Source organism: Pseudomonas sp. 22189, from assembly GCF_052045635.1.
Taxonomy (GTDB): Bacteria; Pseudomonadota; Gammaproteobacteria; order Pseudomonadales; family Pseudomonadaceae; genus Aquipseudomonas; species Aquipseudomonas parakoreensis.
This window is the reverse complement of record NZ_JBQEPG010000003.1, coordinates 126,684-184,131: the sequence shown is the minus strand read 5'-3', so window position 1 is coordinate 184,131 and position 57,448 is coordinate 126,684. Positions and strand designations below refer to the sequence as shown.

Genomic DNA, 57,448 nt, shown 5'->3' with positions numbered 1-57,448 from the left:
GATAAGCCTGACGAGGCTGGCGCTGCTTGAGCATGCTGGCGCGGAGGTTGACGCCTTCGGTCCGTAATCGCTGGGCATCGGCGGTGAGATACGCCCCGATATTGCCCACCGGCGGCGTTGCGCCGCCAGTGGCGCGAATGCGGGCGAGGGCCTGGGCAGCATCGGCCGCCGCTCGCTCCAGAAGCGCTGCTCGTTGATCGAACAGATCCTGCATGTCCGCCGGAATCCGGTTGGGCCGTAACGCGTCCTTGCGTGTCTGTTGCGTGAAAGCCTGCACGTCATCAACCAGTTTCAGGCTATTGGCGACAATATCGATGTCTGCCAACGGCGGTTGTCGATTCGGACGCGGCCTCGGCGGCAGTACGCTCTCCAGAGGTTGCTCGGTTGTGGTTGAAGCGTGGGCGGATTGCGGTTCGCGAGGACGGCTCTTGGTCACTTTTATGGCTTGGCGGGAGGGCCCCGCAACGGCCGGTCTGGGAGGGGCGGGTGGGGCGCTGACAACGTTCTCGGGCAGCAGCGCGTTCAATTGATCCTGAGCCAGTTGCCGGAACTCGTTGATCAGGCCGCGTATTCGTTCAAGCTGGGTCGGTTCCAGTTTGTCCGGCATTTCACCAGGAAGGTCTGTGAGGCGCTGATCGGTGTCGGCATAAACATCGATCAGCTTGCTCAGACGTTCGATGTGCAGCGCGATTGCATCTGTCGCGGTCGGCGTTTTGAGCAATTGTGCATGCTGATGGGTGGCGGTAGCTGCCTCGATGATCAGTAATCCCACCACGTCACGCTCCGGCGCGGCCGCTGCGCTGGCCGAGTTACGCATGCACAGCTCGTGGGACATGCCGATTTCGTTGGACTTCAGATCCCACTCGGTGAATGACGGCAGCAACGCGCGCAAGCGTTGTGCAGCGGTGATACCGGCACTTCCCAGGGTTTCGAGAGCGGCCAGTGAGCTCTGGGACAATCGCAGGCGCGTCACCATGTCCTGACTCAATGCCAATGTCTGTCTGACATTTTCGATATGAGTTTGCAGCGCGGTGTCCGATTCGATCTCGTTGTTCTCGACCAGCTTGTGGGTAAGGCTGGCATAGGCGTTGCGTTTGAGGGAAAACCACAGGGCGAGGTTTTTCTGCAGCAGCGTGGTCAGGCGCAGCACATCATGCAGATAGCCTTCGCTGCCGCCTTTCTGGCGCCATTGCTCGAGGTTTTTCAGGGCGGCGTCATAATCGCCAATCAGCGTTTCAACCTGTGCGAGATAGCGCTCGGTGGCTTGCTCGTGCGCAGGGCCGCTGGCCGCGAGCATTTCATCCAGCGCCCGTTGCAACGCGGCATCGGCTGCGGGTTCCTGGCGTTTGAAGTCATTCAGCGCGGTTTCCAGCTGTTTTCGCTGTTGCTCCTTTTCCCTGCGTTGGGTCCTGAGCCGGTTTTGCAGACTCTGCCCACCGGCTCCCCCGCGCAGGCGCAGACGCGTATCGACCACCCACTGGCCTTGAGCAAATTGCGCCAGAAGCGGCCCAGTTTTCCGCGGATTGCCGGCAAATACGATCTGCAGCTGTTGATCATCGTTTTCGATCACCGTGTACCAGTGTTCGCCGACCTGTGCGTACAGCTGATCATTGAGCCTGTACAGGCTGGCACGACCGCGCCGCAGGGTCTGCACATTCGGATCAGTCAGGTCCGGGGCCGGGACTGCGGCATCTTGCAGATACGCGATCAAGGCCGCAGGGCTCCTGCGAGGTATGGAGCCGCTGGCTTCCAGTGAATTGTAATGAGCGGGAGGCAGTTCATCGGTCAGTGGCGTGGGAATAAGGGTCACGACAGGTTTGGCGGGCGCTACGGCCGGTTTCTGCGGCAAGTCGGCTACGTTGTCGTCGATGTCTGACCATGGGCGTGGGCCGGCCTTGCGGCGTACGGCAGCGTGATGGGCCAGGAGAATACCCAAGGTCAGCAACATGTCGCCCACCGAACTCCACTCGTTGAGCCTGTCGCCCCGTTGATGCGCCTCCAGCGCATGCTCGATTTCAGTGAGGCTTTGCCAGATCCAGATGGCCGCGCCAGCCGGGCCGCTGAGAAAGTTCGCAGCAACATTGAACACGGCCCAGCCGCTGTCTCGCAGCAATGCCCAGCGGCGTTCGGCGTTGGATTGCGATTGCCGGTCAGCCAGTTGTGCCATCGCTTGGGCATGGGACTGGAACAATTTGGCGAATACATCGCCGCTCAGTTCCTGCGACCCGAGCTCGACCGGCCCGGCCCAGTTCACGGAGGTCCAGGGTTCCAGCAGTAACTCAGCGCCGAGCCATGGGGTGGGCAGGCCGATCGGGAAGGTGAATTGAGCGTATTTGAAGCTGATGGCTGCATCGGGCAACCACGCCAGCACCGAATCCCTCAGCTCTCCCGGTTGGTGCAAGGCGTACAGCAGGTTTTGCGCAGAAGGGAATTGCATCAGCGATTGTTCGAACAGTGGCCGGTACAGCACGCAGGGGCCGGCCTCGGGCTGACGGGGGCCGATGATGAACATGTTGTCCACCGTATCACCGATGCTTTCTCCGGAGCGGATGAAGGTCAGAGGGCGTATCACCACCGGTTGCGGATGAGCGGGTGTCGGTTTGAGCCATTCGCACACATAGCGATAGCCCTGCTCATTGAAACCGGCGATGCGACGGATTTTGTTCTCCAGTGCAACAAGCGGCAGCACAGCCTGGAGTTGTCTGATATAGAACTGTGCTTGTAATGCAGCTTGCGGCCGATCATTGATCAGTTTTTCCTTGATCAACTGTGGATAGGCCATGCCGATGTTGACCTGGCTCGCCATGTTTGTCAGATAGGTCTCGTTCAACCAGCGGGGAACGGTTTGCGGCGGATTGAAGCGCAGGCTTGCCTGGTAGGGGGCGGCGTTCTGCAGTGCAAACTCACCCAGGGTTTCCGTATGAGTATCGTTGGGGTTGGGCAGCGTCAGGCCTCCCGACTCGAAGCTGTTGGTGATGGTGATTTCAAGGGTTTCCAGCGGCAGCCCGGCCGCAGATTTTTTATCGGCCAGAATGGCTTCGCGCATACGCCTGCCAGCGAAGGTCGTGATGGACGCAATCCGGAACAGGTTCTTGTCTGCGAGTTTGTATAGCTTGCCCAGCGCACTGACCGATCGGCTGTAGCGCTCCATGTCCGCCGCCGAGGCGCCGATCAGCCAGTCGGGAATGGCGTCGTCCAGTCCGGTATCGCGGGGATGGTCGGCACGGGTGAAGTCCGGGGCGTACGGCGTGTGATCGGCGGCAAGTTCTGCGCTGGTGATCGAGGCGATGGCATCGAGTTGACTGGCAATCAACGCCCAGGCCATGTGATCGAAGAAATTGCCTGCGGGCTCGAACAACTGCCACTTCAGGTTGCGCCCGGCCAATTGGTCGGGCAGGCGATCAGATAAAGACGCTCCCAGCGATTCCAGAGTGTCGAACGACTCATAACCCTTTTCTACCGAGTACATCATCACCAGGTCGCGCTGCCGATAACGCCCCGTGAGCACGGCCGCGCCGCCGACGATCAGATGCCGGGTCTCGCCCTTGTCATCGACCGTATCGACGTCGATCAGGCAGACCTTGATCGACGAAACCTCGGGAGCCCGAGTCGGCCTCTGCTGTTTGTCCGGGAACTGCGAGACGGCTCTGGCCACGTGGCATTGGCTTTCATCCCAGCCACTGTCGGTCTGCACATCAAGGGCTTTGCGCAGGGCATCGGACAACTCCTGCCAACGCGTTGACTTGGGGCCGGCGCTGTTCCAGTAATCCAGCTGACGTTCGCCAAAGGCGGTGAAAAGCAGGGGTGCGTAGTCGTTGAGCAAGGTGGCGATGGCTTCGATGCCGATGTCCAGGTGCAGCACGGGTGTGGCTTGCGGATCGGTTGTCAGGAAGTGTTCGCCTTCCAGGTAATTGGCGCTGGTGGCGGTGAAGAACTGCCGGACTACGGCCTGGGTCAGAGACTCGAACCGGATGGGCATTGCCGTCAGCGTACCGTCGTCCCATTGCCATTGAGGGGTGCCGATGAGCGTATGGTCGGGGTCGATATCGCGGTCGGGAAACCTCTCTTTCAGGGCTTTACGCAGCATTTGAGCCGCCACTTCGTCGACGGTTGGGCCTTGGCTTGTCTGCCGCACGACGAGGTTTTTCTTCAGCAGGACGGGGGGACGGAGGTTGTCGACAGATTCGGTCATTGTCAGTTTCCTTTTTGACATTTCAGGCATGCGAAAAGAACAGGGCACGAGCCAGTTGCGGGCTGATCTCGCTGCGATAAATCGCGATGAGCTGTGGGTTTGCAGTGTCGGCGCGTACGTCGAAAGCACCGGCCAGCAAGCGCTGCTCCCGGGTCTTCAAATGAGCAGCGGTAAAGGCGTTGATGGCCGCGTCGAGCCGGGGGTAATGAAAGTGCGCGTACCAGAGAGTCGCTGCCCCGCGACGCTCGCGAATCTCGTATTCCTGAAGGAAGTCCTTGCGCGGTCCCTTGAGCCGGCGCCGATCACCGTTGCGCACGATGTCGATTTCACCTTTGCTCAGCAGCCATTCCACCCGCGCCGCCGTCGGCGGTTGCTGCTTGATCATGTCGACGCGAACCCGGTAACCCTCGGCGTACAGTCGCTCCTTTGCTTTCTCAAGTGCTGCCTGCAGTCGGGTGGCGGTCTGGTTCTGGCCGTCAATCGTGCTGAGCGGGGTCATGGCTTGCGCCAGGGCACTGGCGCTTTGTCCGACGTGTTCGGCATGTTGTCGAAACAGCTCCTCGGTTTCCACCGGGATACGGCCAGGTTTCTTCGATTGGGCTTCGGTTCGCCGAATGAAATCTTCCAGGCCATCGAGCAGCGCCTGGCCCTGCACCAGCTGTACTGCCAGCGCCGGTGCAGGTGCGACCGGACGGCGCCGCGGGGCCGGGATGCGTTCCAGCCAGACCCCGGGTGTCTTTTCGTGAAAGGTGGCGATGACCTTGCCGGTCACGGGGGCGCGAACCTCCAGCAAAACGGGTTCACCGGGAGCCGAAGGGCGCATTTCGCCGACCACGGTGCCTTTGAAGCGCGTTTTGATGACCCGTTTGCGCGAGGTTCGCGGCGGTTGTGAAGGTACGGAACGTGGCTCCGTCGTCGGCAGTTCACGCAGCAATTGCGCCAGATGATCTTCAGTGTCTTTGTGGAATTCGCTGACCCGTTTGCGCACTTGCTCGAAGGACGGCTGGATCAGTACATCCTTGTGGCTGAGGGACAAGTCTTCGAAGGCTTGAGTAATGCCCGTGAACTGCTCCAGCACGCCATCAAGCGCTTCGGCGCGCTGGATAATCCCCTCGGCGCTGTCTTCCTGAATCAGTTCCTGTGAGGTCTGGATCGCCAGGTTGGTGGTGTCGAGCAGGCGGGTGAAGTCGCCTCGCGCCTCCTTCAGAGCAGCGCCGTCGCCTGCTTCGAAGCAGACCTCACGCGCCAGTGAAACTTGCAGCGCCTTGAGGTCATTCACGCTGAAAGCGGGTAATTGCCTGCGGTACTTATTGGTGATCTCGGCAGCGTTTCTGCCTAGCCTGCTCAGCGCCTGGAACCGCGAGTGGGCAAACTCGATCTTGCCGATTACGCCTTCAGCGAGATCAATCATCTGTCGATAGATCGTCCGATCGCCCGAGCCCGCGGCAGTCTCTTGCGCCTCCAGCAGTGCCAGGGTTTCACGCAGTGTCCGGCTGAAGGTGGCATTGTTCTCATCAAGCCAGCTCTGGTTGAAGTACAGCTGGGTATCCAGCATCGAAGTCATGGCGGAGCGGTAGTTGGGCAAGCTTTCAAGCAGGCTGAGCGCCTTGAGCTGTTCGATGGGGGCTTCGTACTGGCTGCTGCGCTGCTCGAGCAGGTCTAAAAATTGTTGCTGCAAGGCCGGTCGAGCCTCGGTGCTGGCAGCTTTCATCTGGTTGTAAGCGGCGATCAGTTCGGTTTTGGCGTTGGCGCGTTCCTCATCAAACGTGGCCAACTGTTGCTTGAGCTCGGCGATCCGTTGAGCGTTTTGCTGTTTGATCGCTTTGCGCCGGGCAGACAAGCCGCCGCCTCGCAGACGCAGGCGGGTGTCGACGAACCATTGCCCACGGGAATTGCCGATCAACGGCGGCCCTTGGCGTGGAGGTTGTTGGCGAGCGTCGATGATCGAGACCTCGCCGTTTTCCTCCACGGCCACCTCGAACCAGCGCTCCCCGACCTGGGTGTAGTAGCGGTTGTCGTGGCTGTAGAGATGTCGGTACGCACCGCTATCGGCAGCGGGCGGAGTCAGAGGCTCGGGTTTGCTGATTTGGAAACGGTCGAGCGTTTCCTTAAGACTCAGGGCCGGGCCGGTCAGTAGGGATACAGGGTGCCGGGCAGTAGCGGAATCGCTTGCCCTGTCGGGCAGTTGCACGATAGAGGCCGGTGGCGGTTCGACGGCCTGCCGAATCTCGGTCGTGACGGCACCGACAGGCTTTTCTTCGATCTGGCGGGCCGTGGTATGACGCGTCGCACCGCGGTGCGCGAGGACCATGGCCAATGTCAGCAACAGGTCGGTCATCACGGCTTTCTGCTGGTCACGGTCGCCTGTTTCTGTGGCGTCCAGGCCTTGTTGCAGGTCCTCCAGAATCTGCCAGACCCACGCGGCGGTACCGACCGTACTGCCCAGAAAAGGCAGCGCCGCATTGAGGATCGCCCACGCCGCCTGTTTGAAAGTCGCCCAGCGGTTTTGCGCGTTGGACACCGATTGCCGCTGTGCCAGATCCACCAGTGCCAGGGCGTTGCTCTTGAACACAGCGGCCAGGTAATCGTTGGCAATGACTTGCGTGCCAAGGGACAGCGTGCCGCCCATTTGCAGAGGGGTCAGCGGGTCTGCCAACAGCTGCGAGAGCGACCAGACCGAGGGCAGGCTGCCGGTGAATACGTAGTCGGAATAATGGCTGCGTACCCTGTCCGGTAACCAGGCAAGCACCGATTGGCGCAGGGTGGCCGAATGCTTGATGGCATAAATCAGGTTGGCCGGTGTCGGGTACTGGCTCAAGGACTGGTCAAGTAATGGCTGGTAAAGCAGGCAGGGGCCCTTGTCCATCTGCCGAGGACCGATGACAAACATGTTGGCCACTTCGTCCGCAGAGGCAAGCAGCCGCCAACCGGGATTGAAAGCCAGTGGGCGAATGACAATTTCCTGGCCGTCGACCCGGCGATTGGCATCGAGCACCTGCACCACGGCAGCGACATAGCGATAGCCGAGCTCATTGATCCCGCCCAGGCCGCGAATCTTTTGTTGCAGGGCCAACAGCGGTAGCTCAACCCGCAAATGGCCGGTGAACAGATTCTGCCGGCGCAGGCTTTCCAGAGGATCGTCAAGCAATTTGCCTTTGATCAGGGCCGGGTAGGTCCTGCCGATGTCGACACTGACGATCAAGGCCTCCAGGTACGCCGCGTTCATCCAGGACGGCAGCGTCGAGGCACTTTTGCTGCGCACGGTCTTGTCACCCAGGGGGACGGCGATCAGGTTTTGCAGCGCCAGATCGACCAGGCTCAAGGTGCTACGTTGTGGTTCCGTCGGTGGCACAAAAGTGCCCCAGACCACGACACTGTCGACCACGATCTCGATGTCTGCCAGATCCAGATCTGCAGCCTCGGGATGTTGCTTGAGCATGGCCTCGCGAAGTCTCTCCAGGGTGTACTCGCGGATCGGCTTGATCCCGTCCTGAAACGACTGGTTGGCGTTCTGTGTGCGAAGGGTTGCCAAGTCCATCAGATGACGACTGTAGGCCGTGAGATCGACGGAGGACGCGTTGAGCATCCAGTCCGGCAACCCTTGCTCGACCCGGTTGAAGCGCGAGGGTGCCTGCCTGTCCGTCGGGTCGTGTCCATCTGCCGCCCGACTGATGTGGGGTGCCAGATCGCGGTTGCGGATGTCGGTATCGGTCGCCAGTGCACCGATCGCATCGGCTTGCAAGGCAATCAGGTTACAGGCCAGGTGGTCGAAGTAATTGCCTTCGGGTTCGATCAGGCGCCACTGCCAGGCATTGCCGGCGTCATTTTCTGCGGTGTAGCTCAGCAGGGACTCGCCCAGAGCCTGCATTGACTCGTAGCTCTGAAAACCACCGGTTATGGTGTAAGTGAGGATCAGCGTGCGAGTGCCCAGCGTTCCGGTCAGCACCGCCATGTCGAGGGTGTTCAGGTGTCTTGCAGCACCGTCGTCGACCTGGTCGAGGTCGATCAGGCAGGCCCGCGATTGATAGCGGTCGTTGGTCGTGCGGGCGCCCTTTTCCGGATAAGTGAACAAGTGGCGGGCCATGGCGACCTGATCGGCATCCCATGATGGCCCGGGTTCAATGTTCCAGCGCTCGCGCATTGAGTGGGACAACTGCTTCCAGCGTGGCGTTGAGGGGCGCGTGAGCTGGTTCCAGTAATTGAGCTGTTGCTCCTGAAACGCAATGAACAGCAAGGGCGCAAGTTCGTTGAGCAAACGCCCGATAGCCTCGATGTTGACCGGCAATTGCACCGGTACCGGCGCCAGAGGTTCCAGGGTGAGGTAATGCTCGCCATCGAAATACAGCACGGGCGTGGACGCCACCCCATGACGGACCAGAGCGCCCGTCAGTGATTCGTAGCGTCTTGCGCCGGGGATCACCTGCGTTGCATCAAAGGCCCAGGTCGGTGTCACCACCATGGCCAGACGCGGATCGATGGTCAGTTGCGGGTAGAGGGTTTTCAGGGCCGGCAACAGCGCCTGGGTGGCGACTTCCCTGATCGAGGGTCCTGCCACCAGTTGGGTAAGCAAGTCATTCTGCTCATTCGGGAGGGCGGCGGGTGGGGCGGAGTCTTCGCTCATGGTCACTTCCTGTGAGGTGGGCGCAGGTACCGTTGGGCGTTCGGTGCGCGTTCGGGCTCAAGGTAATGACCGTCGGGGCCGGCATGGCGGTATATAGATATCGCGGACAAAAAAAGGCCTGCATCAACGCAGGCCCGTAACTGAACCGAAGTGAAGGTCAGGTGCCGGACTTGATCTTGGTCCAGGCCCGTGTGCGCGCCCGTTCGGCATCACGCGGCAGCGGTTGCAGGGTGTAGAGCGTGCTCATCGCCGCATCGGTCGGGTACAGGTTGGGGTTGTTGCGGATCGCCGGATCGACCAGCCCGGTAGCGTCCTTGTTCGGGTTCGGGTAGCCGACGAAATCGCTGACCGGGGCGATCACCGCCGGTTGCAGCAGGTAGTTGATGAAGGTGTAGGCGTCTTGCGGATTCTTCGCGCCCTTGGGAACGGCGAGCATGTCGAACCAGATCGGTGCGCCTTCCTTGGGCAGGCGCATGTCGACCACGACACCGTTCTTCGCCTCTTTGGCGCGATTGGCCGCTTGCGAGAAGCTGCCGGAATAACCCACCGCGACGCAGATGTCACCGTTGGCAATATCAGCCATGTATTTGGACGAGTGGAAGTAAGTGACGTACGGGCGGATCTTCATCAGCAACGCCTCGGCCTTGGCATAGTCAGCCGGCTTCTTGCTGTTGGGGTCCAGGCCCAGGTGTTGCAGGGCCAGCGGCAGGATCTCCGACGGCGAGTCGAGCAGGGCGACGCCGCACTGCTTGAGCTTGCTGATGTTCTCTTCCTTGAAAATCAGGTCCCAGCTGTCCACTGGCGCGCTGTCACCCAGTGCGGCCTTGACCTTGGCCGGGTTGAAACCGATCAGGATGGTGCCGTACATGTACGGCACGGCGAACTGGTTGCCCGGGTCGTTGGCCTCGATCAGCTTCATCAGTTTCGGATCGAGGTGATTCCAGTTCGGCAGCTTGCTGCGGTCCAGCGGCTGGAACACCCCGGCCTCGATCTGCTTGGCGAGGAACACATTGGACGGCACCACCACGTCATAGCCGGAGTTGCCGGTCAGCAGCTTGGCTTCCAGCGCTTCGTTGGTGTCGAAGATGTCGTAGACCAGTTTGGTCTGGCTGTTCTGCGCCTTGAAGTCTTCCAGCGCCTTGGGCGTGATGTAGTCGAACCAGTTGTAGACGCGCAAGGTGCGTTCTTCGGCGTGGGCGCCGACGCTGAGCAGCGCCGCGCACAGGGCTGGTGCAATGCAGTGCTTGAGTCGGTTCATTGTTCGAACCCTTCGAGCACGTTCACTGCGTTGATGCCGATTTCCTCCACCGCGTAACCACCCTCCATCACGAACAGCGTCGGTTTGCCGAGGGCGGCGATGCGTTTGCCCATCGCCAGGTAATCCGGGCTGTCGAGCTTGAACTGCGAGATCGGATCGTCCTTGAAGGTGTCGACGCCCAGCGACACGACGATGATGTCGGCACCGTAGCTGTCGATCTCGTTGCAGGCCTGTTCCAGCGCCGCGCTCCACACCTTCCAGCCGGAGCCGGCCGGCAGCGGATAGTTGAAGTTGAAGCCTTCACCGGCGCCTTCGCCGCGTTCATCTTCGTAGCCGAGAAAGAACGGAAACTCCGCTTCCGGGTGGCCGTGGATCGAGGTGAACAGCACGTCGCTGCGCTCGTAGAAAATCGACTGCGTACCGTTGCCGTGGTGATAGTCGACGTCGAGGATCGCGACTTTCTGGTGGCCTGCATCGAGGAATGCCTGAGCAGCGATAGCGGCGTTGTTGAGGTAGCAATAACCGCCCATCAAGTCGCTGGCGGCGTGGTGTCCCGGTGGCCGGCACAGGGCGAAGGCGCTGCGGGCGCCGCGCTGGATTTCGGCCTGCGCAGTCAGCGCCACTTGCGCTGCACTGTAGGCTGCTTGCCAGGTGCCGGCGGTGATCGGCGCGCCGCCGTCGAAGCTGTAGTAGCCGAGCTGGCCGTGCAGGCTGGTCGGTTTGATCTGCCGCAGAGTGCGTGCGGGCCAGGTGTAGGGCAGCAAGTCGCCGTCGGTGTTGAATTCGGTCCAGCGTGCCCACGCACCTTTGAAGAAGTCGAGGTAGTCGCGGCTGTGGATGCGCGCGATCGGTTCGAGACCGAAATCCTTTGGCGCTTCCACCGAACCGAGGTTTTGGTTCTTGACCCGTTGCAGCACGTGGTCGGCGCGCGACGGCATTTCGAAACACGGCTTGAGCTGGCCGTCGATGAGTTCGCAGCGACCGTGGTGCAGGTGGTGATCGTCCGAGTAGATCGTCAGCATTTGTTGTTCTCCGCAGGGGGCTGATTCGGTTGCCCCCAGTGTTGCGGTGCGCGGCGAATCGGAGAACGGCAGGAAAGGCCAAAAGGGGATCGATATGGCCAAAAACGCTGACCGAAATTCGCCCCTTGTCAGCAGATCAAAAGATCGCAGCCTTCGGCCGCTCCTACACAGATCGGCGTAGGAGCTGCCGAAGGCTGCGATCTTTTGATCTTCAGGGTCGGAACTGGCTCGGCGCAACCCCGCTCCAGCGCACGAACGCATGGCGGAAACTCGCGGTTTCGCTGAAACCCAGGGTCTCGGCAATGCGGTAGATCGGCAACTGATCCTCAAAGAGCATCTGTTTGGCGCGCTCGAAACGCAGTTCGTCGAGCAGCTCTTGATAACTGCTGCCCATGTCCTTGAGGTGGCGGCGCAAGGTGCGCGGCGAGCATTTCATCTGCTGGGCCAGTCCCTCCAGCCCCGGTGCTGCATTGAGCTGGGCACTGAGCAACTGGCGAATCCGCCCCAGCCACGCCTGACGTCCGGTGAACTCGATGTTTTGTTTGCGGCAGCGGTCGGCCATGGCCTGGTGAGTGATGCTGTCGGCCAATGGCAACGGTTGATCGAGCCAGCGCCGGTCGAAGGCAAAGGCGTTGTCCTTGGCGGCGAAGTGCAGCGGGCTGGCGAAGTGCTCGGCATAACTGTCGCGATAATCCGGCGCGACATGTTCAAAGCGTGTCGCCAGCAACGGCAGCGGATGCCCGAGCAGGTCGTCGCAGATGACCTTCAGCGACACCAGGCAGAATTCCGCGTTGAACACTGCCATCTCCGGGCTCTCGCGGTAATCGGCAGCGACGAACCAGACGCGCTCGCCATCGTCTTCCAGGCTTAGTTCGAAAAGTGTTCCCAACAGCGCCGGATAGCGAATCGCCAGGCGCAAAGCGTCACCGAAGGTGGCACAGGTCAGCAGCGCGTAACCGAGGATGCCGTAGCAGGAAACATGCATCCGCCGTCCCAGTTCCAGGCCAATGTCATGCTTGAGCGCAACGGCGTTGGCGCAGACCTGCATCTCCTGATTGGTGGTGATGCGCGTGTCGGCGCGGTTCAGATCCGCCGCACTGATGCCGCTGCCGGCCAGCAGCGCTTCGCTCGACAGGCCTTCGGTCTTGAAGGTGTTGAGCACCAGTGAGACGGCGTTGAGCGTGGTGAGGTGGGAGTGGAGCATAAGATCTTCCAGCCTTGGGGGTGCTGGAAACGGCAGCAAGTTATATGCCGGGTGAAGATCAAACGGTATGAGGGCTGTTGTGGCGAGGGAGCTTGCTNTGGGGCGCGTAGCGGCCCCAAAACACTGCGACTGCTGCGCAGTCGAGCGGGAGCAAGCTCCCTCGCCACAGGGGCTCACTCCTGCAAGGGTTCGGGTGGTGTCAGATCAGTTCGCCACACAGGTCGAGTTCGATCAGACGCCGCACTTCGGCGTTGTCCAGACCCGCACCGAGCAAGCCGTGCAACTTGCCGAACGCCGCCTCGCGGGTCATGCCGCCGCCGGATAGCACGCCCACGCCGCGCAAACGGCTGCCGGCTTCATACACATCCAGCTCGACCCCGCCTTCATGGCACTGCGTGACCGCAACCACCACCACACCGTTGTCCCGTGCGCGGCCGAGGCTGGCAAGGAACTCGGGATTGTCGCTCGGTCCGGTGCCGCTGCCGTAGCACTCCAGCACCAGACCTTTGATACCGCTGGCCAGCAGGCCATCAACCACCTCGGCGCCGATGCCGGGAAACAGTGGCAGCACAGCAACCTTGGCCAGTTGTTTCGGCTGGTTGTAGTTCAGTGCGGCTGGAATCGACGGCGCTTTCACCCCGCCGCCCTGACGCTCCAGGCGCTTGAACGGATGCCGACCGAAGCTGCGCACTTTCGCGCAACGGGTCGGCGCCAGCAGCTCGCCATGGAAATACAGGTGCACGCCCGGCGCCAGACCCTGACCCAGAGCAACCATCGCGCCACCGAGGTTTTCCCAGGCATCGCTGTCGGTGACGCCGGCCGGCAGCATCGAGCCGGTGAAACACACCCGGGCATGCAGGCCGAGCAACTGGAAACTCATCGCCGCAGCGCTGTAGGCCAGGGTGTCGGTGCCATGCAGGATCAGTACGCTGTCGCAGCCTTGCACGTCCACCGCATCGACCACCGCTTCGCGCAGTTGCTGCCAGTAGGCCGGGGTCATGTTGGCGCTGTCGATCAGCGGCGACATTTCCCGGAAGCGCCACTGCGGCACCACCAGTTCGGGCTGGCTGTGCAGGTAGTCGCGCATGCGGGCTTCGAAACCGGACGCCGGGGCCAGGCCGTTGGCGCTGGCCTGCATGCCAATGGTGCCACCGGTGTAGAGCACCATGACGTGTTGGGCGGCGGGATAAGTCGAAGGGTTCATAGGATTCTCCGAAACGATGAGTTCCTGTGGGAGCGGGCTTGCTCGCGAATGCGGTGGGTCAGATACCAGAATGTCGACTGATCCGCCGCTTTCGCGAGCAGGCTCGCTCCCACAGTTTTACGAACTGTAACTGACGGGCGCAGGGGATGCGCCCGTCATTCACCTGTCAGCGTTGCGCTGCAGGGATGCCTTGCGGCTCGACTGCGGTCTTGCCGACGGCTGGCGCCTCGGTCGGCCAGGCCTTCAAGTCCAAATCCAGATCGGCAAATTTGCTGGAATCGAACACCGGCTGCTTGATGCCGGCGCGGCGCTGCTCGTCGTAGTCGCGCATGACACGCATGCCGACCTTGAACAGCATGGCCAGGGCCATCAGGTTGACGAAGGCCAGGCACGTCATGGTGATGTCAGCGAAGGCGAATACGGTCGAGAGGTCTTGCATCGAACCCCATACCACCAGCGCCAGGACCAGACCGCGGAAAACCATCAGCAACGCGCGGTTGCGGCTGAGGAACTGCAGGCTGTTTTCGCCCAGGTAGTAGTTGTAGAGGATGCAGGTGAAGACGAACAGCGACAGCGCGACGCTGACGAAGATGCGTCCCCAGTCACCGACCACGGCGGCCAGCGAGTTCTGGGTGAGAACGATGCCGTCACCTTCGAAGCCCGGGGTGTAGAAGCCCGACAGCAGGATCAGCAGCGCGGTGCAGGTGCAGATCACGAAGGTGTCGAGGAACACGCTGAAGGCCTGAACCACGCCCTGAGCGCCCGGGTGTTTCACCGAGGCCACGGCGGCGACGTTCGGCGCACTGCCCAGGCCCGCTTCGTTGGCGAACACGCCACGCTTCACGCCCATGACGATGGCGCTGCCGAGCAGGCCACCGAAGGCCGGGTCGAGACCGAAGGCGCTCTTGAAGATGGTTTCCAGCATCGCTGGCACGTGTTCGATCTGGGTGCCGATCACGTACAGGGTCACGCCGATATAGGCCAGAGTCTTGACCGGTACCAGCAGGTCGGACACGGCAGCGATACGCTTGATGCCGCCGATGAAGGTGATGGCCAGCAGTACCGCCAGGACGATCCCGGTGTGGCGTGGGTCGAAGGCAAAGGCGTTTTGCAGCGAGTGGGTCACGGTGTAGGACTGCAGGCCGATGAAGGCGAAGCCGTAGGTGACCAGCAGCAGGATCGAGAACACCACCGCCATGCCTTTGAGTTTCAGGCCGTGCTGGATGTAGTAGGCCGGGCCGCCACGGTACAGACCGTCACCATCGGCGCGCTTGTAGACCTGGGCCAGGGTGCATTCGAAGAAGCTGCTGGACATGCCGACCAGTGCGGTCACCCACATCCAGAACACCGCACCCGGACCACCGAGGGTCACGGCGATGCCGACACCGGCGATGTTGCCTGCACCGACGCGGCCAGCAAGGCTGAGCATCAGGGCCTGGAACGAGCTGAGTTGCCCGCCGCTGCTTTTGAGGCTGTCGCGGAATACCGCGAACATGTGGAAGAAGTGGCGCAATTGAACGAAACGCGAGCGAATCGTGAAGTAGCTACCGAGCCCGACAATGAGCACGATCAGTACTTTCCCTGAGAGGAAGTCGTTGATGACTTCGAGCATGGATTTTTCCTCGCTGTTTTTTGTGTAAGCAAATGCTGGATGTTCAGAAACATCGCGTTACACCGGTTTGCGCGCGGCACGACAGGTGAGGCGAAGGTTTCGTCCCGGATCCATTTCGCGGGTTTGTTATTAGTTCGGGTTTCGCATGGGTTATGGCCTCGTTACCGACGACCGCTCACGCGAAGAGGGGCGGCACTATACCGATCAGTGCGGCGCCCGTCTGCACGCTCGTGGTGCAAGCGACGAAACGAGGGTGCTGCAAGATCAAAAGATCGCAGCCTTCGGCAGCTCCTACAGGTACACGTCGTTCATGTAGGAGCTGCCGAAGGCTGCGATCTTGGCGGTATCAAATACATAAAACATTTAACGTCCTGCCCGCAAAGAAGTTAAAAAAAAGGGCTTGGGGACAAATCCCCAAGCCCTCAAAAGGTGAGAGGTGTCTAGTCCCTCGACCTGGTGAGCGATGCTACAAATAACGCGTCGGCTCAGGCTTTGAGCGGAACCAGACGCGGGGCAATCATGTTTTCCGGGCGCAGGATGTCGGCGAGCATGGCTTCGTCGAGCAGACCTTCTTCGCGCACCAGTTCCAGCACGCCACGGCCGCTTTCAAGGGCGATACGGGCGATGCGGGTGGCGTTTTTGTAGCCGATGTACGGGTTCAGCGCGGTGACCAGACCGATCGAGTGCTCGACCAGTTCGCGGCAGCGGGCTTCGTTGGCGGTGATGCCGACGATGCAGTGCTCGCGCAGCATGTCCATGGCGCGTTGCAGCAGACGGATCGAGTCGAGGATCTTGAACGCGATCAGCGGCTCCATCACGTTCAGCTGCAGTTGGCCGCCTTCGGCTGCCATGGTCAGCGCCAAGTCGTTACCGATGACCTGGAACGCCACCTGGTTAACGGCTTCCGGGATTACCGGGTTGACCTTGCCGGGCATGATCGAGCTGCCTGGCTGACGCGCCGGCAGGTTTATCTCGTTGATGCCGGTGCGTGGGCCGCTGGACAGCAGGCGCAGGTCGTTGCAGATCTTCGACAGCTTGACCGCGGTGCGCTTGAGCATGCCGGAGAACAGCACGAAGGCGCCCATGTCGGAAGTGGCTTCGATCAGGTCGGCGGCGGGCACCAGCGGTTGACCGCTGATCAGCGCCAGACGCTGAACGGCCAGCGCCTGATAGCGCGGGTCGGCGTTGATGCCGGTGCCGATCGCGGTACCGCCCAGGTTCACTTCGGTCAGCAGTTCCGGGGCCAGCGTCTTCAGACGGGCCAGGTCTTCGCCCATGGTGGTGGCGAACGCACGGAACTCTTGACCCAGGGTCATCGGCACGGCGTCTTGCAGTTGAGTACGACCCATCTTCAGCACGTGGTTGAATTCTTCACCTTTGGCGGCGAAGGCCTGAATCAGGCTGTCGAGGCTGGCCAGCAGCGCGTCGTGACCCAGCAGCAGACCCAGACGGATCGCGGTCGGATAGGCGTCGTTGGTCGACTGCGCCATGTTCACGTCGTCGTTCGGGTGCAGGTACTGGTACTCGCCTTTCTGGTGACCCATTGCTTCGAGCGCAATGTTGGCGATCACTTCGTTGGCGTTCATATTGGTGGACGTACCGGCGCCACCTTGAATCATGTCGACCACGAATTCTTCGTGGAAATCACCGCGGATCAATCGGGCACAGGCTTCGCTGATGGCAGCGTGCTTGGCTTCGCTCAGGTGACCCAACTCACGGTTGGCGTCAGCGGCGGCCTGTTTGACCATCGCCAGACCCACAACCAGTTTCGGGTAATGCGAAATCGGAACGCCGGAGAGACGGAAGTTGTTCACCGCTCGCAGGGTCTGGATGCCGTAATACGCTTGAGCCGGTACTTCGAGGGCGCCAAGCAGGTCGTTTTCTGTGCGGAAAGATGCAGCGGAGGACATGATAGAAATCATCTCGATATGGACCCGGTCTATGCCGGAACGCTGCGAATGCTAGGCTTACGGGATTTTTTGGGCCAATGCTGTTAAACACTGGCCTATGCACATTCGGCATAATGCCCGTGTGACGCCGCCTGCGCGGCAGACGTGTGACCTGTTTTGGTGCGTTCCCGGGAGGGCGTGATGAATCTGGAAAGCAAATGGCTCGAGGACTTCAGTGCCCTGGCCGCCACCCGCAGCTTCTCGCAGGCGGCCGAACGGCGTTTCGTGACCCAGCCGGCGTTCAGTCGGCGGATTCGCAGCCTCGAAGCGGCGCTGGGCCTGACGCTGGTCAACCGCTCGCGCACGCCGATCGAATTGACGGCGGCCGGGCAACTGTTTCTGGTGACCGCGCGCACCGTGGTCGAACAGCTCGGTGAAGTGCTGCGTCATCTGCATCACCTCGAAGGCGGGCAGGGCGAAGTGATGCAGGTCGCCGCCGCGCACTCTTTGGCGCTGGGCTTCTTCCCGCGCTGGATTGCGCAACTGCGTAACGAAGGGCTGAATATCGCCACGCGATTGGTGGCAACCAACGTCGGCGACGCGGTGCACGCGCTGCGCGAAGGCGGCTGCGACCTGATGCTGGCGTTCTACGACCCGGACGCAGCGATGCAGATGGACCCGGAAATCTTCCCGTCGTTGCACCTGGGCCAGACCGAGATGCTGCCGGTGTGTGCGGCGGATGCCGAAGGCAAGCCGCTGTTCGATCTGGAAGGCGACGTCAGCGTGCCGTTGCTGGCGTACAGCGCCGGGGCGTTTCTCGGGCGCTCGGTGAATGGTTTGCTGCGTCAACGTCAGCTGCGCTTTACCACGATCTATGAAACCGCCATGGCCGACAGCCTGAAAAGCATGGCCCTGGAAGGCCTCGGCATCGCCTGGGTACCGCAACTGAGCGTGCGCGCCGAGCTGGCCCGCGGCGAACTGGTGGTCTGCGGCGGCCCGCAATGGCATGTACCGCTGGAAATTCGCCTGTACCGCTGCGCACTGGTGCGCAAGGCCAACGTGCGGTTGCTCTGGCGCAAACTTGAGGGCGGCGCTGCACAGGCTTCTTGAGTGGTGGGTCTGTGGGAAAAGATCGCAGCCTTCGGCAGCTCCTACAGGTTGAAATGCCTTGCCCTGTAGGAGCTGCCGAAGGCTGCGATCTTTTGATCTTTTCTGCTGACCTTCAAGTCAATAAAACCGGGCCTTTCGCTGATTTGACAGATGGTCGTTTCGGGGGCTGTTTATTGGCTTCTTTGCGGTATACTGCGCGGCCTTCGGCCGGTACGTCCGGCCATTTTTCGTACAATCAAGCCACGCAATCCTGCGTGGCTTGTTGTTTTTGACGCGCCTGCGGGCGCCCAGAGAGAAGAGGCGCGACGATGAGTGCACTGGTTGGCGTGATCATGGGCTCCAAGTCCGATTGGTCCACCCTTAGCCACACCGCCGATATGCTGGAAAAGCTCGGCATCCCGTACGAGGTCAAGGTGGTTTCCGCCCACCGCACCCCGGATCTGCTGTTCCAGTACGCCGAAGAGGCTGAGGGCCGTGGCATCGAGGTGATCATCGCCGGTGCCGGTGGCGCAGCCCACCTGCCAGGCATGTGTGCGGCCAAGACCCACCTGCCGGTGCTGGGCGTTCCGGTGCAGTCGTCGATGCTCTCGGGCGTCGATTCGCTGCTGTCGATCGTGCAGATGCCAGCGGGCATCCCGGTTGCCACCCTGGCCATCGGCAAGGCCGGCGCGATCAACGCCGCGCTGCTGTCGGCGAGCATCCTCGGCGCCAAGCATCCACAATTCCACGCGGTACTGAAAACCTTCCGTGCCGAGCAGACAGACAGCGTCCTGGACAATCCAGACCCACGTATTGCCTGAGGTTGTTGAGATGAAGATCGGTGTAATCGGTGGCGGCCAGTTGGGCCGCATGTTGGCGCTGGCGGGCACTCCGCTGGGCATGAACTTCGCTTTCCTCGACCCTGCGCCGGATGCTTGTGCCGCCGCGCTGGGCGAACACCTGCGGGCCGATTACGGCGATCAGGATCACCTGCGCCAACTGGCTGACGAAGTCGACCTGGTGACCTTCGAGTTCGAAAGCGTCCCGGCGGAGACCGTGGCGTTTCTCTCGCAATTCGTCCCGGTCTATCCGAGTGCCGAAGCCCTGCGCATCGCTCGCGACCGCTGGTTCGAGAAGAGCATGTTCAAGGACCTGGGCATTCCGACCCCGGCCTTCGCCGACATTCAATCGCAAGCCGACCTGGACGCCGCCGTGGCTTCGATCGGTCTGCCGGCCGTGCTGAAAACCCGCACCCTGGGGTACGACGGCAAGGGTCAGAAAGTCCTGCGCAAGCCTGAAGACGTGATCGGTACCTTCGCCGAGCTGGGCAGCGTGGCCTGCCTGCTGGAAGGCTTCGTGCCGTTCACCGGTGAGGTTTCGCTGATCGCCGTGCGTGCCCGCGATGGTGAAACCCGCTTCTACCCGCTGGTGCACAACACCCACGACAGTGGCATCCTCAAGCTATCGGTGGCGAGCACCAATCACCCGCTGCAGGCTTTAGCCGAAGACTACTCCAGCCGTGTGCTCAAGCAGCTGGATTACGTCGGCGTGATGGCGTTCGAATTCTTTGAAGTCGACGGTGGCCTCAAGGCCAACGAAATCGCCCCGCGCGTGCACAACTCCGGGCACTGGACCACCGAAGGCGCCGAGTGCAGCCAGTTCGAAAACCATCTGCGCGCCGTAGCCGGCCTGCCGCTGGGCTCGACGGCCAAGGTCGGCGAGAGCGCCATGCTCAACTTCATCGGCGTGGTTCCGCCGGTTGAGAAAGTCATCGCCATCGAAGACTGCCATCTGCATCACTACGGCAAAGCCTTCAAGGCCGGGCGCAAGGTTGGTCACGCCAACCTGCGCTGCGCCGACATGGCGACGCTGCAGGCGCAGATCGTCAAGGTCGAAGCGCTGATCGCCGAGTAACGACAGTTTCATCTGGCAGCGGCGGAACCATTCAGGGCTCGCCGTTCTCTCATGGCAGGATGCCAAAGTCTGACTAGGCTTTGGCATATCTACTATTGAGTGTCAGAGGGAAATGCCATGGGAATTATCGGAACCATCTTTATCGGCTTGATCGTCGGCCTGCTGGCACGCTTCCTCAAACCGGGCGATGACAGCATGGGCTGGATCATGACCATCCTGCTCGGTATCGGCGGTTCGCTGGCGGCCACTTACGGCGGCCAGGCCCTGGGTATCTATCAGGCAGGTCAAGGCGCGGGCTTCATCGGTGCGCTGGTCGGCGCGATCGTGCTGCTGGTGATCTACGGCCTGATTAAAAAGAACTGATCCAAGCGACCAAGTCCTCTCTGCCAACGCGGCAGGGAGGGCTAGAATGCTCGGCGATTCGACGTCCTTCCTTTATCCGAGCATTTTTTACCGAGCACCTCCATGCGCCGTCTTTTGTTGACTCTCCTTTTGCTGGGCAGCGGTCTGGCCCACGCCGGCGAACTGCCGGAAACCGACTGGCTGGAACTGATGCCCAAGTCGGACCAGAAAGCCCTCGAGGCCATGCCCGAAATCGACCACAACTCCCCGGAAGCCACCGGCACCTTCACCGAGAAGGGCGGGATGAAGCAGGCCAAGGGTTTGCCGGCGGTGATGTATTCGACCAAGACCGTGGCGTCGATGAACGACAAGCACATCCGCATCGGTGGCTACCCGGTGCCGCTGGAATCCGATGCGAAGGGTCGCAGCACGCTGTTCTTCCTGGTGCCATACCCGGGCGCGTGCATCCACGTACCGCCACCGCCGCCGAATCAACTGGTGCTGGTGCGTTATCCCAAGGGCTTGAAGCTGGATGACATCTACACGCCGCTGTGGGTGACCGGCACGCTGAAGATCGAGAAGGTCAGCAATGACCTGGCTGACGCGGCGTATGCGCTGGACGCGGACAAGGTGCGGGTGGTGCAGGAGTCCGATCTGTAATCGTCACCCCAAAACAACTGTGGGAGCGAGCCTGCTCGCGAAAGCGGTGTATCAGGCACTTGAAGAGTGGCTGACATAACGCATTCGCGAGCAGGCTCGCTCCCACATTTTGTTTTGCGGTACTGGTTAAAGCGGTTTACTACCGACGCTGACACCCATCGTATGGCTCGCACCCGACGCCAGATTCACCACATCATTCATCACATTCGCCGTCTCGATGCACAGCATGCGCTGCCAGCCGTCGTTGTCCATGTCGCTGAACGCGGCGGCGCGGTCGATCCACGGGTTCCAGATCACTGCGGTGCGTGAGCCGCTTGCGGTCAGTACGATGCGCCGCTCCCAGGCCGGGTCGACGATGCTCAGTTGCGGCGGAGCCTCGAGGTAGATGCGGTCGGTTTCCCCGGCGAAGCGCAGTGCGCCTTGCTGGTGGTGGGTGTTCCAGTTGTCCAGGGTCTCGATGTACTCCAGACCGTCCACACCGTCGACGTGCACGTTGCGCACATCGCTGACTGCGAAATAAGTGTGCAGCGCCTGGCTGATGCTGACGGTTTCGACACCCCGGTTATGGCTGGTCAGGCTGATGTGCAACTGATCATTCAGATGCAGGGTCAGGGTCAGATCGACCTGATACGGCCAGCCCGGCAGGCCACCTTCGGGGTAGGGCAGCTTGAATTCGACCTTGACGCCGTCAGCCTCTGATTCGATGCCGCCCAGCTCCCAATCCATCGCTCGCACCAGACCGTGTGCGGGTGCCGGTTGCTCACCGGTGTACAAGGCCTGCACGTGCTGCGGGTTGCGTTCGAACTTGCCGAACCACGGCCAGCACACCGGCACACCGGCGCGGATGCTCTTGCCGGTCTTGAACACCGCCTTGTCGTTGAGCCAGATGATCGGCGGCTGGCCGTCGATTTGATAACTGAGGATGTGCGCGCCTTGCTGGGCCACCAGCACTTCGGCCTGACCGTGGCGGATGCGCCAGCAGTTCAGTTCATCCAGTTTCACGGCTTCAACGCTGGGCGTGTTCATGGGACAGCTCTCGATCAGACACTTGGGACGACTATCGACCGCAAAACCGCGGCGAGGTTTAACGTGCGCGCGGCGGCACCGAGCGGGTGCGACCGCTGCCGTCGATGGCGACGAAGACGAACACCGCCTCGGTCACTTTACGCCACTCGCTGGACAGCGGATCGTCGCTCCACACTTCGACCATCATCTGGATCGAGCTGCGGCCGATTTCCAGGGTCTGGGTATAAAAGGACAATTGCGCACCGACCGCGACCGGCACCAGAAAGGCCATGCGGTCGATGGCCACGGTCGCCACACGGCCACCGGCAACGCGGCTGGCCATCGCGGTCCCCGCCAGGTCCATCTGCGCCACCAGCCAGCCGCCGAAAATATCGCCAAAGCCGTTGGTCTCGCGAGGGAGTGCGGTGATTTGCAAGGCCAGGTCGCCTTGCGGGATCGGATCTTCTTGTTCGAGCTCTATCATGCCGGGGGTGCCTCTGACCCGTGACTCTTCGTTGGTATTGCTGGTGGTAGCCGTCTTCAGGAAAAACGATTCAGCACCGAACATACTGCGTTCGTCACGTTTTCCGTAGGCGTCTAAAGGGAAACTCTGCGAAAGCGGCTGGATCCACGCACCAGGGCGACCAACGACGTTTTCGCACAGCAACCCCCTACAAACCGGAGCAAGGTTGCGAGTATATCGGTCGGTAGACTCCACGACGACCATCGGGTTCTGATTTTGACCGTCAAATACGCGCCTCTATGTGCTTTTTCGAACAATTTGCTATGGTGCCGAACCTGCCCAAGCCACAGCCAGCGTTGTTGTGGCGGTAGATCCGCCTATAAGAGAAGCCCTTGCCATGACCACAGCGCCTTCGAGCCTCGCGCAGCCCGAGCAACCTGCACGCCCCCTGACCCGCAATGATTACAAGACTCTGTCGCTATCGGCCTTGGGCGGTGCGCTGGAGTTTTACGATTTCATCATCTTCGTGTTCTTCGCCACCGTGGTCGGCAAGCTGTTCTTCCCGGCCGACATGCCCGAGTGGCTGCGCCTGATGCAGACCTTCGGCATTTTCGCCGCCGGTTACCTCGCGCGGCCGCTGGGCGGCATCGTCATGGCGCACTTCGGCGACCTGCTGGGGCGCAAGAAAATGTTCACCCTGAGCATTTTCATGATGGCCGTGCCGACCCTGATCATGGGTCTGCTGCCGACCTACGCACAGATCGGCCTGTGGGCGCCGATTCTGTTGCTGCTGATGCGAGTGATCCAAGGCGCGGCGATTGGCGGGGAAGTGCCGGGGGCGTGGGTCTTCGTTTCCGAACACGTGCCGCAAAGGCACATCGGCTACGCCTGCGGGACACTGACCAGCGGTTTGACCGCCGGCATCTTGCTCGGCTCGCTGGTCGCCACGGCAATCAACAGCATCTACACGCCAGTGGAGGTGTCCGACTACGCCTGGCGGATTCCATTCCTGCTCGGCGGCGTGTTCGGCCTGTTCTCGGTGTACCTGCGCCGCTGGCTGCACGAAACCCCGGTGTTCGCCGAATTGCAACTGCGCAAGGCGCTGGCCGAAGAAGTACCGCTGCGTGCGGTGCTGCGTGACCATCGCGGGGCGATTGCGATCTCGATGCTGCTGACCTGGCTGCTGTCCGCCGGGATCGTCGTGGTGATCCTGATGACCCCGACCGTGCTGCAGACGGTCTATCACTTCTCGCCAACGGTGGCGCTGCAATCGAACAGTCTGGCGATCGTGTTCCTCAGCGTCGGCTGCATCATCTCCGGTGCCCTGGCCGACCGTTTCGGCGCCGGCCGGGTGTTTGTCTTCGGTAGCCTGGGCCTGCTGATCAGCTCCTGGACTTTCTACCACAGCCTCGCCGACCACCCGAACTGGCTGTTCCCGCTGTATGCCCTGACCGGTCTGCTGGTCGGCACTATCGGTGCGGTGCCCTACGTGATGGTCAAGGCGTTCCCGCCGGTGGTGCGCTTCAGCGGGCTGTCGTTCTCGTACAACGTGGCGTACGCGATCTTCGGTGGCCTGACGCCGATGGTGGTCAGCCTGCTGCTTAAAGAGAGTGCGATGGGCCCGGCCTACTATGTGGCGGTGCTGTGCGCGATGGGGATTCTGGTGGGGGCGTGGCTTTGGAAGAAGGGGCGCTGATCCAAAGATTCAGCTATCTAGGGCTCTCGCCAGCGTGAGAGCCTTGTTTCACACTCGCTAGCCGGGAGTCGAGCTCCATGCTCAAGCATGTGGGCCAAGGCTTCTGCTGCATGCAGTCTTTCGATGACGTGATGTTCAACCATCAAATCCAGTAACCAAAGAGCTCCGTGTACTTGGAGTCCGTCTCGCTGTGCCTGGCGCCTCAGCTTGCCATCTCCGGTGAGTAAAGGGCGACGTGTTTGCTGTGCCAGCAGGTAACAAGACACATCGGCCAGCGAACTGTTGTTGTGTTCGATTCGTAAACCATATAACCGCATGACACTGGCGTCATCGAGTGATTCGACTATCAGACCTTGATCAAGCAATTCGTCATGTGGGAAGTCTTCAAGTTCATGCATTACGAAGTCAGTACAACACAATGTGAAAGGCAATCTAAACATCTGCTCCAGTAATCCGGCATTTCTGAAATCGATCCAGATATTCGTATCACTGATGTAGATAAGGCTCATGCACTCTCCAGTGAGCCCAGGAAACTTGGGTCCAGGGCTTTTACTGGCTTGCGCAAGAGTTCGGCAGCCCGGGATTTGGTAATCAGCCCTTCTGCCAGTGCCCAAAATGCTAACGACTCAAACCTTTGCGGCGGTTTGCACGGCATCGGCTCAGGTTCCGACTTTCGCCAGCCTTTGGCACTGAATTGAATAGTGAGGGATTTATAACCACCTTCGCTGAGTAGCTTCAGATCCTTCAGTCGTCTCAGGGCGGCATGCATCGATATTCCGTATTGCCGCTTTGCAATCAGTAGTTCTTGTGGATGAACCCTGGTGCGAGGATGGCTGCCGAAATCGCCAGTAACGCTTTTGGCTGGATACAGAAACGCCCCTGCGAAACGATGGCAGCAATTTTCTTTATCCTTTTCAGACATCTCCTCTGGCAATGCCATCACCCAATGACCGAGCTCATGGGCGGCAGTAAACCTGATTCGTTCGCCTGGGCGATCAGCATTCAACGCAATTAGGACATGCTTCCCGTCGCCAGTTGTAGCACAAGCACCATCGAAATCGTCTGGGCCATTGAGCATTGCAATCTTGATGCTGTGCTCTTCCAGCTGTTCGGTGAGGTTGGCAATGGGGTCAGTGCCAATTCCCCAGAATTGGCGAAGCTCCTCAGCCGCTAGCTCGGCTTCATCAATAGAGGAGACTGCAATCATTTGTGCGGGAGTGACAGGGGTGTTGATGTCTGCGGGATCGAAACATTCCTCTAGGGCGATGTAGCGCTCGAGGTGCTCTCGAATTTTTTCTTCTACTTGGGCCTGGCGATATTTGGGCATCTTGGCCAGCTTACGAAATTCCAGAGGTGCCAAAGGTATCGCTTCTGAGCGGAAAAAGTACTCAGGATTGACCTGCAGTGCTTTAGCTAGTTGCAGCAGGCGAGTGGAGTTCGGGGTGCTCAACCCCTTCTCATATTTGCTCAAAGCTTGTTTGGTTATGTCGCCGAGCTGGATGGCCAGAGCATCAAGGGTTAGCCCTCGTTGCAGGCGTGCGCGACGAATTCGGTCGTTTATCATGGTGCCCTCTCGTGGTTGACAAGACTATCTTTTGATAGTGATTTGTCAACCTTGGAAGAGTTCCATTTTTTTGTGCCGCGCCCATGCTGGCCTTTCATCCAATTGTCATATTTCAGCCATAGAGTGTTCACACGGCCTGCTGATACTTGGCCCCGACTTAACACACCCTATCTGCTAGGAGTAAGGCATGAAACTGAAGCGTTTGATGGCGGCAATGACTTTTGTCGCTGCTGGCGTTGCGACTGCCCACGCGGTAGCCGCTGGCGTTGACCCGGCAATTCCGGCTTACACCAAGGTCACCGGTGTATCGGGCAACTTGTCCAGCGTTGGTTCCGACACTCTGGCCAACCTCATGACCCTGTGGGCTGAGAACTACAAGAAAGAATACCCGAACGTAAACATCCAGATTCAGGCTGCTGGCTCCGCCACCGCGCCACCTGCGCTGACCGAAGGCACCTCCAACCTGGGCCCGATGAGCCGCAAGATGAAGGACACCGAACTGGCGGCCTTCGAACAGAAATACGGCTACAAGCCAACTGCTATTCCGGTGGCCGTGGACGCCCTGGCGGTGTTCGTGCACAAGGACAACCCGATCCAGCACCTGACCATGGAACAGGTTGACGCGATCTTCTCGTCTACCCGTCTGTGCGGCGCCAAAGCCGACGTGAAAACCTGGGGCGACCTGGGCGTGACCGGCGACCTGGCCAACAAGCCAGTGCAACTGTTCGGTCGTAACTCGGTATCCGGCACTTACGGCTACTTCAAGGAAGAAGCCCTGTGCAAAGGCGACTACAAGCCTAACGTCAACGAACAACCAGGTTCGGCGTCGGTTGTGCAGTCGATCAGCTCCTCGCTGAACGGCATCGGCTACTCGGGCATCGGCTACAAGACTGCCAGCGTGAAGACTGTTGCTCTGTCGAAGAAAGGCAGCACTGACTTCATCGAAGACACCGAAGAAAACGCCCTGAACGGCAAGTACCCACTGTCGCGCTTCCTCTACGTTTACGTGAACAAGGCCCCGAACAAGCCTCTGGCCCCGCTGGAAGCCGAGTTCGTGAAACTGGTTCTGTCCAAACAGGGCCAGGAAGTGGTGGTGAAAGACGGCTACATCCCACTGCCAGCCAAGGTTGCTGCAAAAGCACTGGCTGACCTGGGTCTGCAGGAAGGCGGCGCTGAAGTCGCAAAAAAGTAACAAACTGAGTCAGGGGTAAACCCCGCCTGACTCATGTGGGAGCGAGCCTGCTCGCGAAGCGGCCTTCAGAACCGGCACTTTCGCGAGCAAGTTCGCCCCACACTCCCCGAATTCTTTTATCCACTGCCAGTGCCCCGCTGGCGGCGGATTTGCTGCGTCACTGCATTGTCATCTTTCTGTCATACAGGATCGCTAGGGTGTGCGCATGAATGATCTGGCCAATTCCAAAATGACTACGAACCCTCCCAAGCGCATTGACTTCAATACGCCTGAGTTGCAACGCAAGCGCCGCATTCGCGCGCTCAAGGATCGCTTCACCCGCTGGTACGTCCTCGTTGGCGGTCTGGCGGTGCTGGCAGCCATCACGCTGATCTTCTTCTTCCTCGCCTACGTCGTTGCCCCGTTGTTCCAGGGTGCCAGCCTGACCGCGAAAGATGCCATTACCCCAGCCTGGATGCAGGACGCCGGCAAGCCGCTGATGATTTCGCTCGAAGAGCAGAATCAGGTGGCAATGCGCGTTTCCGACAAAGGCCAGGCGCTGTTCTTCGACATCGACAGTGGCGCTGAATTGAAGCGCGTCGATCTGCCGGTTCCTGCTGGCGCGACCGTCACTTCCATTGGCGAAGATCAGCCAGGTCATCCGCTGGTAGCGGTGGGCCTGTCCAACGGCCAGGCGCTGGTGTTCCGTCACACCTATAAAGTCAGCTATCCCGATGGCAAGAAAACCATCACCCCGGCCATCGAATACCCGTACGGCGAAGCCCCGATCGCAGTGAACGAGAGCGGCGGTGCGCTGGAGCACGTCAGCCTCAACGCCACCGATTCGACGCTGATGCTGGTCGGCTCGACCGGTGCGCAACTTAATGTGCTGGCGCTGACCAGCGAAGAAAACATGATGACCGGCGAAGTCACCAACGAGCAGAAGCGTATCGAACTGCCGCAGATGACCGAGCCGGTGAAAAACATCTTCGTCGACCCGCGCCAGCAATGGCTGTACGTGGTCAACGGGCGCGCCCAGGCCGACGTGTTCAGCCTGCGCGACAAGAGCCTCAACGGTCGCTACAAACTGCTGGAAAACGCTGACGCCGAAGTCACTGCGAGCACGCAACTGGTGGGTGGCATCTCGCTGATCATCGGTGACTCCAAGGGTGGCCTGGCCCAGTGGTTCATGGCCCGTGACACCGATGGCGAACTGCGCCTGAAGCAGATCCGTACTTTCCAGATGGGCACCACGCCGATCGTTGAAATCACCGCCGAAGAGCGTCGCAAGGGCTTCGTGGCCCTTGATGCCAGCGGCAAGCTCGGTGTGTTCCACAGCACCGCGCACCGCACGTTGCTGGTCGAGCCGGTGGCCGAAGGTCAGGGCCTGTTCGGCCTGTCGCCGCGCGCCAACCGGGTGATCGTCGAGGCCGGCGGCAAGCTGCAACCGCTGCTACTCGACAACCCGCACCCGGAAGTGTCGTGGAGCGCGTTGTGGAGCAAGGTCTGGTACGAGAACTACGACGAGCCTAAATACGTCTGGCAATCGACGGCGGCCAACACCGATTTCGAACCGAAACTGAGTCTCTCGCCACTGACCTTCGGCACCCTGAAAGCCGCGTTCTACGCGATGCTGCTGGCGGCACCGCTGGCGGTTGCCGCTGCGATCTATACCGCCTACTTCATGGCCCCGGGCATGCGCCGCAAGGTCAAGCCGGTGATCGAGTTGATGGAAGCGATGCCGACGGTGATCCTCGGGTTCTTCGCCGGTCTGTTCCTCGCCCCGTATGTGGAAGGGCATCTGCCGGGCATCTTCAGTCTGCTGATGCTGTTGCCGATCGGCATTCTGGTCGCCGGTTTTACCTTCAGTCGCCTGCCTGAGTCGATCCGCCTGAAAGTCCCGGATGGCTGGGAAAGTGCGCTGCTGATTCCGGTGATCCTGTTTGTCGGTTGGTTGTCGCTGTACATGAGCCCGTACATGGAGAACTGGTTCTTCGGCGGTGACATGCGCATGTGGATCTCCCACGACCTGGGCATCACCTACGACCAGCGCAACGCTCTGGTGGTGGGTCTGGCGATGGGTTTTGCGGTGATCCCGAACATCTACTCGATTGCCGAAGATGCCGTGTTCAGCGTGCCGCGTGGCCTGACCCTCGGTTCCCTGGCGCTTGGTGCCACGCCGTGGCAGACCATGACCCGCGTGGTGATCCTCACCGCCAGCCCGGGGATCTTCTCGGCGCTGATGATCGGCATGGGCCGTGCGGTCGGCGAAACCATGATCGTGTTGATGGCCACCGGTAACACTCCGGTCATGGAAATGAACCTGTTCGAAGGCCTGCGCACCCTGGCCGCCAACGTCGCGGTGGAAATGCCCGAGTCGGAAGTCGGCGGCAGCCACTACCGCGTGCTGTTCCTCTCGGCGCTGGTGCTGCTGTTGTTCACCTTCGTCATGAACACCCTGGCAGAACTGATTCGTCAGCGTCTGCGCAAGAAATACTCGTCGCTTTAAGAAAGGTAGAAGTCTGTGAAACAGAACTCCCTGAATGGATGGTTCAAGAGCGGCGCCCCGGGCGTCTGGATCAGCGGTGGCGCGGTGTCCATTGCGGTCATCATGACCATTGGCCTGCTGGCGGTGATTGCCGTGCGCGGTCTGGGTCACTTCTGGCCGGCGGACCTGATCCACGCCAGCTACGACGTACCGGGCCAGGCCAATCACCTGGTCATCGGCGAAGTGGTACAGAAAGAAGAAGTACCGCGCGCACGCCTGAAAAGCGCCGGCCTGCCGGTGCCTGATCAGGGCCCGGAATTCATGACCCGCGAGCTGATCAAGGTCGGTAACCGCGACCTGAACGGCAACGATTTCACCTGGGTGGTCGGCGAGTGGCTGACCAAGCAGACCACGCCGCCGGAACTGATGGCGATCGAGCGTCGCGAGTGGGGCAACTTCTACGGCTACCTGGTCAACGTCAAACAGGACGGCAAGGTCATCGCCGAAGGTGAAGCGGCGTGGCCTGAGCTACAAGCGCGGATCAACCGGGTGAACGGCCTGGCTGCACAGCTCAAATCGCTGGAAAAGACTGACATCGGTGCGATCAACGCAGGGCTGGAACGCATCCGTCTGCACGGGCGCAAGCTGGAACTGGACGGCAAGCTCGACGCCACCGCGCAAGCGGACATGGACGCCGAGCGTGCCGAGCTGAACGCGCGTTATCAGGATGTCGAAGCACGCCTGAGCGATCTGCATGCGCAGTTCAACCGCGACGCGTTGACCGCCCGCGATGCAAACGGCAAAGAGATCGAAATCAGCCTGGGCAAAGTGGTTCACGCTTACCAGCCGAACGCCATGGGCACGATGACCAAGATCGGTTTCTACTTCGGCAAGGTCTGGGAGTTCCTCTCGGATGACCCGCGTGAAGCGAACACCGAAGGCGGGATCTTCCCGGCGATCTTCGGCACCGTGATGATGACCCTGATCATGGCGATGATCGTCACCCCGTTCGGCGTGCTGGCGGCGGTGTACCTGCGTGAATACGCCAAGCAGAACACCCTGACCCGAGTGATCCGCATCGCGGTGAACAACCTCGCCGGTGTGCCGGCGATCGTCTACGGCGTGTTCGGTCTGGGCTTCTTCGTCTACGTGCTGGGTGGTTCGGTCGACCGTCTGTTCTTCCCTGAAGCGCTGCCAGCGCCGACGTTCGGCACACCGGGTCTGCTCTGGGCTTCGTTGACCCTGGCGCTGCTGGCGGTGCCGGTGGTGATCGTGGCGACCGAGGAAGGTCTGGCGCGTATCCCGCGCACCGTCCGTGAAGGCTCGCTGGCACTGGGCGCGACCAAGGCCGAGACGCTGTGGAAGATCGTCCTGCCAATGGCCAGCCCGGCCATGATGACCGGCATGATCCTCGCCGTGGCTCGCGCCGCCGGTGAAGTGGCGCCGCTGATGCTGGTGGGTGTAGTGAAACTGGCACCGTCGCTGCCAGTGGACGGCAATTACCCGTACCTGCACCTGGACCAGAAGATCATGCACCTGGGCTTCCACATCTATGACGTCGGCTTCCAGAGCCCGAACGTCGAAGCGGCACGGCCGCTGGTGTACGCCACGGCGTTGCTGCTGGTGCTGGTGATCGCCACGTTGAACCTGTCGGCGGTGTGGATTCGTAACCACCTGCGCGAAAAATACAAAGCACTGGATAGTTAACACAAACCCTGTGGGAGCTGGCTTGCCAGCGATGCAGACGACTCGGTCTGCCAGTAACACCGCGGTGATGCCATCGCTGGCAAGCCAGCTCCCACAGGAATCGCGACAGACACAGAATTTGAGTAACCCGCTGGCGTTGTCCGGCGGTACAACGAACCGAATTTGTTAGCACAGGGAGCCTCCCATGCAGCACGAAACACATACCCACGGCATCAACATGTCGGCCCTGGGTCGCGACAAGCAGAGCTTGAGCCTCGAGCAGGAAACGGTGGCCATCGAGGTCCCGGGCCTGAGCCTGTTCTACGGTGAGAAGCAGGCGCTGTTCGACGTCAGCATGAACATCCCGAAACAGCGCGTGACCGCGTTCATCGGCCCGTCCGGCTGCGGCAAGTCCACGCTGCTGCGCACCTTCAACCGCATGAACGACCTGGTGGACGGCTGCCGTGTCGAAGGTGCGATCAACCTGTACGGCAACAACATCTACCGCAAGGGTGAAGACGTTGCCGAGCTGCGTCGCCGTGTGGGCATGGTGTTCCAGAAGCCCAACCCGTTCCCCAAGACCATTTACGAAAACGTGGTCTACGGTTTGCGCATTCAAGGCATCAACAAGAAGCGCATCCTCGACGAAGCCGTCGAGTGGGCGCTGAAAGGCGCGGCCCTCTGGGATGAGGTCAAAGACCGTCTGCACGACTCGGCACTCGGCCTGTCCGGTGGTCAGCAGCAGCGTCTGGTGATTGCCCGCACCATCGCGGTTGAGCCGGAAGTGTTGCTGCTCGACGAGCCGTGCTCGGCCCTCGACCCGATCTCGACCCTGAAAGTCGAAGAGCTGATCTACGAGCTGAAGTCAAAGTTCACCATCGTCATCGTGACCCACAACATGCAGCAGGCCGCGCGGGTTTCCGACTACACGGCGTTCATGTACATGGGCAAACTGGTGGAATTCGGCGACACCGACACCCTGTTCACCAATCCGGCGAAGAAACAGACCGAAGACTACATCACCGGTCGTTATGGCTGACAGTTGCGGTTATTCACAGAATTGACGCTGCGGCCCACCGCACCTTACCGGACGCTCCAAGGACGCCACCATGATTAGTAAAGAAGGCCTTACCCACCACATCTCCGCGCAGTTCAACGCCGAGCTTGAGGAAGTGCGCAGCCACCTCCTGGCCATGGGCGGGCTGGTCGAGAAGCAGGTCAACGACGCGGTCACCGCACTGATCGAGGCCGACTCGGGCCTGGCTCAGCAGGTGCGCGAGATCGACGACCAGATCAATCAGATGGAACGCAACATCGACGAAGAGTGCCTGCGCATTCTCGCCCGTCGTCAGCCAGCGGCGTCCGACCTGCGTCTGATCATCAGCATCTCCAAGTCTGTGATCGATCTGGAGCGCATCGGCGACGAAGCGACCAAGATCGCCCGTCGTGCCATTCAGCTGTGCGAAGAAGGCGAAGCGCCGCGCGGTTATGTCGAAGTGCGTCATATCGGCGACCAGGTGCGCAACATGGTGCGCGATGCGCTGGACGCCTTTGCCCGCTTCGACGCCGATCTGGCGCTGTCGGTGGCGCAATATGACAAGGTCATCGACCGTGAATACAAGACTGCGCTGCGTGAGCTGGCCACCTACATGATGGAAGACCCGCGCTCTATTTCGCGGGTTCTGAGCATCATCTGGGTGCTGCGTTCGCTGGAGCGTATCGGCGACCACGCGCGCAACATCTCGGAGTTGGTGATCTACCTGGTACGCGGCACCGATGTGCGGCACCTGGGCCTCAAACGCATGAAAGAAGAAGTTCAAGGCACAAGCGGCGAAACCGCTAATGTTCCGGGCGATGCTGACGATAAGTAAGATTGCCTGAGAAAAGCGCCCGGCCCTTTGGCCGGGCGTTTTTGTTTATGGCGCTTGAACAGAAAATCGAATTAAAAAGCAGCACCCGCGAACGAAAAGTCCCGGCGTGACTGAAGATTGTTGGCAATGTGCCATCAGCAAAGCGGTATGCTTGCCGGGATTTTTATAGGGGTGTTGGATGAGCAAGATCAGTGTGTTGGTCGTGGACGACGCTTCGTTCATTCGCGACCTGGTGAAAAAGTGCCTGCGTAATTACTTCCCGGGGATCCGCACCGAGGATGCCATCAACGGCAAAAAGGCTCAGGCCATGTTGGCCAAGGAAGCATTCGACCTGGTGCTGTGCGACTGGGAAATGCCGGAAATGTCCGGTCTTGAACTGCTGACCTGGTGCCGCGAGCAGGACAATCTCAAGACCATGCCATTCATCATGGTCGCCAGCCGTGGTGATAAAGAGAACGTGGTGCAGGCGATTCAGGCCGGCGTTTCCGGCTATGTCAGCAAGCCGTTCACCAACGAGCAACTGCTGACCAATGTCAAGCAGGCGCTGAACAAGGTCGGCAAGCTCGACACCTTGATGAACAGTGCACCGACCAAGATGAATTCGGCGTTCGGCAACGATTCCCTGAGCGCGCTGACCGGTGGCAAGCCTGCGGTGGTCGGTGCTGCGCCGGCCGCTGCGGCGGCCAATCCGTTCGCTAAGCCAGCCGCTGCTGCGGCGCCTGCTGCGGCGCCGTCCCGCGGCTTGCTCAACAGCCCGCCAGTTCAGGCTCCGGCCGCCTCCAAAGCACCGGCCGGCGGTCGTGGCCAGGGCCAGTTGCGCCTGCCAGGCGGCACCCAGCAATGCGTGATCAAGGCCCTGAGCATCAAGGAAGCGCTGTTAGTGGTGAAACGCACCGATGCCCTGCCGCAGATTCTCGACAGCGCCGTGCTCGATCTGGAGCAGGGCGACAACGCCGAAATCGCCCGCCTCAACGGCTACCTGCACGCCATCGTTGCCCACGAACAGAAAGCCGACAGCGACTGGCTGCAACTGACGTTCCGTTTCGTCGACCAGGATGCGCAGAAGCTCGACTACATCTCCCGCCTGATCGCCCGCGGTACGGCGCAGAAGCACTTCGTTCCGGGTGCGTAAGCGGCGTCTGTGAAAAGATCGCAGCCTGCGGCAGCTCCTACATTGGAATGNGTAGGAGCTGCCGCAGGCTGCGATCTTTTGCTTTGTGCGCTGGGCAACTTGAAACATCTGTCGACTAGCCTGGTCTGTCTCAGCTGCTAGGCTCTTTTCCAGGCCTTCCTTCGACAGATTCCTGCCCATGCTCGCGCGCCTGCTGTTTCTCTGTGGTCTTTTCCTGGCCTCCACCTCGACTGTGGCCATGACCATCTACAAATCCACCGATGCCAACGGTGTCGTCTCGTACAGCGACCGGCCGAGCAAAGGCTCGCAGGTGTTCGTGTTTCAGGACCGCATGGTCGAACATCTGGAGCGCCAGGTGTACCTCGACATCAAGAAGCAGAAGGGCGCCGACGTGGTGTTCGTGCGCAACGATCTGTATGCGCCGGTCGAGATTGCGCTGGCGTTTACCGGGATGAGCAACGTGCGTGGCGTGCCGGCCCAGACCATCCGCCGAGTGCTGCCTGCGCGCAGTAATACCCGGTTGGCGCTGCTCACAGCGATTACCCAGGGTCAGCCGCTGGTGTATTCACCGCAATTTCAGTATTCCCTGGGTGACCCTGCAGGCGCCGCGCAGAGCTATCGCTATCCGTTGCCGTGGCGGGGCGGGCCGTTCCGTCTGAGTCAGGGCGCCAATGGCCAGTACAGCCATTACGGGCCGAAGAACCGGTATGCGATGGACATCGCCATGCCGGTCGGCACGCCGATCATTGCCGCACGGGCCGGGGTGGTGGTGAAAACCGAAAACTCACAGAGCGGGCGCGGCAATGATGCGTCCGGCAATTTTGTCCGGGTGCTGCATGACGACGGCACGATGGGTGTGTACCTGCATCTCAAGCAAGGTTCGGTGAGCGTACGCGAGGGGCAGCGGGTGACGGTTGGCAGCCCGCTGGCGCTGTCGGGCAATACCGGCAACAGCAGCGGCCCGCACCTGCACTTTGTGGTGCAGCGCAATACCGGGCAGGGGCTGGTGTCGATTCCGTATCAGTTCAACCAGCCGCTGGGGGCGTTGCCCAACTTTGCGTTGGGCAAACAGTAAAACCGTTAGGGGGCCGCTGTGGAGGGGCTTCTGTGGTGAGGGGGATCAATCCCCTCACCACAGAAGCGTCCCCCAAAACACCCATCAATCCAGCATCAACACCTTGGCCAGCACAATCTTCGGCCCTTTCATCTTCTTGATGATGATCCGCAGGCCTTCGACTTCCAGCACCTCTTCCTCTTCCGGGACGCGCTTGAGGGTCTCGTAGACCAGCCCGGCGAGGGTTTCCGCTTCGATGTGATCCAGGTCGATACCGAGCAGGCGTTCAACTTTGAACAGCGGCGTGTCGCCGCGTACCAGCAGCTTGCCCGGTTGATACGCGAGGATCCCGCGCTCGGCCTTGCGGTGTTCGTCCTGGATGTCGCCGACCAGCACTTCCAGCACGTCTTCCATGGTCAGGTAGCCGATGATGTTGCCGTCGGCCTCTTCGACCACGGCGAAGTGCGAGCCGCCCTTGCGGAACTGCTCCAGCAGCTGCGACAGCGGCATGTGCCGCGACACGCGCTCCAGCGGGCGGGTCAGTTCAGCCAGGTTGAACGACTCGGGAATGTGGTCCAGCGCCGCCAGTTCCAGCAACAGGTCCTTGATGTGCAGCAGACCGACGAACTCCTGGCGTTCGCTGTCGTACACCGGATACCGGCTGAACTTGTGGCGACGGAACATCGCGAGGATTTCTTTCAGCGGTGCGTTGAATTCGAGGGTGATCAGGTCTTCGCGGGAGTTGGCCCAGTCGACCACCTCCAGTTCGCCCATTTCCACCGCCGAGGCCAGCACGCGCATGCCCTGGTCGCTCGGGTCCTGACCACGGCTGGAGTGCAGGATCAGTTTCAGTTCTTCGCGGCTGTAATGATGTTCGTGGTGCGGGCCGGGTTCGCCCTGGCCGGCGATGCGCAGAATCGCGTTGGCGCTGGCGTTGAGCAGGTAGATCGCCGGGTACATCGCCCAGTAGAACAGGTACAGCGGCACTGCCGTCCACAGCGACAGCAGCTCGGGTTTGCGGATCGCCCACGACTTGGGCGCCAGCTCACCGACCACGATGTGCAGGTAGGAAATGATGAAGAACGCGGTAAAGAACGAAATGCCTTTGACCACTTCCGGCGACTGCACGCCGACCGCGCTCAGCAGTGGTTCGAGCAGGTGCGCGAACGCCGGTTCACCGACCCAGCCCAGGCCGAGGGAGGCGAGGGTGATACCGAGCTGACAGGCCGAGAGGTACGCATCCAGCTGACTGTGAACGGTGCGCAGGATGTGCCCGCGCCAGCCGTTCTTGTCGGCGATGGCCTCGACCCGGGTCGAGCGCAGTTTGACCATGGCGAATTCCGCTGCAACGAAGAAGCCGTTGAGCAACACCAGGATCAGAGCGAAAAGAATCATGCCGAAATCGGCGAAAATCGTAGCGAGGGACAAGCCAGGGGAAGGGTCCATGATGGAGTTTTGCAGGTTCCGTGTGATTCGTAAGAGAGAAAAAATCGCGCCTGAAAGGCAGACGCAAGTCAGCCAATGTAGCGGCTGACTTGGCGATTGCCTAGTGGCGCGTGCTGGCCGGTATCACTCGGCGGCGCTGATGGCCCGTGCCTGGGCCACCTGGGCCGGGGCGAAGTGGCAGGTGAACGTGCTGCCATGACCAGGCACGCTGCTGATCTCCATCCGTGCGCGGTGGCGCAGCAACACATGTTTGACGATTGCCAGGCCCAGCCCGGTGCCGCCGGTGTTGGAGTTGCGACTGGAGTCGACACGGTAGAAGCGTTCGGTCAGGCGCGGCAGGTGCTTGCTGTCGATGCCGATCCCGGAGTCCTGCACGCTCAGGTGCGCGCCTTGCTCGTCGCCCCACCAGCGAATGCGGATGTTGCCCTCGGCCGGGGTGTACTTCACGGCGTTGAACACCAGGTTGGAGAAGGCGCTGCGCAGTTCCGCCTCGCTGCCCTTGAGCAGGATCTTGCCGTCGGCTTCGAGGGTGATTTTCTGGTTTTTCTGCCCGGACAACTGCTTGGCGTCGCTCTTGATCGATTGCAGCAGGGTGTCGATCTGCACCGGCTGATTGTCCGACGGGTAATCGGTGGCTTCCAGTTTCGCCAGCAACAGCAGGTCGTTGAGCAGGGTCTGCATGCGCCCGCCCTGTTGCTGCATCTGCTGCAGGGCGCGGCTCCAGCGCGGATTCACTTCCTCGACATTGTCGAGCAAGGTTTCCAGGTAGCCGCAGATCACCGTCAGCGGCGTGCGCAGTTCGTGGGAGACGTTGGCGATGAAGTCTTTGCGCATCTGTTCCAGCTGATGGATGCGCGTGACGTCGCGCACTAGCATCAAGTGTTCGTTGTTGCCGTAACGCGTGAGGTACAGCTGGATGCGCACACGATCATTGGTGGGCGAAGGGATTTCCAGCGGTTCGGCGTAGCTGTCCTGCTCGAAGTATTCCTTGAAGCGCGGATGGCGCACCAGGTTGGTCACCGGTTGGCCGCTGTCCTGCGGGGTCTTGAGGCCGAGCAGGGTTTCGGCGGCGCGGTTCCACCATTCCAGGTTGCCGTCGCTGTCGAGCATGATCACCGCATCTTTCAGCGCGGCGGTGGACTCCTGCACCCGGTCGATCACCGCTTGCAGGCGCCCGCGTACCCGTTGGTCGCGGCGTTGCAGGTGGTAGATGCTGTCGAATACCTCGCCCCACAGGCCATAGCCGTCGGGCGGTGCTTCATCGGGTTGGTGCAGACGCAGCCATTCGTGCAGGCGCAGCAGTTGCTTGAGCGTCCAGGCCAGATACAGGCCCAGGCCTGCAGCGAGGCTCCAGCCGTAATAGCCGCTGATCAAGCCGATCACCAGGCAGGCGGTGACCAGCAACAGCATGTGGCGAATCAGGGTGCCATGCCAGTTTTGATTCACGGAAAATACGGTCCTTGTCAGCGAGTCTGGCGGTCGGATCAGGCCTTGGTGGAAAACCGGTAGCCGGTGCCGCGCACGGTTTGTACCAGATTTTCGTAGGCATCGCCGAGGGCTTTGCGCAGGCGCCGGATGTGCACGTCGACGGTACGCTCTTCAACATAGACGTTGCCGCCCCAGACCTGATCCAGCAACTGCCCGCGCGTGTAGGCGCGTTCCTGGTGGGTCATGAAGAATTGCAGCAGACGGTATTCGGTCGGGCCCATCTCGGCCGGACGGCCGTCGATGGTCACGCGGTGGCTGATCGGGTCGAGCAGCAGGCCGCCGACTTCGATCGGCGCTTCGCCATCGGTCGGGCCGGCGCGGCGCAGCACAGCCTTGAGGCGGGCGACCAGTTCGCGTGGGGAAAACGGCTTGGTGATGTAGTCGTCGGCGCCGACTTCAAGCCCCTGGATCTTGTTGTCCTCTTCGCCCTTGGCGGTGAGCATGATGATCGGGATGTCCCCGGTCAGCTCGTCACGCTTGAGGCGGCGGGCCAGTTCGATGCCGGAGGTGCCGGGCAGCATCCAGTCGAGCAGGATCAGGTCCGGTTTGCGGTCAACGATGATGGCGTGTGCCTGCTGCGAGTTCTCCGCCTCGAGGCAGTCATAGCCGGCCATTTCCAACGCAACGGCGATCATTTCGCGAATGGGCGCTTCGTCGTCGACGATCAGAATGCTCCTGCCAACCATGCCTTAATCCTCTTGTCATTTAACTGTCTTGCGCCGCATTAGATAACGGAATTATTGCAGTCGTGTGACAGTATTTTAGTCGCCCGGCGGTTGGCGTGATCCTGGGCTAAGCTCTAAGTCCGAATCCTGACAACCACAAAAGAAGGTTTCCATGACTCAAATGACTGCTTCTTTCAAAGCCCTGCTGATGGCTGCTGCCGTTGCATTACCGTCGATGGCGTTCGCCGCTGACCCGGTCATGATGAAAGACGGCATGATGACCGATCACAAAGGCATGACCGTGTACACCTTCGACAAGGACACGGGCGGTAAATCGATGTGCAACGGCGATTGCGCGAAGAACTGGCCGCCGATGATGGCGCCGGCGGGTGCCAAGGCTGAAGGCAAATTCACCCCCATCAAGCGTGATGACGGCACCATGCAGTGGGCATATGACGGCAAGCCGCTTTACACCTTCAAAATGGATGAAAAACCGGGCGACATGAAGGGGGAAGGGTTCAAGGACATGTGGCACATGCCTAAACACTGATTCCTGCAGCAACTACATCCCTGTGGGAGCGTGCCTGCTCGCGAAAGCAGTGTGTCAGTTAACACATTGGCTGACTGACACGACGCCTTCGCGAGCAGGCTCGCTTCCACAGGTTTTTGTGGATCAGCGCAACGCGTAATCCAGCACGATCCCGACAAAAATCGCCAATCCGGCCCAATGGTTGTGCAAGAACGCCTTGAAGCAACGCATGCGGTCGCGATCGCGGGTGTACCAGAACTCCCACGCATAACAGCCCGCGGCCACCAGCAGGCCGAGATGGAACCACGTCCCCAGCTCGAACTTCGACCCGGCCAGCAGCAGACAGCCCAATGACAGCGCCTGCAGGGTCAGGATGATTACCCGATCCGCATCACCAAACAGAATCGCCGTGGATTTCACGCCGATCTTCAGGTCGTCATCACGGTCAGTCATCGCGTAATAGGTGTCGTAACCCACCGTCCACAACAGATTGGCGATCCACAGCAGCCACGCGGCGGCAGGCAGTTCGCCGGTTTCGGCGGTGAACGCCATCGGCATGCCCCACGAGAACGCCGCGCCGAGCACCACTTGCGGGTAATAGGTGTAGCGCTTCATGAACGGATAGGTGAACGCCAGCGCCAGGCCGCCCAGCGACAGCCAGATGGTCGGCGCATTGGTGCACAGCACCAGCAGGAAGCTCACGCCCATCAGCAGCGCGAAGAACACCAGCGCCTCTTTCGAACTGATCTTGCCGCTGGCCAGCGGTCGTTGCGCGGTGCGTTTGACGTGGCCATCAACCTTGCGATCCGCCCAGTCGTTGATCACGCAACCCCCGGCGCGGGTCAGTACCACGCCGAGGACAAAAATCACGATATTGGCCAGCGAGGGCGAGCCCTTACCGGCAATCCATAGCGCCCATAGCGTCGGCCACAGCAGCAGGTAAATGCCGATCGGCTTGTCCATGCGCGTCAGCTGAATGAAATCCCAGGCGCGCGGGTTCAAGCGGTTCAGGGACTTGAGCAGGCTCTGGTACATCAGCTGTTCTCCGGATGGGCGCGGGCGGTGCTCCACAGCGTCGGCAGGAAAATCTCCGCCACCAGCACGCTCAGGGCGCCACGGTCGAAGCGCGAGCGGCGGCCCCACAGTTCCGGCGCGCGGCATTCTGATGGCAGCCAGTCCTGCGGGTAGTGGCAGACCTCGATGGCGCGGCGCTGGAAAGCGTGGTCGCAAAACAGCAGTTCGCCCAGCGAGCGGCTGCCCAGTTCGTCCATGTGCAAGCCGTCGCCTTGCAGGGCGGCGCGTGACGCCACGCTACGGGCGAACACCCAGGCCTCGCCGTGACCGCGCAGATACACCTCGCGCACCCAGCCTTCGCTGCCTTCGGCCAGATCCAGCGCCGCGCATTCGTCACTGCGCAGAGTGTCCCAGCCTTCGAACAACGGTGTGACGCTGAAGCCGTCATTCGACAGCCGCGTCAGGCGGCGGGTCAGCGAGCCTTCGTCGAACAACCAGTTCAGGGTCAACGAATCGGGAAGGGGCGTCAGTCGGCTTTGAGTCAGCCAGAGCGGGGCCGGGCAGGCATTTGAATGGTGCACAATGAGTCATTATTGGCCGCAAATGAGGCGGCGAGCTTAACATGGCGTGCTGCGAATTTGATGGATCCGGGTCGCCGTTGCGCCGAACAGGCTTGCATCTGCCCGGCACCCTCAGTACAAAACGCCCTGAGCCGGACGGCAGCGCAACCACCATCGACCGTCCGCGCCGACCAAAGCCTGAATTGAGGAAGTACCTGAATGAAAAAGTGGCAATGCATCGTCTGCGGCCTGATCTACAACGAAGCCGAAGGTTGGCCGGATGACGGCATCGCGCCAGGCACCCTGTGGCAGGACGTGCCGGAAGACTGGCTGTGCCCGGATTGCGGCGTCGGCAAGTCGGACTTCGAAATGATCGAAATCAACTGAGAAAAACCAAGGAGTAAGGCATGAACGCACCTGTCGTAATCGTCGGCACCGGGCTCGCGGGTTACAACCTGGCCCGGGAGTTTCGCAAACTCGATGGCGAAACCCCGCTGCTGCTGATTACCGCCGACGACGGGCGCTCTTACTCCAAACCGATGCTCTCCACCGGTTTCGGCAAGAACAAGGACGCTGATGGCCTGAGCATGGCCGAACCCGGCGCCATGGCCGAGCAATTGAAGGCCGAAGTGCGCACCCACACGCGCATCAGCGGCATCGACGCCGGCCACAAGCGCCTGTGGATCGGCGAAGAAGCGGTGTACTACCGCGACCTGATCCTCGCCTGGGGCGCGGAAACCGTGCGGGTGCCGATCGAAGGCGATGGCGCCGAACTGGTATTCCCGATCAACGATCTCGAAGACTACGCACGCTTTCGTGCCGCCGCTGCGGGCAAGCGCCGCGTGTTGCTGCTGGGAGCGGGCCTGATCGGCTGCGAATTCGCCAACGACCTGATCCTCGGCGGCTACGAGGTGCAACTGGTGGCGCCGTGCGAGCAAGTGATGCCAATGCTGCTGCACCCGGCCGCTGCGGCCGCCGTGCAGGCCGGGCTGGAAAGCCTGGGCGCGCGTTTTCACCTTGGCCCGGTGCTCACCCGCCTGCAAAAAGTCGCGGATGGGCTGGAAGCGCATCTGTCCGACGGCCAGGTGATTGCCTGCGATGTGGTGGTGTCGGCTATCGGCCTGCGTCCGCGCATCGATCTGGCGGCGGCTGCCGGGGTGCAGGTCAATCGCGGCGTTGTCGTCGACCGTTATTTGAAAACGTCCCACGCCAATATCTACGCCCTGGGCGACTGCGCCGAGGTCGATGGGCTGAATCTGTTGTACGTGATGCCCCTCATGAGCTGTGCGCGTGCGCTGGCACAAACCCTGGCCGGCAATCCGACAGCCGTGAGCTACGGCGCGATGCCGATCACGGTGAAAACCCCGGTATGCCCGTTGGTCGTGTCGCCACCGCCTCGGGGCAGCGAAGGTGTCTGGACCGTCGAAGGGCAGGGCGCCGACATCAAGGCCCTGTGCCACAGTGCCGAGGGTCAGTTGCTCGGTTACGCGCTGACCGGCGCGGCGGTGATGGAAAAACTCGCCCTGAACAAACAGCTTCCGCCCCTGCTGGCGTAAATACCGGTCGTTCTGTCGGAATCACCCCGCTTTTGCCCCTACAAAGGTCGCGGGGAGACTGGCGCCGCCGGTATCCGCGTGCCATTCTCACTCCCGTCTGCCGCAGAGTAGAGCCTGCGGCGCCTTGGGCGCTGTTCCAACGAGAACAGCACGGACATAACAACAAAAAACCGTCAAAGGGGCTTCACTAATGCGTAAACCAGAACTCGCCGCTGCAATCGCTGAAAAAGCGGATCTGACCAAAGAACAGGCCAACCGCGTGCTCAACGCCGTCCTCGAAGAAATCACCGGCGCTCTGCACCGCAAGGACAGCGTCACGCTGGTGGGCTTCGGCACCTTCCTGCAACGCCACCGCGGCGCCCGCACCGGCAAGAACCCGCAAACCGGCGAACCGGTGAAAATCAAGGCCAGCAACACTGTTGCATTCAAGCCAGGCAAGTCGTTGAAAGACAGCGTCAATCCTTAAGTTGCGGCGAACTCCTGACAAGCAGGGAGAACTGCAATAAAAATGGGCACACCGATTGCGGTCGGGTGCCCATTTTTTGTGGCTGCCAATCGGCTTACTGACGTCGGAAACAGGCCTTGCCGTTGCCGAAATCCACGGCCAGGCAGTTCGGCTCGATTGCCAGTTGCAGATCCTGAAACAGGCCGGATAAATCGCTGTTCGACGCCGCTTTGGTCTCGCTCTTCAGTGTCACGGTGTTGTTCTCCACCTGCCAGGTGCCTTTGGCAAAGCCGTCAGCACTGCCATATGCCACGCCTGCGTCAAACGTGCCGTCCTTGCGCAGCAGCAATTCGGCGCCCATTTCCATTGCGCCGGTCAGATAGTAATGACCGTCCAGTGGTGGGGTATCTGCGGAGGCTTGAGTGACGGGTAGCGACATCAGTGCTGCGAAAAGCAGGGGTTTCAATTCCATGAGGTAAAGCTCCTTACCAGCTCCCGAAGGGGATGCCGAATTTTTCGATGTAGGTTTTTGATTCAGGTGATAGGGGCAACGCGTACCGCCCCTCGTTTTTTCCTTGATAGGGGCCTTGTTTCACTACACTTCCTTCGACCCGAGCAATCTCTAGAGACTTGAGGCAAGGTCCTCCAAGCCAGACCTTCACAATGCCGCCGGGAGCCAAGCCGATTCCGACGCCGTCGCGGTAGTCGGTAATCCATTTGCCATCAGCCCTGCAAAAAACTTTCTCCGGCTTGCGCATGATCTCCCGGGCTGATTCGGGGATGACGATATAGGCTTCATAGGTCTGAGGTTCGGCCAGTGACTGCCAGCGCACGTAGATCAAGCGGGGCAGGTCAGCGCCGGTGACATCACGCCCTGCGCCACTTCCGGGATTTTTTGGCCAACCTGCCGGTGTGCCTTTTTTATCGGCCGGGACTCTTACCGAAGCAATTCCGGCTCCGGCGCGTCGGAATACTCGCTCCCGGATATCCACCACATCGGCGGTTTCAATCCAGACCTCCATATAGTCTGGTGCTCCAAAGCCAAGGAACCAGGGCTGATTATCTTTCGCTTGAGCATGGATTTGAGTGCAAACTGCCAGCAGAAATCCGAAAAGCAGGCATAAGTATTTGCCTATGTTATGGCTTGGATTCCCCGGTGAGATAACCGGATTGTGATTACCACGAGCCATAGGGAATGCCGAATTTTTCGATATAGGCTTTGGATTCTTCCTGTAGAGCAGAGTATTTCCCGTCTCTGAGCCCGCTATTCGATCCCTTTGAGTGGATTATGCCTTCTACACGTGTGACTTCGACTCCCGGAAGGCATGGTCCGCGAACCCATACCTTGGCAATACCACCCGGGGCCAGTCCCACTACCAGCCATTTTCGGAATTGCGTTATGACTTTTCCATCGAACGCACAAAAGCTTTCCTTGCGTTCAAGCATCAGCTTTCGAGTGGCCTCTGGAATTCTGATAACAACCTCGTAGGTTTGGGGTTCAGCGAGAGACTGCCAGCGGACATAGATACGTTCGGGTAGGTTCGCGCCTGAAGTCGGTCGACCTTTCCCCCAAGGGTCTTCGGGCCACCCGGCAGGATTGCCTTTGAATTCGCTCGGTGTGCCTTTTCTGTACGGGTTCGGATAGCGTTGTGCTGCGACGCTGCTGCCGACGTTACTGAATAGCCGGTTATCTATATCTACTGCCGCGGTAGACTCAATCACTACATCCATGTAGTCAGGAGAGAAAAACTGCACTGTCCATGCGTCGTAGGGCAGAGAGCGATCAGAAGGTGAAGTACATCCGCTCAAAAGCAGTGCAAGCGACAAACTGCAAAAAATGCTGCAGGAGACATATTTCTCAAACATTAGGATGCACCGCACGTATAAAGTTTTCGGCGGGCCGGTTGATGAACACGATGCTGAGTTCGCTCCCATCCAATCCTCTTGCAGCGTTCCAATTTGCGGATAGATGAATGTAGCGAGCTACGAGCAGAGCTTCTTCGGCCAGTGTCAATCCGATACGGCGGCTTTCACCGAGCGCGTAAGCCATTAATTTTCCTGCGATGGTGTGTAGTTCCTCTGGCAGCGCATACCGGCTGTCGTCTTCTTTAATGATTTTGAACTGGACGCCATGTTTCACGCCCAATTCCCGCATGACTCGCAAATAGATCAATGACAGATCATTGCGTACTTCACGCTCGCAACTGATGACTGCATGCACTTGTTTCCAACGGGCTCTGTCGCCCCTGGCGTTTCGGGTGAATATCTTCTCCCAAGTACGTATTTGCAGTGGCAAACCATGCAGATTGAGCTGGTCTTGCAGTCGCCTGAGTTCATACTGTGTGACCCTGTAAGCATCGGATTCATGATGGGGCAGGCGCACATCCTCCGGGCTTTGGCGGGGTTTGCTGAGTAAAACACGCTCGGTGATACGGGGCACATACCCGCCACCCAGATCGGAGTGCACGCCTGGCAATACGATATCGGCGGTATCGGCGGTGTTCAGCGAAAAATTGTGACGGCGCTCATCCCTTGCCACGAGATGCACAACTTTTTTTGCAATGTCTGGCGCGAGGTAAAGGTTTACGCCGGGGTTTGCGGCGTCGTGAACGCTAAAATCGCCGAAGGACATTTTTGCGACGGCTGCAGCAGTGTCGAAAATGCCAATGAAGTTGATGGCGATGTCATCCCGGCTGAAACCCTCGACGGTCATAGGTGTGTTCGCGAATACCTCCGCCAAGATGTTTTTCTCGCTCTTCAGCACTTCATTGGCAAAGTGCCTCGCAGCCGCAGCGCCTCGGCTGAATCCGAAAATATCAAACTCGATTCGAGCGACTTTCCTATCTTCATTGTGCTGATGAAAAAAACGCAGCCGCTCTAGGATGAGTGAGGGAGTTTGCTCGACTCTTGCCAAGACGCCCTGTGCGCCGTCTCCAGTTGCTTGCGAGTACAGCGAGTCCTCCGCTCCGCTGCTGGTGCCGATGCCTTCCACATATACCGGGATGAATCCAGTAGGTTCATCACTTTCCAATCTTCGTTCACTGTCATCGCGATACAAGTCATATAGCCTCGCCACATTGCTCAGGTCGTTGCCGTAACTGGTATCGGGTGCTCCGCCCCATTCGTCATAACCTTGGCTCATGCAGAACTTTTGGATTTCTTCCGCCTGCTCCGCCAGCCCCACCTCGAGCGCGTAACAGCCAGCGGTCATTTGGCTGTTCACTCGATTATTCCCCGTGCCATCGAAAAACACCCCGATACGCAAAGTTATTCCCCCCGGCGTCTCATCCTCCAGGTCGACTTCTTCCTCCTCTTCCTCGAGCTCTGCCTCTGCGCGTTCGTGTACCGCTGGCGCAACGGGTAATGCGCCATCCAGTCCAGGCCGCAGCGGCTGGGGCGCTTCACTGTCTTGCGGCTCGCGGTCCGTTTCGATTTCAGTGCTGCTGAAAATGCCACCGCTATCGATCACGAGGTGATGGCCGCCAGCCTTCAGCGTGATGCTGGCGCCAGCATCCAGCACCACACTGGCGCCAGCCTTGAGCAGCACTTGCTGGCCGGCCTCGATGTCGAGAGACCTTCCGGCACGGGTGTAACTGTTGCCATTGATGGTTTCGCGGCGCTCGTTGCCCACTTCCAGTTGAAAGCTGTTGTCGATTTTTTGCGCCATGTCGCGCTGTGCGCGCACATGGATGAGCTCTTGCCCGGCGCGATCCTCGATCGACAGTTCGTTGTAACCGCCATTGCGCGGCGAGCTTTCGCTGCGCAAGACAGTTCGGGTCTTGTGATCGGGTAATGAGTAGGGTGGCGCGGTAACTCTGTTGGACACACAACCGGTGATCAGTGGTTTGTCCGGGTCGCCCTCCAAAAAGGACACCACGACTTCCATGCCAACCCGCGGAATGGTCACTGCGCCAAAATGATCGCCGGCCCAACTGCTCGCTACGCGTACCCAACAACTGCTGCGGTCACTGTTAAGTTCTTTGCGATCCCAGGGAAATTCGATCTTCACGCGACCGAACTCATCGCAATAAATCTCTTCGCCTTCGGGGCCGGTAACCCGTGCGGTCTGAGTCACCAGCGGACGGCGTGGCGGCGGCAGTGCAGGCCTGAATACCACCTCGCCAGGAATCACGCTAAAGCGATTGCGGTAGCCTTGGGTAAAACCATCGGCGGGTTCGACGTTGCCGGTGCCGGTCTCCTCAAGCACTTGCGGCTGGCGGCCTTCGTGAGTAACGCTGAGCAGCAGCCACAGATCGTTGCACTGTTTGCGCGGGTGTCCGTTCAGCTCAAACAAGTGGCCGCTACGCAGACTCGTCTGATCGCTTTCGCCGTCGCCCCGTTCGTAATCACTACGGTGGCGCTCCAGCGCTTGCCGGGCAACTTGCTTGCCGCGCCTGTCGTTTTCAATCAATAGAGGATAACGGTAGTCCTCCAGTGCTGGAGTGAAGCCGGCAGTGAAGCGGGCTTCAAGCAACAGGCTCGGGCGTTTCAGGTCGTAGTCACGACGAGTGACGGTGCTGGTGCGCGTACTGTTGCGCACACTGAATCGGCTGACCACCTGATGCTCGGCCACCATGCCGGATTCCTGCAGATACGGCATCGCAGCCAACGTGGGGAGAAACACCTGGTCATCGGTGAACACCAGCAGGTGGCCGTCCGCCGAATGCTGGTGATGCCAAGCGATTCCGTCCTCGGCGCACAGGCGCTGTATGAACTCAAAGTCGCTTTCCGCGTACTGAGTGCAATAGTCGCGTGGCGGATTCGAGGCGACATGAAAGGTAAAAGCATCACCTTGAATGCCATGCCTTTTGAGCACCTGCGCGATGATCTGCGGCACCGTACGCTGCTGAAAAATCCGTTGGTCATGACTGAACTGCAGATAATGCAACGCAGGCACCAGCGTCAGCTCATAGTGGGTCAGGCGTTTTCCCCTTTCACCCACCCGTACATCTTCAATGCGCCCGTGAATCCCTTCGTCGTTGAACCCGAATTGCAGAAATGCCGGCTGACTGAGCAGGCTTTCCAGATCGATATCTGCACGTTCGCTGACCAGCTCGACCCGGAACGCGTACAGGCGGCTGATGGCTTCTTCACCATCAAATGCGAGCACCTCGAAGTCATGACGAACGCCGGGAATGTGCAGGGAGAAAGGCGCGCAGCTGCCCGTACTGAACATACGCTTGTCCTTGGCATAGTGAGTCGATGCGCGGTGTTCGATCCTCCCTGATCGCCACGCGAAAAGAATTTGCCAAGGCACGCTAGCGACGCAGGAAATAAATTGATGTAAGAAGTATCCCTGACATTTGTCAGAGTATTCCGGGCGTGAAAGTGTTGTGCGGATTGAAGGAAATGTCTGTGGGAAGTCACTTCGATAATTATTGAGTTAGCACTGAAGTACAGCATTCACGAGCTGAATAAAGTTTCAGAAAAATGAATTGCCATCAAATTGATGGCACTTTTGTTGTTGAGTATTGTCGTCGGTAAATCGTTTGTAAAATCCAATGCATTTTCGGAAGAGTCCTACTTCCATTTTTTTCGAGAGTTGTCATGCTTGCCGCCGTGTATTGGGACGGGTGTTCGAGGCGATTCGCACAGAGCGGGTTGGGCCGCTCTGGATCAAGGGTTCTGAGGGGGCGAGGCAAATGCGCGCAATATAATTCGCCATCAGGGATTCCCCTGCCATATATAGGGCGATCTCTTACACACCCCACTGAACACTTCGTCTTGTTGTTTAATCAGATGCTTGCTAGTGGCCATCATAGTGATTACGATGCGCCCACTTGAAAGAGCACATCTCAATTGGATGAGTCGCTTCACCGCTCTTCGATACTGTCCCGCGCCGCGGTAACTCCAATAGGCGCCTGACTGTAATCCTGAATAAAGGCCATGGATGTCCTACTCAAGCAAACTTTCCGCCCATTACCTCGAACTCGCAAAAGTCTCTGTTTCCAAAGAGAATTTCGCGGGCGAAGACGTTCGTTTTTCGAGCGAATTCGAGGCGCTGGAAAGCGAGCTGGCCAAAGCCTCGTCGATGCACGAAAGCGGGCAGATCGACTGGCTGAAAATCCGCGAAAACAGCGAAAACCTGCTGCGCACCCAATCCAAGGATTTGCGTGTCGGCGCCTGGCTGACCTGGTCGCTGTACCAGCGCGAATCCTTCCCCGGGCTGCTGGCCGGCCTCGGTCTGCTGCACCATCTGTCGGAAAACCACTGGGCCGACGTTCACCCGCTCAAGCCGCGTACCCGTGCCGCCGCCATCGGCTGGCTGGTGCCGCGCCTGGAGCAGGTGCTCACCGAAAACATTGCGATCAAGGAACAGCTGCCGATGTTCCGGCAGTTGTCCGAGCATCTGGCCGGCCTCGATGCCGCGTGCACTGAACATTTGGGCGACGACGCGCCGCTGCTGTTGCCGCTCTCGCGCCGCCTGAAAACCATGATCCAGCGTGCCGCCGACAATCAGCCGGCCCCCGGTGTGGTGGGTGCGGCGGTGGCGCAGGTCAAGCAGGCCGCGAGCCAGCTGCTGACCCCCGGCGCACCGATCGACAACGAAAAAGACGCCTACAAGGCTCTGCGCGCCCAGCAGGAAAGCGCGCGTCCGTTGTGTGCCTGGTGGCTCAAGCAGAAGGCCACCGACCTGCGTGCCTTGCGTCTGAACCGCACCTTACTGTGGCTGCCGATCGACGCGGTGCCCGAGCGCAACGCCGAGCAGATCACCGTGTTGCGCGGTCTGCCGGTGGACAAACTCAAGCAGTATCAGGATCGCTTCGATCAAGGCAAATACGCCGACCTGCTGGTGGAACTGGAGGCGAGCCTGGCGAAGGCGCCGTTCTGGTTCGATGGCCAGAGGATGGTCTGGGAATGTCTCCAGAACCTCAACGCCGAGATGGCAATGCGCGAAGTGGAAATCCACTTCGCGCTTTTGGTTCAGCGCCTGCCCGGGATCATCGAATGTCGTTTCCATGACGGCGCGCCGTTTGCCGATCCGTCCACCCGGGCGTGGATCGCCGGCAATGTCATGCCGCACCTGCAAAGCGCCAGCGCGCCGCGCAAGGTCGAAACCGATGACATCGAAACCCAGCCCGCCTGGGAAAAGGCCCTGCAGGACGTGCTGCCGCTGCTGCGCAAAGAAGGCCTCAAGCCTGCCGTGCAAATCCTCAAACAGGGGCTGCAGTCGGCCCACGGTGGCCGCGAGCGGTTCTTCTGGCAGTTCGCCCTCGCGCGGCTGTGCTTCATGGCCAAGAAATACGAACTGGCCAAGAACCAGCTCGAAACCCTCGATCAGACATTACAGGACTCAGGCCTGCACGCCTGGGAGCCCGATCTTGCATTGGAAGTGCTGCACCTGCTGCACAGTTGCTGCGAGTTGTTGCCGCAGAACCATGCAGTGCGTGAACGCAAGGAAGAGATTTATCGCAGGCTGTGCCACCTCGATCTCGAAGTGGTACTCGAATAGGCCCCAGGGCCACAACCGCAAGGAGAAAAGCCATGGCCAAAGAAGGCTCGGTAGCCCCCAAGGAACGCATCAACGTCACCTTCAAACCCGCCACCGGCGGTGCTCAGGAAGAGATTGAACTGCCGCTGAAGCTGCTGGCAATCGGTGACTACACCCACCGCAAGGACGATCGCAAAATCGAAGATCGCAAGCCGATCAGCATCGACAAGATGACCTTCGACGAAGTGTTGGCCAAGCAAGAGCTGGGTCTGACGCTGAGCGTGCCGAACCGTCTGCAGGAAGATGGCGAGGCCGACGAGCTGGCTGTGCAACTGCGCGTCAATTCGATGAAGGACTTCAACCCGGCCAGCCTGGTCGAGCAAGTGCCTGAGCTGAAAAAACTGATGGAACTGCGCGATGCGCTGGTGGCCCTCAAAGGCCCGCTGGGTAACGCACCTGCGTTCCGTAAAGCGATCGAAGGCGTGCTCGCCGACGACGAATCCCGCGGTCGCGTACTCGGTGAGCTGGGCCTGAACGCCGCAGCCCCGGACGCCTGAGACTCCAGCCAAGGAAGCCAACACAATGAGCACTAGCGCAGCACAAGAGAAGAGCGCCGAAAGCGGCGAATACAGCATTCTCGACAGCATCATCGCCGAAACCCGTCTGACCCCGGACGACGAAGCCTACGACATCGCCAAGCGTGGCGTGTCGGCGTTCATCGAAGAACTGCTCAAGCCGCAGAACAACGGTGAGCCGGTCAAGAAGGCCATGGTTGACCGCATGATCGCCGAGATCGATGCCAAGCTCAGCCGTCAGATGGACGAAATCCTGCACCACCCGGACTTCCAGGCACTGGAATCGTCGTGGCGTGGCCTGCAGTTGCTGGTCGACCGCACCAACTTCCGCGAAAACATCAAGATCGAAATCCTCAACGTCTCCAAAGAAGACCTGCTGGACGATTTCGAAGATTCGCCGGAAGTCATGCAGTCGGGCCTGTACAAGCACATCTACACCGCTGAATACGGCCAGTTCGGTGGTCAGCCAGTCGGCGCGATCATCGCCAACTACTTCATGTCCCCAAGCTCGCCGGACGTGAAACTGATGCAGTACGTGGCCAGCGTTTCGTGCATGTCCCACGCGCCGTTCATCGCCGCCGCCGGCCCGAAATTCTTCGGTCTGGAAAGCTTCACCGGCCTGCCGGATCTGAAAGATCTGAAAGACCACTTCGAAGGCCCGCAATTCGCCAAATGGCAGAGCTTCCGTACTTCGGAAGACTCCCGCTACGTTGGCCTGACCGTGCCGCGTTTCCTGCTGCGTAACCCGTACGATCCGGAAGAAAACCCGGTGAAATCGTTCGTGTACAAGGAAACCGTTGCCAACAGCCACGAGCACTACCTGTGGGGCAACACCGCGTTCGCGTTCGGCACCAAGCTGACCGACAGCTTCGCCAAATTCCGCTGGTGCCCGAACATCATCGGCCCACAGAGCGGTGGCGCGGTTGAAGACCTGCCGCTGCACCATTTCGAAAGCATGGGCGAAATCGAAACCAAGATCCCGACCGAGGTTCTGGTCTCCGACCGTCGTGAATACGAACTGGCCGAAGAAGGCTTCATCTCCCTGACCATGCGCAAAGGCTCCGACAACGCGGCGTTCTTCTCCGCCAGCTCGGTGCAGAAGCCGAAGTTCTTCGGCATCAGCGCAGAAGGCAAGGCTGCAGAGCTGAACTACAAGCTCGGCACCCAACTGCCGTACATGATGATCGTCAACCGCCTGGCTCACTACTTGAAAGTGCTGCAGCGCGAGCAACTCGGTTCGTGGAAAGAGCGTACCGACCTCGAGCTGGAACTGAACAAGTGGATCCGCCAGTACGTCGCCGACCAGGAAAACCCGAGCGCCGAAGTGCGTGGCCGTCGTCCGCTGCGCGCTGCGCAAGTGATCGTCAGCGACGTTGAAGGCGAGCCGGGCTGGTACCGCGTCAGCTTGAACGTGCGTCCGCACTTCAAGTACATGGGTGCCGATTTCACCCTGTCGCTGGTTGGCAAGCTGGACAAAGAGTAAGAGCGACTCATGGACGGATACGGCAGCCTGTTCGAGCGCCTCAACGGCGACGCGGAACTACGCAAGGGCAACAGCCTCGAGGCTTGTGCCATGGCGTCAGTGGCTGCCCATCTGGCCAAAATGCTCAGCACCCGGGCCGGCAGCGTGCAAACGCTGGCCGACTACGGGTTGCCCGATCTCAATGACATGCGTCTGAGCCTGCACGACTCCCTGAGTCAGGCCCGTCTGGCCATCGAAAACTTCATCGAAGCCTACGAGCCGCGCCTGAGCAACGTGCGTGTCATTTCCCTGCCGCGTGACCACGATCAACTGCGGCTGGCCTTCAGCATCGAAGGCCTGCTGGAAGTCGAGGGTTTCAAGCGTCAGGTCAGTTTTTCCGCGCGCCTGGATGGCAGCGGTCAAGTGAAGGTCACCTAAGGAGATTCCCGATGTCTGGCAAACCCGCAGCACGCGTATCCGACCCCACCGCTTGCCCACTTCCAGGCCACGGTACCAACCCGATCGCCGCCGGTTCCGGCGACGTGTTCTTCGACGGCCTCGCGGCCGCCCGCCAAGGCGATGCCTCGGCGTGTGGTGGTGCGTTGGTCGGCGATCTGGCGACGACGGTTTTGATCAATGGCAAACCTGCCGCCACCGTAGGTTCAGTCGGGGCCCATGGCAACAAGGTCACTGCCGGCTCCGGGACGGTAATCATCGGGAATTCGCATACGCCTGCACCGTTCGTTCCACCGATTCCGTTGAGTATTTTTGGGTTCAATGTCCGTGTTCAGCTCTTGGACGCTGCTTCCGGGGCACCACTCAAAAACGTCTCCTATGTAGCGACACTAGAGGATGGGACGCAGGTGCAGGGAGTGACAGACGAGGCGGGTTTTTCGAAGCCCTTGGGTCAAAAGGCTCAATCACAAAGCGTTCAGTTCGCTGCTAAGCCGAACTGGCTTTTGCGAGGAGAGTGAGATGGGTCAAGCGGCTCAAGTCACAACCGTAGTAACGACGCCTGCAGCTGATGTGGCGCCGGTTCAAATCTATTTGGTGGGTGACGACGACTACGTTATTCCAGTTGTTTTTCCAGACTACAAAATCCACATCGACGGCTATCAGACGACGTTTTTCGGTAAAAAAATAGAGATACCCGGTGGCAAAGCTCCCTACCTCGGACATGCGGGCGTTCTCGTAATTAACGGAAAAACGGGTCAGTCAAAATATTATGAATATGGTCGTTATCCCGGGCCTGGACCGGCAGGGCGGGTACGTGTTGGTCGAATTCCTGACGTGGTACTGAAAGGTGGCTCGATTACTGAATCGTCCCTCAAGAAAACCCTCAGACACATCGCCATCGAGCACGGTCAATCCGGAAATATCACCGGGGTTGTTTTGAGAGGACATGTCTACGACCAAGCGCTTACTTGGCTCAAAGCGAAAGAGGCGGAAAACTCGAACGCCAAACGGCAAGAATATGATCTCGGAAATCATAACTGTGTGACATTTGCGACGGATTTGGCAGAGGCGGTTGGTTTCTCGATTCCTTTTCGTACGCGGGTTGTCGTCCCAAGTGCCTACATGGCCCAATTTCAATTCAGTGAACCAGATCTGGACTACATCTTCTCAACCGACACTTTGGAGATTAGCAAGTGAAGGTATTGAAGTGGACTTTCGTTTCCATATTTGCGCTGACGCTCTTTTTGGGAATCGCAGCCTACTCATTGCTTGAGCGTTCTGACGGAAAGGTACCGACCTTGAAAAATCATCCTAATGCTCATTGGAGCGGGGCGCAGGATGGAGGAGTTTTTTTTGAAATCACTAAATCAGATCCTCCAGCCTATTACGTTGAGATTCGTTATGAGAGTGGGGACATCTGGGCTGAGGGTTGGATAAAGCACGGCCTTACAGAGGGCCGTAAGTTAACCAGCCAGGACCTACTTGGTTACGACGGTGGTGACGTTGTTTATTTACAGGATGGAACAGTTCTGGAACTGAATGCGGCAGCGGTCAAATGATGTGGCTGAATATGATCCGGATGACAGGCAACTATCAGTTGAACATCCACGATGCCGCGGGCAACAAGACCCTTGACTCCTCTCAGTTGAAACAACGCCTGGCTGCGGTCAAGAAGGTCACTGAAGGCACGCAACGGGAATGGACGATCCGTGAGGCTTCGATCTGCCCATGAAACTGCCAGGGATCATCTGCATGTTGGGCTGGACAGGGTCTTTCGCGTTGCCTGCCAGCGCTGTTCAGCGGGTCTATCGCAATGACGTGTACCTGTTGAACACCTGTGCAGTTGCGCTGGAGCTGATGCGGCAGGCATTGCCTGCGATTGCTTCGCAGGACTTGGTTTCGAAGATGAGGGGTTGCCCGTGATTGGTGTATCGAACGAGATGCCCATCCTCAGTCGCGCGCAGCTGAGTTTCTTCATGGGCGCCTTGTGGACGCCATTCTTGGCCATGCTGGCGTTCTCATCTTATGGCTTGTGGATTGGCGAATTTTCGACATTCGATTCGTCCGAGACTCACTGGGAGTATCTGTTGTGTTTCGGCTTGCCCGGGCTGCTGTTGTTTGCTCTGTGGGTATCGCGGACTGCGAAGCGCCGCAATGAGCAGCAGGCGCTGCGAATGGTCTGGCTGGCGCCGTTGAAGTTCATACCTTTCTACGCGGTGCCCTGGATGCTTTATGGCTTGTGCAGTCTGATCGCCGGGCCGTTCGACAGTGCATTCATGGCTTACGGCTGGATTCTGCTCGTGCCGTATCTCCTGATCGCCGGCTATTGCTGTGCGGGCGTGACGGTTGCGCTCTACAGGATTTTTTTTTGATGAGTTCCACTACCAGGCAGGTAACCCGTGTCCTTTAACCACTACTACCAAAGCGAACTCACCGCACTGCGCCAACTCGGTCGCCGTTTCGCCGAGCGTAGTCCGGCGTTGGCGCCGTTCCTGGGCCAGGCTGGGCGGGATCCGGATGTGGAGCGGTTGCTGGAAGGTTTTGCGTTCCTCACCGGGCGTCTGCGGCAGAAGCTCGATGACGAGCTGCCGGAGCTCAGCCACTCGCTGATGCAACTGCTGTGGCCGAACTACATGCGCCCGCTGCCGGCGTTCAGCATTCTGCAGTTCGATCCGCTGAAGCGGTCGGGGCCGGCGCTAGTGGTCGAGCGCGATACGCCGATCGAAAGCAAACCGATCGAGGACGTGCGTTGCCGCTTCCGCACCTGCTACCCGACCGAGGTGCTGCCGCTGGATCTGGCCGCGCTGAACTACTCGGTGAAGGGCGACGGTTCGCTGCTCAGCCTGCGTCTGGAAATGAGCGCTGACGGTCACCTCGGTGAGCTGGAGCTGAGCAAGCTGCGCCTGCACTTTGCCGGCGAACGCTACATCAGTCAGATGCTGTATCTGAGTCTGCTGCGCAACCTGGAAGGCATCGAGCTGATCCCGCTCGACGGCGCCGGTAAGCCAATCGATGGCGTGGCCGGCAAGCCGATGGCGTTCAAGATTCCCGGTGACCGGGTCAAGCCGGTGGGCTTTGCCGAAGAAGAAGCGTTGATCCCGTATCCGCTGAACACCTTCCGTGGCTATCGCTACCTGCAGGAATACTTCGCCTTCCAGGACAAGTTCCTGTTCGTCGACGTCAACGGTCTGGACATCCTCAAGGCGCTGCCGGAAGACACGCTCAAGCAGATGCGCGGCCTGGAGCTGCGTTTCGATATCCGCAAGAGCGGGATCATGCGCATGCGGCCGACCCTGGATAACGTGAAGCTGTTCTGCACGCCGATTGCCAACCTGTTCGCCCACGACGCCCTGCCGATCCGCCTCGATGGCAAACAGGACGAATACCTGCTGCTGCCGGCGGAATACGATCTGGAAAACTGCGGCGTGTTCTCGGTGGAAACCGTCACCGGCTGGAAGCCCGGCGGCCTCGGTTATCAGGAGTACGTGCCGTTCGAATCGTTCGAGCACGACCCGAGTTTCGACGTGCCCAACAGCCGTCCGCATTACAGCATCCGCCAGCGTTCGTCCTTGCTGCATGACGGCCTCGACACCTACCTGAGCTTCGGCATCCGCCACACCGAAGCTCACGAAACCCTGTCGATCGAGCTGATCTGCACCAACCAGAACCTGCCGCGCAAGCTCAAGCTCGGCGACATCTGCATGGCCTGTGAAGAGACCCCGGAGTTCCTCAGTTTCCGCAACATCACCCCGGCCACGTCGAGCTTTGCGCCGCCGCTGAACCGTGACTTCCTGTGGAAGCTGATCAGCAACATGTCGCTCAACTATCTGTCGCTGGCCGACGTCAACGCGTTGAAGGTGATTCTCGAAACCTACGACCTGCCGCGCTACTACGACCAGCACGCGGAGAAGGTCAGCAAACGCCTGCTCGGCGGCCTCAAGCACATCAAGCACCACCACGTCGACCGGCTGCACCGTGGCTTGCCGGTGCGCGGTCTGCGCACCGAACTGACCATCGACCCGGAAGGGTATATCGGCGAAGGCGACCTGTTCGTTTTCGCCTCGGTTCTCAACGAGTTTTTCGCGCTTTACGCCAGTCTCAATTCGTACCACGAGCTGCGGGTAAAAAGCACACAGGGAGAGGTGTACCAATGGACACCACGTATGGGCCTGCAGCCCCTGCTTTAAGCGGGCTGACCAAGGTAATACGCGAGTACTCGCTGTTTCAAGCCGTGCTGCTGGTGATCGACCGGCTGCGCGAGGCGCACCCGTACCTGAGCGAAGACGATCTGTACGATCAGGTGGAGTTCCAGGCCAACCCGAGCCTGGGCTTTCCGCGCAGCGACGTCGATCGCGTAGAGTTTTTCGAAGAGCACGGGCAGATGCGCGCGCGCATGCGTTTCAACCTGATCGGGCTGGTCGGCTCCGGTTCGCCGCTGCCGGCGTTCTACGGCGAACAAGCGCTGGGCGACAGCGAGGACGGCAACCCGACGCGCAATTTCCTCGACCTGTTCCACCATCGCCTGCAACGGCTGATGCTGCCGATCTGGCGCAAGTACCGCTATCGCGCCAGCTTCCAGAGTGGCGCGATCGACCCGTTCTCTTCGCAGCTGTTCGCGCTGATCGGTCTGGGCGGCGACGAGATCCGCAAGGCCAAGGAACTGAACTGGAAACGCCTGCTGCC

At 60.0% G+C, this 57,448-nt stretch carries 49 protein-coding genes (2 of these 49 only partly in view); 28 read left to right on the top strand and 21 right to left on the bottom strand.

Annotation, left to right across the window (positions count from 1 at the left end; genetic code table 11):
* The 8 genes from ACTJKS_RS04150 to aspA form a co-directional block, all read right to left on the bottom strand.
* Positions 1-4,192, bottom strand: partial view of a hypothetical protein gene (locus ACTJKS_RS04150; protein ID WP_108184246.1) — the 5' portion only. The gene continues 332 nt to the left of window position 1, outside the view; only the first 4,192 of its 4,524 coding nucleotides appear in the window; its start codon is at positions 4,190-4,192; its stop codon lies beyond the left edge, outside the window.
* A 22-nt stretch (positions 4,193-4,214) separates the two neighbouring features.
* A complete protein-coding gene (locus ACTJKS_RS04145) occupies positions 4,215-8,813 on the bottom strand; it encodes a dermonecrotic toxin domain-containing protein (protein ID WP_108184245.1) in 4,599 nt (1,532 codons plus the stop codon).
* Positions 8,814-8,970: 157 nt separating this feature from the next.
* Positions 8,971-10,071, bottom strand: a complete 1,101-nt coding sequence (locus tag ACTJKS_RS04140) for a polyamine ABC transporter substrate-binding protein (RefSeq protein ID WP_262949075.1) — start codon at positions 10,069-10,071, stop codon at positions 8,971-8,973.
* Positions 10,068-11,093 carry a histone deacetylase family protein gene (locus ACTJKS_RS04135; RefSeq protein ID WP_041071656.1) on the bottom strand — a complete coding sequence of 342 codons (1,026 nt, stop codon included), beginning with the start codon at positions 11,091-11,093 and terminating at the stop codon, positions 10,068-10,070. Before ACTJKS_RS04135 ends, ACTJKS_RS04140 begins: the two co-directional genes overlap by 4 nt.
* A 211-nt stretch (positions 11,094-11,304) precedes the next feature.
* Positions 11,305-12,297, bottom strand: coding sequence for an AraC family transcriptional regulator (locus ACTJKS_RS04130; protein ID WP_262949074.1), 993 nt, complete (start codon positions 12,295-12,297; stop codon positions 11,305-11,307).
* A gap of 199 nt (positions 12,298-12,496) precedes the next feature.
* Positions 12,497-13,501, bottom strand: a complete 1,005-nt coding sequence (locus ACTJKS_RS04125) for an asparaginase (protein ID WP_086792487.1) — start codon at positions 13,499-13,501, stop codon at positions 12,497-12,499.
* 166 nt (positions 13,502-13,667) lie between these two features.
* Positions 13,668-15,113 carry an alanine/glycine:cation symporter family protein gene (locus ACTJKS_RS04120; protein ID WP_108184240.1) on the bottom strand — a complete coding sequence of 482 codons (1,446 nt, stop codon included), beginning with the start codon at positions 15,111-15,113 and terminating at the stop codon, positions 13,668-13,670.
* Positions 15,114-15,598: 485 nt separating this feature from the next.
* The gene (gene aspA / locus ACTJKS_RS04115) at positions 15,599-17,023 is read right to left on the bottom strand and encodes an aspartate ammonia-lyase (RefSeq protein WP_003229645.1); all 1,425 of its coding nucleotides are present in this window, start codon (positions 17,021-17,023) and stop codon (positions 15,599-15,601) included.
* A gap of 180 nt (positions 17,024-17,203) precedes the next feature.
* Here aspA and ACTJKS_RS04110 point away from each other — a divergent pair, with 180 nt between their 5' ends.
* The 5 genes from ACTJKS_RS04110 to ACTJKS_RS04090 all read left to right on the top strand — a co-directional run bounded on the left by ACTJKS_RS04110 (position 17,204) and on the right by ACTJKS_RS04090 (position 21,007).
* Positions 17,204-18,112 (top strand): LysR substrate-binding domain-containing protein, encoded by a 909-nt coding sequence (locus ACTJKS_RS04110; protein WP_041071648.1) that lies wholly within the window; start codon positions 17,204-17,206, stop codon positions 18,110-18,112.
* A gap of 308 nt (positions 18,113-18,420) precedes the next feature.
* Positions 18,421-18,912, top strand: coding sequence for a 5-(carboxyamino)imidazole ribonucleotide mutase (gene purE, locus ACTJKS_RS04105; RefSeq protein ID WP_003229641.1), 492 nt, complete (start codon positions 18,421-18,423; stop codon positions 18,910-18,912).
* Positions 18,913-18,922: 10 nt separating this feature from the next.
* Positions 18,923-20,005 (top strand): 5-(carboxyamino)imidazole ribonucleotide synthase, encoded by a 1,083-nt coding sequence (locus tag ACTJKS_RS04100; RefSeq protein WP_086792485.1) that lies wholly within the window; start codon positions 18,923-18,925, stop codon positions 20,003-20,005.
* Between the two features lie 117 nt (positions 20,006-20,122).
* Complete coding sequence (locus ACTJKS_RS04095; protein ID WP_003229635.1) at positions 20,123-20,368, top strand: GlsB/YeaQ/YmgE family stress response membrane protein; 246 nt, start codon at positions 20,123-20,125, stop codon at positions 20,366-20,368.
* A gap of 102 nt (positions 20,369-20,470) precedes the next feature.
* Positions 20,471-21,007, top strand: coding sequence for a DUF3299 domain-containing protein (locus tag ACTJKS_RS04090; RefSeq protein WP_007962278.1), 537 nt, complete (start codon positions 20,471-20,473; stop codon positions 21,005-21,007).
* A gap of 126 nt (positions 21,008-21,133) precedes the next feature.
* Here ACTJKS_RS04090 and ACTJKS_RS04085 read toward each other — a convergent pair whose 3' ends face one another.
* Positions 21,134-22,033, bottom strand: coding sequence for a D-hexose-6-phosphate mutarotase (locus tag ACTJKS_RS04085; RefSeq protein WP_108184238.1), 900 nt, complete (start codon positions 22,031-22,033; stop codon positions 21,134-21,136).
* Between the two features lie 58 nt (positions 22,034-22,091).
* Positions 22,092-22,496 (bottom strand): acyl-CoA thioesterase, encoded by a 405-nt coding sequence (locus ACTJKS_RS04080; protein WP_003229628.1) that lies wholly within the window; start codon positions 22,494-22,496, stop codon positions 22,092-22,094.
* 376 nt (positions 22,497-22,872) lie between these two features.
* On the opposite strand from ACTJKS_RS04080, the gene ACTJKS_RS04075 reads away from it, so the two are divergent.
* Positions 22,873-24,171: an MFS transporter gene (locus tag ACTJKS_RS04075; protein ID WP_108184237.1), complete on the top strand. Its 1,299-nt coding sequence runs from the start codon at positions 22,873-22,875 to the stop codon at positions 24,169-24,171.
* Between the two features lie 17 nt (positions 24,172-24,188).
* On the opposite strand, the gene ACTJKS_RS04070 is transcribed toward ACTJKS_RS04075, so the two are convergent.
* Positions 24,189-24,680: a DUF3368 domain-containing protein gene (locus tag ACTJKS_RS04070; protein WP_108184236.1), complete on the bottom strand. Its 492-nt coding sequence runs from the start codon at positions 24,678-24,680 to the stop codon at positions 24,189-24,191.
* Complete coding sequence (locus tag ACTJKS_RS04065; RefSeq protein WP_108184235.1) at positions 24,677-25,735, bottom strand: helix-turn-helix domain-containing protein; 1,059 nt, start codon at positions 25,733-25,735, stop codon at positions 24,677-24,679. Before ACTJKS_RS04065 ends, ACTJKS_RS04070 begins: the two co-directional genes overlap by 4 nt.
* A gap of 187 nt (positions 25,736-25,922) precedes the next feature.
* Between ACTJKS_RS04065 and ACTJKS_RS04060 the strand changes: the two genes are divergently transcribed.
* The 7 genes from ACTJKS_RS04060 to ACTJKS_RS04030 all read left to right on the top strand — a co-directional run bounded on the left by ACTJKS_RS04060 (position 25,923) and on the right by ACTJKS_RS04030 (position 35,158).
* Positions 25,923-26,927, top strand: a complete 1,005-nt coding sequence (locus ACTJKS_RS04060; protein WP_086792482.1) for a phosphate ABC transporter substrate-binding protein PstS — start codon at positions 25,923-25,925, stop codon at positions 26,925-26,927.
* A 454-nt stretch (positions 26,928-27,381) separates the two neighbouring features.
* Entirely contained in the window at positions 27,382-29,415 is a 2,034-nt protein-coding gene (locus ACTJKS_RS04055; RefSeq protein WP_182403087.1) for an ABC transporter permease subunit, read from the top strand.
* A gap of 15 nt (positions 29,416-29,430) precedes the next feature.
* Positions 29,431-31,101 (top strand): phosphate ABC transporter permease PstA, encoded by a 1,671-nt coding sequence (pstA, locus tag ACTJKS_RS04050; protein WP_041071636.1) that lies wholly within the window; start codon positions 29,431-29,433, stop codon positions 31,099-31,101.
* Positions 31,102-31,285: 184 nt separating this feature from the next.
* Entirely contained in the window at positions 31,286-32,119 is an 834-nt protein-coding gene (pstB, locus tag ACTJKS_RS04045) for a phosphate ABC transporter ATP-binding protein PstB (protein ID WP_007962289.1), read from the top strand.
* A gap of 70 nt (positions 32,120-32,189) precedes the next feature.
* The gene (gene phoU / locus ACTJKS_RS04040; protein ID WP_007962290.1) at positions 32,190-32,951 is read left to right on the top strand and encodes a phosphate signaling complex protein PhoU; all 762 of its coding nucleotides are present in this window, start codon (positions 32,190-32,192) and stop codon (positions 32,949-32,951) included.
* A 178-nt stretch (positions 32,952-33,129) separates the two neighbouring features.
* Positions 33,130-34,083, top strand: a complete 954-nt coding sequence (locus tag ACTJKS_RS04035) for a response regulator (protein ID WP_440828796.1) — start codon at positions 33,130-33,132, stop codon at positions 34,081-34,083.
* A gap of 178 nt (positions 34,084-34,261) precedes the next feature.
* On the top strand, positions 34,262-35,158 hold the full coding sequence (locus ACTJKS_RS04030) for a peptidoglycan DD-metalloendopeptidase family protein (protein ID WP_041071631.1): 897 nt from the start codon (positions 34,262-34,264) through the stop codon (positions 35,156-35,158).
* Positions 35,159-35,242: 84 nt separating this feature from the next.
* Here ACTJKS_RS04030 and ACTJKS_RS04025 read toward each other — a convergent pair whose 3' ends face one another.
* The 3 genes from ACTJKS_RS04025 to phoB form a co-directional block, all read right to left on the bottom strand.
* A complete protein-coding gene (locus ACTJKS_RS04025) occupies positions 35,243-36,583 on the bottom strand; it encodes a hemolysin family protein (protein ID WP_007962298.1) in 1,341 nt (446 codons plus the stop codon).
* Positions 36,584-36,706: 123 nt separating this feature from the next.
* Positions 36,707-37,993, bottom strand: coding sequence for a phosphate regulon sensor histidine kinase PhoR (gene phoR / locus ACTJKS_RS04020; RefSeq protein WP_260688132.1), 1,287 nt, complete (start codon positions 37,991-37,993; stop codon positions 36,707-36,709).
* A gap of 74 nt (positions 37,994-38,067) precedes the next feature.
* Positions 38,068-38,757 (bottom strand): phosphate regulon transcriptional regulator PhoB, encoded by a 690-nt coding sequence (gene phoB, locus ACTJKS_RS04015; protein ID WP_003229608.1) that lies wholly within the window; start codon positions 38,755-38,757, stop codon positions 38,068-38,070.
* Positions 38,758-38,908: 151 nt separating this feature from the next.
* On the opposite strand from phoB, the gene ACTJKS_RS04010 reads away from it, so the two are divergent.
* Positions 38,909-39,286, top strand: coding sequence for a COG4315 family predicted lipoprotein (locus ACTJKS_RS04010; protein WP_041071626.1), 378 nt, complete (start codon positions 38,909-38,911; stop codon positions 39,284-39,286).
* 123 nt (positions 39,287-39,409) lie between these two features.
* Here ACTJKS_RS04010 and ubiA read toward each other — a convergent pair whose 3' ends face one another.
* Both ubiA and ACTJKS_RS04000 read right to left on the bottom strand, forming a co-directional pair.
* Positions 39,410-40,300 carry a 4-hydroxybenzoate octaprenyltransferase gene (ubiA, locus tag ACTJKS_RS04005; protein ID WP_108184232.1) on the bottom strand — a complete coding sequence of 297 codons (891 nt, stop codon included), beginning with the start codon at positions 40,298-40,300 and terminating at the stop codon, positions 39,410-39,412.
* Complete coding sequence (locus ACTJKS_RS04000; protein ID WP_108184231.1) at positions 40,300-40,860, bottom strand: chorismate--pyruvate lyase family protein; 561 nt, start codon at positions 40,858-40,860, stop codon at positions 40,300-40,302. Before ACTJKS_RS04000 ends, ubiA begins: the two co-directional genes overlap by 1 nt.
* A gap of 198 nt (positions 40,861-41,058) precedes the next feature.
* Here ACTJKS_RS04000 and ACTJKS_RS03995 point away from each other — a divergent pair, with 198 nt between their 5' ends.
* From ACTJKS_RS03995 to ACTJKS_RS03985, 3 genes are all read left to right on the top strand, one after another.
* Positions 41,059-41,226, top strand: coding sequence for a rubredoxin (locus ACTJKS_RS03995; RefSeq protein WP_086792472.1), 168 nt, complete (start codon positions 41,059-41,061; stop codon positions 41,224-41,226).
* A gap of 20 nt (positions 41,227-41,246) precedes the next feature.
* Complete coding sequence (locus tag ACTJKS_RS03990; protein ID WP_108184230.1) at positions 41,247-42,395, top strand: NAD(P)/FAD-dependent oxidoreductase; 1,149 nt, start codon at positions 41,247-41,249, stop codon at positions 42,393-42,395.
* Between the two features lie 190 nt (positions 42,396-42,585).
* Positions 42,586-42,861 (top strand): HU family DNA-binding protein, encoded by a 276-nt coding sequence (locus ACTJKS_RS03985; protein ID WP_003213368.1) that lies wholly within the window; start codon positions 42,586-42,588, stop codon positions 42,859-42,861.
* A 94-nt stretch (positions 42,862-42,955) separates the two neighbouring features.
* Here ACTJKS_RS03985 and ACTJKS_RS03980 read toward each other — a convergent pair whose 3' ends face one another.
* The 4 genes from ACTJKS_RS03980 to tssI are packed head-to-tail and all read right to left on the bottom strand — an operon-like array spanning position 42,956 to position 48,016.
* On the bottom strand, positions 42,956-43,312 hold the full coding sequence (locus ACTJKS_RS03980; protein WP_041071609.1) for a hypothetical protein: 357 nt from the start codon (positions 43,310-43,312) through the stop codon (positions 42,956-42,958).
* Positions 43,313-43,325: 13 nt separating this feature from the next.
* Positions 43,326-44,030 carry a DUF2931 family protein gene (locus ACTJKS_RS03975; protein WP_108184229.1) on the bottom strand — a complete coding sequence of 235 codons (705 nt, stop codon included), beginning with the start codon at positions 44,028-44,030 and terminating at the stop codon, positions 43,326-43,328.
* Positions 44,017-44,706, bottom strand: a complete 690-nt coding sequence (locus ACTJKS_RS03970; protein WP_108184228.1) for a DUF2931 family protein — start codon at positions 44,704-44,706, stop codon at positions 44,017-44,019. Before ACTJKS_RS03970 ends, ACTJKS_RS03975 begins: the two co-directional genes overlap by 14 nt.
* Positions 44,699-48,016 carry a type VI secretion system tip protein TssI/VgrG gene (tssI, locus tag ACTJKS_RS03965; protein WP_262949073.1) on the bottom strand — a complete coding sequence of 1,106 codons (3,318 nt, stop codon included), beginning with the start codon at positions 48,014-48,016 and terminating at the stop codon, positions 44,699-44,701. Before tssI ends, ACTJKS_RS03970 begins: the two co-directional genes overlap by 8 nt.
* A gap of 714 nt (positions 48,017-48,730) precedes the next feature.
* On the opposite strand from tssI, the gene tssA reads away from it, so the two are divergent.
* The 11 genes from tssA to tssG form a co-directional block, all read left to right on the top strand.
* Positions 48,731-50,293, top strand: coding sequence for a type VI secretion system protein TssA (gene tssA / locus ACTJKS_RS03960; protein WP_108184226.1), 1,563 nt, complete (start codon positions 48,731-48,733; stop codon positions 50,291-50,293).
* Positions 50,294-50,325: 32 nt separating this feature from the next.
* On the top strand, positions 50,326-50,829 hold the full coding sequence (gene tssB, locus ACTJKS_RS03955; protein ID WP_003229587.1) for a type VI secretion system contractile sheath small subunit: 504 nt from the start codon (positions 50,326-50,328) through the stop codon (positions 50,827-50,829).
* Positions 50,830-50,854: 25 nt separating this feature from the next.
* Positions 50,855-52,330: a type VI secretion system contractile sheath large subunit gene (tssC, locus tag ACTJKS_RS03950; RefSeq protein ID WP_003229584.1), complete on the top strand. Its 1,476-nt coding sequence runs from the start codon at positions 50,855-50,857 to the stop codon at positions 52,328-52,330.
* A gap of 9 nt (positions 52,331-52,339) precedes the next feature.
* Entirely contained in the window at positions 52,340-52,747 is a 408-nt protein-coding gene (tssE, locus tag ACTJKS_RS03945; protein ID WP_041071603.1) for a type VI secretion system baseplate subunit TssE, read from the top strand.
* Positions 52,748-52,758: 11 nt separating this feature from the next.
* Positions 52,759-53,283, top strand: coding sequence for a PAAR domain-containing protein (locus tag ACTJKS_RS03940; protein ID WP_108184225.1), 525 nt, complete (start codon positions 52,759-52,761; stop codon positions 53,281-53,283).
* A 1-nt stretch (position 53,284) separates the two neighbouring features.
* A complete protein-coding gene (locus tag ACTJKS_RS03935) occupies positions 53,285-53,962 on the top strand; it encodes a DUF6695 family protein (RefSeq protein ID WP_097089465.1) in 678 nt (225 codons plus the stop codon).
* Positions 53,959-54,324 (top strand): hypothetical protein, encoded by a 366-nt coding sequence (locus tag ACTJKS_RS03930; protein WP_108184224.1) that lies wholly within the window; start codon positions 53,959-53,961, stop codon positions 54,322-54,324. Before ACTJKS_RS03935 ends, ACTJKS_RS03930 begins: the two co-directional genes overlap by 4 nt.
* Positions 54,325-54,335: 11 nt before the next feature.
* Positions 54,336-54,497 (top strand): hypothetical protein, encoded by a 162-nt coding sequence (locus ACTJKS_RS03925; protein WP_198758431.1) that lies wholly within the window; start codon positions 54,336-54,338, stop codon positions 54,495-54,497.
* A gap of 208 nt (positions 54,498-54,705) precedes the next feature.
* Positions 54,706-55,137 (top strand): hypothetical protein, encoded by a 432-nt coding sequence (locus tag ACTJKS_RS03920; protein ID WP_198758429.1) that lies wholly within the window; start codon positions 54,706-54,708, stop codon positions 55,135-55,137.
* 27 nt (positions 55,138-55,164) lie between these two features.
* On the top strand, positions 55,165-56,952 hold the full coding sequence (tssF, locus tag ACTJKS_RS03915; protein WP_007962320.1) for a type VI secretion system baseplate subunit TssF: 1,788 nt from the start codon (positions 55,165-55,167) through the stop codon (positions 56,950-56,952).
* On the top strand, positions 56,916-57,448 hold the 5' portion of the coding sequence (tssG, locus tag ACTJKS_RS03910) for a type VI secretion system baseplate subunit TssG (protein WP_003229570.1). The gene runs 475 nt beyond the window's last position; 533 of the gene's 1,008 nt are visible here — the first part of the coding sequence; the start codon lies at positions 56,916-56,918; its stop codon lies off the right edge, out of view. The genes tssF and tssG overlap by 37 nt, the downstream gene beginning before the upstream one ends.

What these genes read in the sequence shown, in the direction of transcription:
- ACTJKS_RS04145 (WP_108184245.1), bottom strand. Translation starts at nt 8,813, where the DNA reads ATGAGCGAAGACTCCGCCCCACCCGCCGCCCTCCCGAATGAGCAGAAT.
- ACTJKS_RS04140 (WP_262949075.1), bottom strand. Translation starts at nt 10,071, where the DNA reads ATGAACCGACTCAAGCACTGCATTGCACCAGCCCTGTGCGCGGCGCTG.
- ACTJKS_RS04135 (WP_041071656.1), bottom strand. Translation starts at nt 11,093, where the DNA reads ATGCTGACGATCTACTCGGACGATCACCACCTGCACCACGGTCGCTGC.
- ACTJKS_RS04130 (WP_262949074.1), bottom strand. Translation starts at nt 12,297, where the DNA reads ATGCTCCACTCCCACCTCACCACGCTCAACGCCGTCTCACTGGTGCTC.
- ACTJKS_RS04125 (WP_086792487.1), bottom strand. Translation starts at nt 13,501, where the DNA reads ATGAACCCTTCGACTTATCCCGCCGCCCAACACGTCATGGTGCTCTAC.
- ACTJKS_RS04120 (WP_108184240.1), bottom strand. Translation starts at nt 15,113, where the DNA reads ATGCTCGAAGTCATCAACGACTTCCTCTCAGGGAAAGTACTGATCGTG.
- aspA (WP_003229645.1), bottom strand. Translation starts at nt 17,023, where the DNA reads ATGTCCTCCGCTGCATCTTTCCGCACAGAAAACGACCTGCTTGGCGCC.
- ACTJKS_RS04110 (WP_041071648.1), top strand. Translation starts at nt 17,204, where the DNA reads ATGAATCTGGAAAGCAAATGGCTCGAGGACTTCAGTGCCCTGGCCGCC.
- purE (WP_003229641.1), top strand. Translation starts at nt 18,421, where the DNA reads ATGAGTGCACTGGTTGGCGTGATCATGGGCTCCAAGTCCGATTGGTCC.
- ACTJKS_RS04100 (WP_086792485.1), top strand. Translation starts at nt 18,923, where the DNA reads ATGAAGATCGGTGTAATCGGTGGCGGCCAGTTGGGCCGCATGTTGGCG.
- ACTJKS_RS04095 (WP_003229635.1), top strand. Translation starts at nt 20,123, where the DNA reads ATGGGAATTATCGGAACCATCTTTATCGGCTTGATCGTCGGCCTGCTG.
- ACTJKS_RS04090 (WP_007962278.1), top strand. Translation starts at nt 20,471, where the DNA reads ATGCGCCGTCTTTTGTTGACTCTCCTTTTGCTGGGCAGCGGTCTGGCC.
- ACTJKS_RS04085 (WP_108184238.1), bottom strand. Translation starts at nt 22,033, where the DNA reads ATGAACACGCCCAGCGTTGAAGCCGTGAAACTGGATGAACTGAACTGC.
- ACTJKS_RS04080 (WP_003229628.1), bottom strand. Translation starts at nt 22,496, where the DNA reads ATGATAGAGCTCGAACAAGAAGATCCGATCCCGCAAGGCGACCTGGCC.
- ACTJKS_RS04075 (WP_108184237.1), top strand. Translation starts at nt 22,873, where the DNA reads ATGACCACAGCGCCTTCGAGCCTCGCGCAGCCCGAGCAACCTGCACGC.
- ACTJKS_RS04070 (WP_108184236.1), bottom strand. Translation starts at nt 24,680, where the DNA reads ATGAGCCTTATCTACATCAGTGATACGAATATCTGGATCGATTTCAGA.
- ACTJKS_RS04065 (WP_108184235.1), bottom strand. Translation starts at nt 25,735, where the DNA reads ATGATAAACGACCGAATTCGTCGCGCACGCCTGCAACGAGGGCTAACC.
- ACTJKS_RS04060 (WP_086792482.1), top strand. Translation starts at nt 25,923, where the DNA reads ATGAAACTGAAGCGTTTGATGGCGGCAATGACTTTTGTCGCTGCTGGC.
- ACTJKS_RS04055 (WP_182403087.1), top strand. Translation starts at nt 27,382, where the DNA reads ATGCAGGACGCCGGCAAGCCGCTGATGATTTCGCTCGAAGAGCAGAAT.
- pstB (WP_007962289.1), top strand. Translation starts at nt 31,286, where the DNA reads ATGCAGCACGAAACACATACCCACGGCATCAACATGTCGGCCCTGGGT.
- phoU (WP_007962290.1), top strand. Translation starts at nt 32,190, where the DNA reads ATGATTAGTAAAGAAGGCCTTACCCACCACATCTCCGCGCAGTTCAAC.
- ACTJKS_RS04035 (WP_440828796.1), top strand. Translation starts at nt 33,130, where the DNA reads ATGAGCAAGATCAGTGTGTTGGTCGTGGACGACGCTTCGTTCATTCGC.
- ACTJKS_RS04030 (WP_041071631.1), top strand. Translation starts at nt 34,262, where the DNA reads ATGCTCGCGCGCCTGCTGTTTCTCTGTGGTCTTTTCCTGGCCTCCACC.
- ACTJKS_RS04025 (WP_007962298.1), bottom strand. Translation starts at nt 36,583, where the DNA reads ATGGACCCTTCCCCTGGCTTGTCCCTCGCTACGATTTTCGCCGATTTC.
- phoR (WP_260688132.1), bottom strand. Translation starts at nt 37,993, where the DNA reads ATGCTGTTGCTGGTCACCGCCTGCCTGGTGATCGGCTTGATCAGCGGC.
- phoB (WP_003229608.1), bottom strand. Translation starts at nt 38,757, where the DNA reads ATGGTTGGCAGGAGCATTCTGATCGTCGACGACGAAGCGCCCATTCGC.
- ACTJKS_RS04010 (WP_041071626.1), top strand. Translation starts at nt 38,909, where the DNA reads ATGACTCAAATGACTGCTTCTTTCAAAGCCCTGCTGATGGCTGCTGCC.
- ubiA (WP_108184232.1), bottom strand. Translation starts at nt 40,300, where the DNA reads ATGTACCAGAGCCTGCTCAAGTCCCTGAACCGCTTGAACCCGCGCGCC.
- ACTJKS_RS03995 (WP_086792472.1), top strand. Translation starts at nt 41,059, where the DNA reads ATGAAAAAGTGGCAATGCATCGTCTGCGGCCTGATCTACAACGAAGCC.
- ACTJKS_RS03990 (WP_108184230.1), top strand. Translation starts at nt 41,247, where the DNA reads ATGAACGCACCTGTCGTAATCGTCGGCACCGGGCTCGCGGGTTACAAC.
- ACTJKS_RS03985 (WP_003213368.1), top strand. Translation starts at nt 42,586, where the DNA reads ATGCGTAAACCAGAACTCGCCGCTGCAATCGCTGAAAAAGCGGATCTG.
- ACTJKS_RS03980 (WP_041071609.1), bottom strand. Translation starts at nt 43,312, where the DNA reads ATGGAATTGAAACCCCTGCTTTTCGCAGCACTGATGTCGCTACCCGTC.
- ACTJKS_RS03975 (WP_108184229.1), bottom strand. Translation starts at nt 44,030, where the DNA reads ATGGCTCGTGGTAATCACAATCCGGTTATCTCACCGGGGAATCCAAGC.
- ACTJKS_RS03970 (WP_108184228.1), bottom strand. Translation starts at nt 44,706, where the DNA reads ATGTTTGAGAAATATGTCTCCTGCAGCATTTTTTGCAGTTTGTCGCTT.
- tssI (WP_262949073.1), bottom strand. Translation starts at nt 48,016, where the DNA reads ATGTTCAGTACGGGCAGCTGCGCGCCTTTCTCCCTGCACATTCCCGGC.
- tssA (WP_108184226.1), top strand. Translation starts at nt 48,731, where the DNA reads ATGTCCTACTCAAGCAAACTTTCCGCCCATTACCTCGAACTCGCAAAA.
- tssB (WP_003229587.1), top strand. Translation starts at nt 50,326, where the DNA reads ATGGCCAAAGAAGGCTCGGTAGCCCCCAAGGAACGCATCAACGTCACC.
- tssC (WP_003229584.1), top strand. Translation starts at nt 50,855, where the DNA reads ATGAGCACTAGCGCAGCACAAGAGAAGAGCGCCGAAAGCGGCGAATAC.
- tssE (WP_041071603.1), top strand. Translation starts at nt 52,340, where the DNA reads ATGGACGGATACGGCAGCCTGTTCGAGCGCCTCAACGGCGACGCGGAA.
- ACTJKS_RS03940 (WP_108184225.1), top strand. Translation starts at nt 52,759, where the DNA reads ATGTCTGGCAAACCCGCAGCACGCGTATCCGACCCCACCGCTTGCCCA.
- ACTJKS_RS03935 (WP_097089465.1), top strand. Translation starts at nt 53,285, where the DNA reads ATGGGTCAAGCGGCTCAAGTCACAACCGTAGTAACGACGCCTGCAGCT.
- ACTJKS_RS03925 (WP_198758431.1), top strand. Translation starts at nt 54,336, where the DNA reads ATGATCCGGATGACAGGCAACTATCAGTTGAACATCCACGATGCCGCG.
- ACTJKS_RS03920 (WP_198758429.1), top strand. Translation starts at nt 54,706, where the DNA reads ATGCCCATCCTCAGTCGCGCGCAGCTGAGTTTCTTCATGGGCGCCTTG.